We start from the raw sequence: 54,272 nt of genomic DNA, 5'->3' as shown, positions 1-54,272 counted from the left end.
CCCGTGATGGTGACCGATATTCCGACCTCGGCCTACCCGACCCCGGCGCGCCGCCCGGCCAACTCGCGGCTCGACTGCACCACATTTGAACGAACATTCGGTCTGCCACGCCCCGACTGGCGCGCGGGGCTGGCCGAAGTACTGAACGATCTGACAAGGGGCACGGCATGACACGCAAGGGCATCATCCTCGCCGGCGGCTCCGGCACCCGGCTTTACCCGATCACGATGGGCGTCTCGAAGCAGCTTCTGCCGCTCTACGACAAGCCGATGATCTACTACCCGCTGACGGTGCTGATGCTGGCGGGCATCCGCGAGGTGCTGATCATCACCACGCCCGACGACCAGTCGCAGTTCACGCGGCTGCTGGGCGACGGCAGCCAGTGGGGCCTGAGCCTGAGCTACATCATCCAGCCCTCGCCCGACGGTCTCGCGCAGGCGTATATCCTGGGCGAGGAGTTCCTTGCCGGTGCCCCCTCGGCGATGGTGCTGGGCGACAACATCTTCTTCGGCCACGGCCTGCCGCAGGTGCTGGCCGCGGCGGATGCGCGGACCATCGGCGGCACCGTTTTCGGCTACCGCGTCGCGGACCCCGAACGCTATGGCGTGGTGGACTTCGACGCCGACGGCACTGTCCGCGCGATCATCGAGAAGCCTCCGGTGCCGCCTTCGGACTATGCCGTGACCGGGCTCTATTTCCTCGACGGCACCGCCCCGGCGAAGGCCCGCGCGGTGACCCCCTCGCCGCGCGGCGAGCTGGAGATCGTGACGCTGCTGGAAATGTACCTCGCCGAGGGCACGCTGCAGGTGGAAAAGATGGGCCGCGGCTATGCCTGGCTCGACACCGGCACCCACGCGAGCCTGCTTGACGCCGGCAACTTCGTGCGCACGCTGGAACAGCGCCAGGGCCTGCAGGTCGGCAGCCCCGACGAAATCGCCTACGCCGCTGGCTGGATCGACCGCGACGGCCTGATCCGGCAGGCCCGGCTGTTCGGCAAGACCGACTATGGACGCTATCTGGAGCGGCTCGCCCGCGAGTAGGCTCAGAACGCCGGGATCACCGGATCGAAGCCGTCGAGCGGCACCCGCGCGACCTCCCGCAGCAGCGCCACGAAGCCCCGGACCTGATGTTCCGCCGTCGCCCGGCCTTTTTCGGCCGTGCCGATGGCCGCGTTGCCGACCGTCCCTGCGGGGTTCAGGTCACGCGCGATCCAGCCGTAGGAGAGCGGTCCCGTTGGCGGGATGCTTGCCCCCTCTGCGCTGGAACGGAAGTTGCGCGCGACGGCCATGTCCACCGTCTCGGGGCGGAAGGCGCGCATCAGCGAGGTCTCCATGTCGCCGCCATGGATGCCGAACTTCAGTTCATGCGCAGGATACATCCCCTCTGGTGCGCCGAACCCGCTCCACTGGCACTTCACTGCCAGCATCCCCGCACGCACGCGCAGTTCGCGCGACAGGATCGAGATCAGGTCGAGGTTGCCGCCGTGGCTGTTGATCAGCACGATCTTGCGCACCCCGGCGCGGGCAACGGACAGACCGATCTCGGTCCAGATCCTCAGCGCGGTCTCGGCCGACAGCGTCAGGGTTCCAGACGAGAACAAATGTTCGTTCGACTTTCCGACCGCCTGCACCGGCAGGATGCGGATGTCGAGATCATCCGGGCAGGTGCGGCGCAGTTCCGTCAGCATCCCCTCGGCGATCATCGTGTCGGTGCCCACCGGCAGGTGGGGCCCGTGCTGCTCGATCGCGGCCGTGGGCAGGATGGCGATCGTCCGCATCGGGTCGATGGCGGCGAATTCGGGCGCGCGGTATTGCGCCCAGTCAAGGCGGCGGGTCATTCGGCAGCCCTTTCGGTTGCGGCGTGCGGCATGGCGCTGCCAAGGAAACGGTCGGCCTTGTGCCGGACCCGCGCCAGATGGCGGGTCCGGCTTGCCGGGGTGGAACTGTCCATCAGGTAATGCGCGGCGAACACCGTGCGGCAGCGCGGCGCGCAGATCAGCCGCAGCCCGCGCAGGATCGTCCGCCGCCCCGGCGCGCCGACAAGGCGGGTCAACCACCAGCTTGCGCCGCAGGTGGTGAACACGCCCAGCCGGGTGACCTGCGTCAGCCCGGGCCGGATCGTGGCCTTCGCCGTGGCCGGCATGATGAAAGCGACATCGGGCAGCATCACCCGCTCCAGCCAGCCTTTCAGCATCGCGGGCAACCCGTACCACCAGGTCGGGTAGACGAAGATCAGCGTGTCGCACCACTGCAGGTCCGCCACTTCGGTGGCGACTGCGGCGCGGTTGGCGGGGCAATTCTGATAGCCCTCCCACTCGGCGCGCGTCAGGACCGGCCGGAAGTCGCCCGCGTAAAGATCGTGCAGCCGCACTTCGGCTCCGGCCTGCGCCAGCCGGTCCAGCACCGCATCGCGCACGGCGGCGGTAAAGCTGCCAGGCGAGGGATGGCAATAGACCACAAGGGCGCGCATCAGAGCCGTTCCATCTCTCCGGCCACACGGGTCAGAAAGCGCGTCCGCTGCGCCTCGGTGACCCGGTTCATGTCGTAGAGCGCAAGATAGCGCATCCGCTCGGGGCGGCACACATGCCACAGCGCGCGGCGCACCACATGGCGCGGCGGATCGCCCGCCATCAGCGCGCGCATCCGCGTGCCGCCATAGGTGGTGACGGCGGCGAGCTTGCGGATATGGGTCAGGTTCGGCTTCACCAACCCGTCTTCCAGCCGGAACGAGACGCCGGGCAGGAAGACACGGTCGAAGAAGCCCTTCAGGATCGCCGGATAGCCGAAGTTCCAGACCGGAAACACCAGCACCAGCGCCTCGGCGCGCCGCACCCGCTCGACGTAGTCCTTCACCGGTTCAAGGTTCGGTCCGACCTCGTGATAACCGCGGCGCTCGGCTTTGGTCAGCACCGGGCTGAACCCTTCGGCGTTCAGGTCGCAGTCATCCACCTCCCAGCCGCGTTTGGTCAGGGTCTCGATGACCGTCTTGTGCAGCGAAGCCGAAAAACTCTCCGGGCAGGGATGCGCGAACAGCACGAGGGCGCGGGTCATGTCCTACCCCATTCACATTGGCGAAAATATCCCCGTGGGCGGGCTGGGGGGCAGAGAGCCCCCTGCGGCGCAACGGTCACGCTCATTCCGCCGCCTGCATCTTGGGATAGGCGTAGATGCGGTCGAAGGCCCAGGCCGGATCATCCCAGGCGATCATCTTGCCGGGGTTCAGCAGGCCCTTGGGGTCGGCCTCGCGCTTGAAGGCGAGTTGCCGGGCGTCCACCGTCTGCCGCCCGCCTTCCTCCAGCGTGTAGCGGTGCGGGTTGAAGATCATGCAGCCGAGGCTTTCGTGAATGCGGATGATCTCGTCCAGCCGCGCCTCGGTAGTGAACTTGACCATCGAGAGGCCCGCAAACATCACGTGGCCATGCTCGCGCATCACTTCCAGATGCTGGGTCACCTCGCCGGGGAAGGCGGCGCGGACCGCTTCGATCAAGGCAAGGTAGTCGGGGAAGCCATAGCGGACCTGCAGGTAGGTGATCGTCGGGTCCACTTTCAGCGCCCGCAGCGTGGTGTGATTCCAGCCGTATTCGTAGACCGGCCCCGGCTCGCGCGGCCAGCCGCCCGTGTCCGACCGCCAGATCACCTGCGCGCCGGGATGGCGGGCGGTGAAGATGGCAAAGGCGTCCATTGCCTGCGGCGCCACCATCAGGCCGACAAGATGCGGCGCGCCCGCGGGGACATGCGGCGCCACACGCTGGAAAAAGGCGGTGCCGATCGGCGCCTCGAAGACCGAGGCGAGCTTGATCAGGATGCCGTCCTCCTCGGCCAGATCGGCGGCAAAGCCCGCCGCCGCGGGGAAGCTCGGGCAGGCCACGAAGATCTCGACCCAGTCATAGGCGGGGGCGAGCGGCAGTTCGACCTCGGTGATGATCCCGTTGGTGCCGTAGGCATGGCTGACGCGCGGCAGTTCCTCGCCGCGGAATTCGAGGATGCGGGGCTCGGCCTCCATCGTCACCACGCGCAGGCGGACGATGTTGCCCAAGTCGCGCAGCGCGCCCCAGCGCACCGAGCCGACACCGCCCGAGCCGCCCGCGACGAAGCCGCCGATGGTGGCGGTGGCGGCAGTCGAGGGCATCATGCGCAGTTCCTGCCCCGAATGGGCGCGGGTTTCGGCATCCAGATCGCGGATCACGCAGCCCGGTTCGGCGATCACCCGGCCGGGGTGAATCTCCCTGACCTTGTTGAAGGCGCGCATGTGGATCACGCAGCCCCCCGCCAGCGGCATCGCCTGGCCGTAATTCCCGGTGCCCGCGCCCCGCGTGGTCACCGGCACGTCATGGGCATAGCAGACCTTCAGCACCTCGATCACCTCGGCCTCGGTGCGCGGCGAGACGACGAAATCGGCCGTCAGGTGGTCCATCCGGGCCTTCAGCACCGGCGAATACCAGAAGAAATCGCGGCTTTTGGCGCGGATCGACACCGGGTTCTCGTCAAGGTCGAGGTGGGCGAGGGCGGCTTTGGCGGCGGCAACGTTCGGGGTCATAGCGGCTCCATCAAGGGGTCCAGCTCGGCGTAGTCGGGCAGGGTGCGGTCGATCGGACGCCCGGCACGGATCACGATGCGGTCGGCTTGCGGGCGGGCAAACAGTTCGGTCCAGCCGCGCGCCTTGCAGATCACCAGATCGGCGGGCGCGCCGGGGGCAAGGCTCGGGGCGGCAAAGCCGCAGGCGGCGGCAGGGGTAGTGGTGAAGGCGCGCACCCAGTCGGTGCCGGTATGGTCAAGGTGGGCGATCCGGGTCGCCTCGCGCATCACCTCGATCATGTCGAGATCGCCATAGGCGTAGAACGGGTCGCGCGTGTTGTCGGACGCGAAGGCCACCGGGATGCCGCGCGCCTTCATCTCGTGCACCAGCGTCACGCCGCGCCAGCGCGGGGTGCGGTTGGCGGTGCGGTCCTGCAGATACATGTTGCACATCGGCAGGCTGACGACGTTCAGCCCGGCCTTCGCCACCAGATCGAGCGTCTTCAGCGCCTCCGCCTCGGGCTGCACCGCCAGCGAGCAGCAGTGACCCACCGTCACCGGGGCATCGAAGCCGGTTTCGATCACGATCCGCGCGATCTCGCGCAGGGTGGCGACCGAGGCGTCGCCGGTTTCATCGACATGGAAATCGGTGTGCAACCCGCGTTCGGCGGCCAGCCGGAAGAAGCCCCTGATGCGGTCGGTCAGATCGGGCACCGGGTAGGTGACCATCCCCAGCACGCCACCCGATTCCGCCACGAGGTCGGCCGTTGTCACGAAGGCGCCCGCCATGTCGGCCATGTCGCAGCCGATCAGGCAGCTAGCCTGCAACGCGATGCGCCCGGCCCACTCGGCCCGAACCTCGCGGAACACCGGAAAGCTGATGCCATCCTGCGGCGGGATCGAGTCGAGGTGGGTGCGGATCGCCCGTGTCCCGTGGGCATAGGCGCATTTCAACGCGAAGGTCATGCGGGCGCGCACATCCTCGGCGGTCCAGCGCGCGGTGCGGTCGGCGCCCACCGTGGTGAGCGCGCCCATGAAGGTGCCGTCGGGGTTGGGCGAGCGCGCCCAGATGTGGCCCTTGTCCAGATGGGTGTGCATGTCGACGAAGGCGGGGAACACCATCGCCCCCTTCATGTCCACCGGCAGGCCGGGGCCCTCGACGATCCGCCCCGCCTCGATGGTGATCGAACGGCGGACCAGATCGCCCGGCTCGCCCAGCAGGCAGGCGGGCAGGGTCGCGTTTTCCAGCGTCAGGCGCGGGGCGTCGGGCAGGGTCAGAAAATCACTCATGTTTCCCGCTTTACCGCGCTTTCGTGCCACTTGTGCAAGAGCAAATGGCTGATCAATGACAGCACCGCGAAAATCGCGACGCCGGTGAAGGCGATCAGCAGGAGCGCCGCGAACATGCGCGGAATGTTCAGCCGGTAGCCCGCTTCAAGGATGCGGAAGGCCAGCCCCGACCCGATGCCGCCGGTGCCCGCGACATATTCCGCCACCACCGCCCCGATCAGGCTGAGGCCCCCCGCGATGCGCAACCCGCCCAGAAAGTAGGGCAGCGCCGAGGGGATTTGCAGGTAGCGCAGCCGCTGCCAGCGGGTGGCGCCGTAGATGCCAAACATGTCGCGCAGGTTGTGATCGGCCGACCGCAGCCCCAGCGTGGTGTTCGACAGCACCGGAAAGAACGCCACCAGCCAGGCGCAGAGCAGCAGCCCCACCAGCCGGTTGCTGACATAAATGAAGATCAGCGGCGCGACCGAGACGACCGGGGTCACCTGCAGGATCACCGCGAAGGGGTAGAACGACATTTCCACCCAGCGATTCTGGGTGAACAGGATCGCCAACCCCGCCCCGCCGATCACCGCCACGCTCAGCGCCATCAACGTGATTTCCAGCGTCACCAGCAGCGCCGGAAACAGGATGCCTGCGTCCTGGATCAGCGTCTGGATCACCAGGAACGGGCCGGGCAGGATGTATTTCGGAATGGCGTTCCAGACCACGATCCGGTCCCACAGCACGATCGCCGCCGCCATCACGAGGATCGGCAGCAGCCAGCGACCGACCCGCTCGATCCGCTGCGAGCGGGCGCGGCGCTGTTCCTCCAGATCGACGGAGACCTCCGCCGCGGGGGCGCCGGTTTCGGTGATCGTCATGCCACCTCTCCCATCGCCTGATAAAGCGCGTCCGAGGTCGCCCGGCAGTGCGCCGCGTATTCGGCCGAGGTGCGGAACGCCTCGCTGCGCGGATAGGGCGCGTCGATCGGGAATTCCTGGATCACCCGGCCGGGGCGGGCGGCCATCACCACGACCCGGTCCGACAGGAACACGCTTTCAAAGACCGAGTGGGTGACGAAGATGATGGTGCAGCCGATCTTGGCCTTCAGGTCCAGCAAATCCTTGTTCAGCTTGTGCCGCGTGATCTCGTCCAGCGCGGCGAAGGGTTCGTCCATCAGGATCAGGCGCGGGTTCGTCACCAGCGCGCGGGCGATCGACACCCGCATCTTCATGCCGCCCGAAAGTTCGCGCGGGTAGGCGTTCAGGAACGTCTCCAGCCCGACCAGCCGCAGAACCTCCAGCACCTCGTCCTTGACCGAGTTGTAGCTTTGCCCGCGCAGGCGGAACGGCAGCCAGACATTCTGCGCCACCGTCGCCCAGGGCATCAGCGTGGGTTCCTGGAACACCACGCTGAGGTCGCCCGAGGCGTGCGCGCCTTCCCACAGGATGCGCCCGGCGGTCGGGTGGCTCAGCCCCGCCAGCAGTCGCAGCGCGGTGGACTTGCCGCACCCCGACGGGCCAAGGAGCGAGATGAAATCGCCCTCGTTCACGGTCAGCGACATGTGCTGAAGGGCAACCACGTTGCCGTTGAATGTCTTGTCCACCCGCGCCATTTCCAGCACCCTGGGGCGCTGGCCAAGTGGCTGGATGGCACGGCGTACGACGGCCATATGCCCCTCCGCTTCGTTTCTTGGGCGGGGCCAGCGCGGCCCCGCCGACAGGGGATCAGTTTTTCGGGCGCAGGTCGAGGCCGACGCCTTGGTCGACGAAGGCGGTCGAGTAAGTCTTCTTGTAGTCGAGGTCGGCCTTCACCACGCCGGCCGCCACCATCTTGTCGAAGAAGTCCTTCACCCGCGCGTCGGTGATCGCGCCGATCCCCATCGTCAGCGTGTCGCCCGAGTCGACGACCCCGTTCGACTTCATCTTGTCGATGGCGAATGCGATCTGGTCATCCGTCATGTCCGGATTGTCCTTCTTGATCAGCGCGTTGGCCGCCGAATTGTCGTGGTAAAGGTAGTTGTACCAACCCTTGATCGAGCTCTCGACAAAGCACTTCACCACCTCCGGCTTCGACTTCACGGTGTCGGCCATCGTCTCGATCAGGGTGGAGTAGGTTGACCAGCCATAGTCGGCGATCAGGTAGACGTCGGGTTTGAAGCCGCCCTGCTTTTCCACCATCATCGGTTCCGACGACAGGTAGCCCTGCATCCCGATGTTGTCGTTGGCGATAAACGGCGCCGGGTTGAAGGTGTAGACCTGACGGTTCTCGTCCTTGAAACCCATCGTCTTCACCATCCACTGGTAGAAGCTGGCGTAGCCCTGATCGCTGATCAGCAGCTTCATGTCTTTCAGGTCGGCCAGCGTCTTGCCCTTGCCCGGATGGGTCAGGATCACCTGCGGTTCCTTCTGGAACGCGGCGGCGACGGCCACCACCGGCACGTCCTGATCGGCGGCGTTGAACTCCTCCAGCAGGTTGCCGGCCATGATGAAGTCTTCCTTCCCGGCCAGCATCTGGGCGCGGTTGTTCACCTGCGGCCCGCCGGGAATGATGGTCACATCCAGCCCGCAGGCGGCATAGGTGCCGTCGGCCACGGCTTGGTAGAACCCGCCGTGCTCGGCCTGTGCCAGCCAGTTGGTGCCGAAGCTGACCTTGGTATTGGCCAGCGCCATGCCAGCCACGCTGATCAGCGACAGGGCAAGCGTGGAGGTCTGCGCGATGGATTTGAAGTGCATGACGTGCTCCGAAATGATTCTCATGGATGGACGCTAGAGCCCAAGCCGCGTGCTTTCCCGGCTGGTCGGAAAGATAGCCCCCTCGCCGCGTGTCGACGCCTGTTTTTAGACCGCTTTCAATCGGTGACGCACAAATTTACACCGGTCAAGTCTGTTTCCTCGCCACCCCGCCGCCCCTAGGATCGGCAGCACCGTCCCCGCCCCGGAGGTTCCGATGAAGGTTCTCGCCCCCGTCTCGATCAGCCCGCCGTTCGGGCGCTATGCGCATGGCGTCGAATGCCCGCCGGGGGCGCGACTGGTGGTGACCTCAGGGCAACTGGCGCTGGCGGCCGATGGCTCCGTGCCCGCGGGCGCCGAGGCGCAGGCGCGGCTGTGCTTCGCCAACTGCACGGCGATCCTGGCCGAGGCCGGGATGGGCCCGGCCGACGTGATCCGCATCAACGCCTTCATCACCGACAGGGCGCATATGGCGTGCTACATGGCCGCCCGCGACGCCTGGCTGGCGGGGGTGGCGCGGCTCCCCGCCTCCACCCTCGTCATCGTCACGGGCTTCACGCGCCCCGCGTTTCTGGTGGAGGTCGAGGTCACGGCCGCCGCGCTTTAGCCCAATCGTGACGGGTTGCGTCACGTCGCCCCGGCGGATCAGCATCGGCGCCTGACAAGCAGGCAACCGCCTCAACTGGACTTCGCGTCCTCGACAAGGTTCTCGGCGACGATCTCGACCAGACTTTCCAGCCCGCCGTCCCATTTCCAGTGCAGCTTGCTTTCGTCCATCGTCAGGCGACAGTTGGCGCAGGCCGACACCAGAGTGTGGGTGCCGGTCGCCTCGACCTGGTCGATCTTAATCTTGAACACCTTGTGGCGCAGATCGGCCGCCCGCCCGATCGCCTGCACCCCGCCGCCGCCGCCACAGCACCAGTTCAACTCGGCCGTCGGCGTCATCTCGTGGAAGTCGGTCGCGAACCCGTCGAGGATGTAGCGCGCATCCGCCGCCGCGCCGCCGCGACGCGAGACCTGACAGGGGTCGTGGTAGGTCATCGGCGTGTCGTAGGGCTTCAGCTTCAGCTTGCCCTCGCGCTTCAGCCTGGCGATGTATTCGGTGATGTGCAGCACCTCGAACGGCAACGGCCGCCCGAGGATGTTCGCAGCCCCCCAGCGCATCACGCCATAGGCGTGGCCGCATTCCGGGATCACCACCGTCTTGGCGCCCAGCGCCTCGGCCGCGTCGACGATGCGGTTCAGCATGATCTTGGCAACGTCGCCCTTGCCGGCCAGAAAGCCGAAGTTCGTCGCCTCGTAGCCGTGGGTGGAATAGGTCCAGTCCACCCCGGCGTGGTTCATGATCTTCGCCATCGCCGACAGCGAGGTCGGATACTTCATCGCCTCGATGGAAGAGACGGTCAGCAGCACTTCGGCGTGCGTCTTGTCCACCTGCATCTCGACGTCCTGATCGTCGGCCAGCCATTCCAGCCGGTCGCTCAGCTTTTCCGGCGTCAGCCCCAGCGGGCTGCCGTGGTCGCGCGAATTGTCGGCCGCGGCAAACAGGTCGCTTGGCCCCAGCCCCGCCGCCGCCCAGGCCTTGCGCGCCTGACCCACGATCGAGGCGATGTCGATGCCCATCGGGCACACCTCGGTGCAGCGCCCGCACATGGTGCAGGTGTCGAAGATCAGTTCTTCCCACTCCTTCAGGTCGGTCTCGGTGATCTTCGGCGCGAGGCCAAGCCACTTCAGCGGCCATTTCTGGCCCTTGTAGGCCTTGGCGATCGGGAACAGCTTGTAGGCCGGCGTGTGGCGCGGGTCGCCCGAGGTTCGGTAGAATAGGCAGGCATCGGCGCATTGGCCGCAATGCACGCAAGCCTCCAGATAGCTGACCAGGTGTTCCTCGGTCTGGGCGAGAAAGGTCCGGGTCGCGGCAGCGACGTCGATGGTCATGGCCTTGCCCTTTCAGGTGACGTTGATCTGCACCAGTTCCTCGCCATCCGGGTCGGTGACGTGGACGGCGCAGGCGATGCAGGGGTCGAAGCTGTGGATGGTGCGCTGAATTTCCAGCGGCTGCTTGGGGTCGTAAAGCGTGTGACGGTCCATCAGTGCGGCCTCATAGGGGCCGGGCTTGCCGTTCGGGTCGCGCGGGCCGGCGTTCCAGGTCGAGGGGACCACCGCCTGATAATTGTCGATCTTGCCGTTCTTGATCACGACCCAATGCGCCAGCGCCCCGCGCGGCGCCTCCATGAAGCCGACGCCCTTCGCCTCGGCGGGCCAGGTCGAGGGATCCCATTTCGCCTCGTTGTGCACCGACAGATCGCCCGCCTTGATGTTGGCGACGAGGTTGTCATACCAGATCATCATCTGATCGCCGATGATCTTGCTTTCCAGCGTCCGCGCCGCCGTCCGCCCCATCGTCGAGAACATCGCCGTCAGCGGCAGGTCAAGCTGCTTCAGTGCGCTGTCGGCCAGTGCCTTTGTCGGCTCATGCCCCTTGGCATAAAGCATCAGCACGCGGGCAAGCGGCCCGACCTCCATCACGTTGCCTCTCCAGCGCGGCGATTTCAGCCAGGAATAGTCCTTCTCGACATCAAGCTGCGTGAAGGGCGGCTTCGGGCCGGTGTAATGCAGGTTGGTCTCTCCGTCGTAGGGGTGCAGCCCCTTCGCCTTGCCGTCGGCGTAGTCGTAGTAGGAGTGCGACACGAACTCCTGAATCTCGTCGGGGTTGTTGATGTCGATCGGGTGGATGGTGGTCAGGTCGCGGTTCAGGATCGCGCCCGAGGGGATCAGCCAGGTGGACGGATCGCCCATGCCCTTTTCGGGGAAGTCGCCGAAGGTCAGGAAGTTGCCCACGCCCTCGCCGCGCGCGAACCAGTCCTTGTAGAAACTGGCGATCGCCAGCGTGTCGGGCACATAGACCTGATCGACGAAAGTCTGCATCTTGACGATGACCGACTTGATCTGGTCCAGCCCTGCCATGTTCAGCGCGGTGCCCGAAACGCCCCCCGTGGCGCCGGGGTTCACCGAGATCGGCGACGGCGAGCCGCCGACGAGGAAGTTCGGGTGCGGGTTCTTGCCGCCGAAGATGGTGTGGATCTGCACCACCTCGCGCTGCCATTGCAGCGCCTCCAGGTAATGCGCGACCGCCATCAGGTTCGCCTCGGGCGGCAGCTTGAAGCCGGGGTTGCCCCAGAAGCCGTTGGCAAAGATGCCAAGCTGGCCACCCTCGACGAAGGTCTTGATCTTCTTCTGCACGTCCGCGAAGTAGCCGGGGCTGGACTTCGGCCAGGCCGAGATCGACTGCGCCAGCGTTGATGTCGCCGCCGGGTCGGCCTTCAGCGCCGAAACGACATCCACCCAGTCGAGCGCATGCAGGTGGTAGAAGTGCATCACATGGTCATGCACATACTGCGCCGCGATCATCAGGTTGCGGATCAGTTGCGCATTCGGCGGGATCGGGTAGTTCAGCGCGTTTTCCACCGCGCGCACCGAGGCGATGCCGTGCACAAGCGTGCAGACGCCGCAGATGCGCTGCGCAAAGGCCCAGGCCTCGCGCGGGTCGCGGCCCTTCAGGATCAGCTCGATCCCGCGCACCATCGTGCCGGATGAATAGGCGCTGGTGATGCTGCCATCGGCGGCGGTTTCGGCCTCGATGCGCAGGTGCCCCTCGATACGGGTGATCGGGTCGACAACGACACGTTGGGTCATGGTTTCAGTCTCCGATCAGATTTTCACGCCGCGGCGGCTGTAGGAAATGCCGGTCTCGGCACGGGTCAGGAACACGAGGAACGCGTGCATCAGCTTGCCGAACGGGAACCAGATCAGCAGCGCGGCCACGGTCAAGATGTGGATTGCCAGCAGCGTTTCATACCGCGCGCCAAGGTGGCTGACGGCCAGGAGCCCCGTCAGCACCGGCAACGTGGTGATTAGCCAGGTAAAGTAGTCGTTCATGGTCGAGATCAGCTTCATCACCGGGCTGGTGACCCGACGCACCAGCGCCGCGATCAGCGACCCCAGCGTGATGACGGCGGCGATGGAAATGACGCTGGTCGGCAGGCCCGGCCAACTGACGCCAAGGAGGCTGCGCAGGAACAGGATGTGCTGCGCAAAGCCGAAGACGATGATCGCAAGGCCGATGTGGAACACATAGCCGTTGATGATTGCGAACCGCGAGGTCAGCCCGAGGCCCTTCGGCACCCACATATGGCGAATGAACCCGCTGACCGCCGCGCTGAAATCCGATGGCGTGCCCGCCCGCTTGACGCTGCGATCCTTCGCCCAGGGCAGCCCCATCAGCGAGATCAGCCGCCACATCACGCCAAAGCAGAACACCGCCATCGCCACCTCGATGGCCGGGCCGCGGGCAAAATCGAGCAGGCTCATGGCGTCTTCTCCTGTGCTTTGGCCGCTGCCGCGGATTGTGCCGCCAGTGCCTCCGCCCGCCGCTTGCGCGCCAGCGCGACGCTGGCCGCCCCGGCGACGACACCCGCCACCGCCGCCCCGCCGATGATCGTCGGATTGCCCATGACCGAGGCGGAAAGCGGCTTGTAGAACCCGCCGCGATCCCAGAAGTCGGGTTCGGAGCAGCCAAGGCAGCCGTGGCCGGACTGGATCGGGAAGCTGACGCCGCCGTTCCATTTCAGCGTTGCACAAGCGTTGTAGGTCACCGGGCCCTTGCAGCCGACCTCGTAAAGGCACCAGCCGTTGCGGGCGCCTTCATCGTCGAAGGATTTGGCGAACAGGCCCTTGTCGTAGAACGGGCGGCGGTAGCAGCGGTCGTGGATCGTGTCGCCGAAGAACGCCTTGGGCCGGTTCAGATGGTCAAGGTCCGGCAGCTTGCCGAAGGTGATGATGTAGGCCACGGTGCCCGCGATCGCCTCGGGGATCGGCGGGCAACCGGGGATGTTGATCACCGGCTTGTCGGTGACGATCTCGGACACCGGGACCGCGCCGGTCGGGTTCGGTTTCGCCATCGGGATGCCGCCAAACGCCGCGCAGGTGCCGACCGACAGCACCGCCGCCGCATCGGCCGCAACCTCCTTCAGCGTGGCAAGGTTGGTCTTGCCCGCATTGGTCGAATAGATGCCACCCTCGGCGGTCGAGACCGAGCCATCGACCACCAGCACATACTTGCCCTTGTTGGCGTCGCGCGCGGCCTGCATCGCCGCTTCCGCCGCCTCGCCCGACACCGCCATCAGGGTTTCATGGTAATCCAGCGAGATCAGGTCGAAGATCATGTCTTCGAGCGTCGGATTGAACGACCGCGTCAGCGACTCGCTGCAGCCGGTGCATTCCTGAAACGACAGCCAGATCACCGACTGGCGCGGCGCCTTGGCCAGCGCATCCGCCATCGCGCGTGACGCCATCGGCGGCAGCGCAAGGACCGAGGCAAGGTAGCCGGTGTATTTCAACAGCGACCGGCGTGAGATGCCGCGCGCAAGAAGCGCCTCGCCGATGGTGCCGGGGTCAGACATGCGCCGTCTCCTCTGTCAGTTCCGCTGCAAGCACCGCCGCGCCCGCGCGAATGTCGTCTGGATGCGCGGCGAGGATGTCGGGGATCGGGGTGATCTCGATGGTTTCCGCCGCCACGCGCCCGTCGCCGCCGAAGTGGCGCACCCACCAGACGCCGGGGTGGCGCGTCTCCCAGACCTCGCTCTGCCCGCTGGCGTCGAAGGTCGCGGCGACTTCGCCACGCCCCAAAGCCGCCTCCAGATCGGCGCGGTCGCCGGTGGTCAGCGGCAGGCTGCGCAGGTCGATCGCATCGCAGGCGCCGGTATCGGCCAGCGCGGTTAGGGCGCGCGACACTTCGCGCAACAGGCTTTGCGCCATGCCGGTGCCGGGGCTGTCATCATGCATCGGCCCAGTCCTCCAGCAGCGTCAGGATCGCCTCTACCGCGGCGGGGATGGTCGCGGCCACGGCCGACGTGGGGGCCAGACCCCAGGTCGTCACATCGGGCTGAACGGCGACCAACGCGCGGCGGGCGGGCAGGATGCCCGACAGGTCGGCGGCCTGCATCAGGTCGGCCAGAGCCACCTCATGTGCGAACCGTTTGTTGCCGGTCAGTTGCCGGTCCATCGCCGCGCCGGTGAACACCGCCAGCGTGCCCGGGGGCGCGTGCAGTTCCATCGCATCGACGGCGATCAGGATGGCGTCGGGGTCGATCTCGGCCAGCAGCGACAGGCCGATGGTGCCGCCGTCCAGCACCCGGATGCCCGGCGGCAACCAGCCCGCATCGCACAGCGCCGCAACGGCCTGCGCGACATGGACACCGATACCGTCATCGGTCAGCAGGGAATTGCCGATGCCCAACACCACGGCCCGCCCGGCGGCGCGTCGTGGCGGCGCATCCGGATGAAGAGTGACAGAACCGGAAACAAGGGTCATTGTAATCTCCTCGGCTGCGGCAACCGTCGCCCCCGAGGCGGGTTCAGTCTTTGATCTGCATCAACGCATGACGGTTTCGGCATCAATTAGCTTTGCCGGACCACCAGGAGGGACGTGCACATGTGTCTTGCCGTGCCGATGCAGGTGACCGCCATCGACGGCTTCACCGCCCGCTGCGCCGCGCGCGGACAAGAGCGGACGGCGAGCCTTTTCCTGATGCAGCACGCGGCGATCGCGGTGGGCGACCATGTTCTGGTGCAGTCCGGCCATGTCACGCAGAAGGTGTCGCCCGAGGAGGCGGCCGAGACCTGGGCGCTTTACGACGAAATCTTCCGCATCGAGGCCGCGCAGGGCGCCGCCTGAGGCTTGCCTGATCCGCCCGCATGGTTAAGGTTACCCGGCATTGCGAGGGTATGACATGCGTTTGCCGATTTTAGCGACTTTGGCCGCGCTGGCGGCCGCCCCAGTGGCTGCGGCCCCCTGTGGCGGCAGCTTTCCCGCCTTCCTGGACGCGATGACGGCCGAGGCCGTCGCGGCGGGCCACCCGAAAGCGGCGGTCGATGCCTTCTTCGCCGGGGCGCAGGAAGACCCCAAGGTGCTGCGCGCCGACCGCGGGCAGGGCTTCTTCAAGAAGACCTTCATCGACTTTTCGCACAATCTGATCAGCAAGGCCCGGCTGGATCGCGGCGCGATCAACGCCAAACGCTACGCTGCCGTATTCCAGCGCGCGCAGCACGATTACGGCGTGCCCGCAGGCATGTTGCTGTCGTTCTGGGCGTTCGAGACGGATTACGGCGCGGTGCAGGGCGACTTCAACACCCGCAACGCGCTGGTGACGCTGGCGCACGACTGTCGGCGGCCCGACATTTTCCAGCCGCAGGTGATGGCGGCGCTGACGCTGTACGAACAGGGCGAGTTCGATCCCGACACCACCACTGGCGCCTGGGCGGGTGAGATCGGCATGGTGCAGATGCTGCCCAAGGACATCCTGGAACGCGGGGTGGATGGCGACGGCGACGGCAAGGTCACGCTGAAAACCTCGGCGCCCGATGCGATCCTGTCGGCGGCGCACATGCTGTCGATGTTTGGCTGGAAACCGGATCAGCCCTGGCTGGTGGAAATCCGGGTGCCCGACGGGCTCGACTGGTCGAAGACCGGGCTCGACAAGACGCAGACGGTTTCGCAATGGGCGGCGCAGGGGGTGAAGGCGCGCACGGGGGCCCTGCCCTCGGCGGCACTCGACGCCTCGGTCCTGCTGCCGCAGGGGCGCAACGGCCCGGCGTTCCTCGTGTTCGACAACTACAAGGTGCTGTTTCAGTGGAACAAAAGCTTTGTCTACGTCACCACCGCCGCCTATTTCGCGACCCGGCTGGAAGGCGCGCCGGAGTATGATCCGGGCAACCCCGACCCGGTGCTGTCCGACGACGCGATGACGGCCTTGCAGCAAAAGCTCGTTGCGCGCGGGCATGACGTCGGCAAGGTCGATGGCATCCTCGGCTCGGCCACCCGCGCCGCGGTGCAGGCGGAACAGGTGCGCCTTGGCCTGCCCGCCGACGGCTGGCCCACGCAGGCGCTGCTGGACGGGCTGTGACCGACCCGGCCTGGGGCATCGTCACCACCGTGAAGGCGCCGGTCGATCAGGTGCTGGCCTTCGTGGCGCATCACCTGACGCTGGGCCCCGCGCAGATCTGGGTGCATTTCGACGACCCCGACTCGCCGGGGCCGCAGGCGCTGGCGGGCCTTGAGCGGGTCACGGCGGTGCGCTGCGATGCCGCCTACTGGAAGGCGCTGCGCGGCAACCGCCCCAAGGCGCACCAGTTCCGCCAGTCGCTGAACCTGCGCCGCATCTATGCCGAAACGACGCTCGACTGGCTTTTGCACATCGACGTGGACGAGTTTCTGGTGCCCGACCGCCCGCTCGCCCCGATCCTGTCCGACCTCGACCGCGCGATGATCCGGGTGGAGCCGTGGGACGCGCTGCACGACCCCGGCGCGCCCGACGACATCTTTTCCGGCCGCTACTTCCGCCGCGCGCTGCGCAAGGGCGACGACCCGGCGGACCTTGCCGCGCTGCACGGCCCCTATGCGGGCCTCTTGCCCAAGGGGATGCTGGGCCACAACGCGGGCAAGTGCTTCTTCCGCACCGGCATCGAGGAGTTCGAGCCCGCGATCCACTCCGCCCGCTTCATGGGCCGCCAACAGCACGGCGGGGCCTTTGCCGAGGGGCTGGCGCTGCTGCACTTCCACGCAGAAAACCCCGAACGCTGGCTGGAGCGCCTGCCCTACCGCATCGAACACGGCGCCTACCGCGCCGCGCCGCCGCTGCAAGCCTTCCTCGCCGAAGCCGCGCCGGAGGTGCTGAGCGACTTCTACCTGCGCACGCAGGTGGCGACGCCCGCGGCGCTGACGGGGCTGCGGGCGCTCGGGCTGCTGCGGGAGGAACGGCTTGGGTTGCGGGCGAAGGTGGCGGGGTTGGGGCGGGGATGACGTGGGGCGGGGCGATCCCCGCCATCTCGGCGCGGCGGGGTGAACCCCGCCCTACGCTGGCTGTCTGCGTGGCTTGTCCTGTCGGCCCATCCGAAACAGAGGGCAGCGCCCGACCGCGGGGGGCGCTGCGCCTTGGGTGGTCTGCACTTCATGGTGCGGCCTCCCCCGACCTTGTGCCCCGCACCATCATTGCGAAAGCGCCCGCCCGAGGGGCGGTCGGGCGCTGCCCGGCGGGCTTCGCCCTTGATTCCGGGCAAGGGGCGCGAACGTCGGCTTCAACGCTGAAGCCCCTCACGCCACCAACTGCTCCGCCTTCTTCAAATCCACCGACACCAACTGGCTCACCCCCTGTTCCTGCATCGTCACGCCGTAAAGACGGTCCATCCGGCCCATCGTGACGGCGTGGTGGGTGATGACGAGGAAGCGGGTGTCGGTCTGGCGCGTCATCTCGTCCATCAGGTCGCAAAAGCGGGTGACATTGGCGTCGTCGAGCGGGGCGTCGACCTCATCCAGCACGCAGATCGGCGCGGGGTTGGCGAGGAAGACGGCGAAGATCAGCGCCATCGCGGTGAGCGTCTGCTCGCCGCCCGACAGCAGCGACAGGGTGGACAGTTTCTTGCCCGGCGGCTGGCACATGATCTCCAGCCCGGCCTCCAGCGGGTCGTCGGATTCCACCAGCACCAGCCGCGCCTCGCCGCCGCCGAAGAGGTGGGTGAAAAGCATCGCAAAGTTGGTGTTGACCTGCTCGAAGGCGGTCAGCAGGCGTTCGCGGCCCTCGCGGTTCAGCCCGGCGATGCCCGCGCGCAGCTTCTTCACCGCCTCGGCCAGATCGGCCTTTTCGCGGGCCAGGGTGTCGTGTTCGTCCTGCACGGCGCGGGCGTCCTCCTCGGCGCGCAGGTTGACGGCGCCCAGCGCCTCGCGCTGCCGTTTCAGGCGGTTCACGTCGGCCTCCAGCGCCTCCAAGGGCGGGATGCGGTCGGGTGCGACGCCGATCTGCGCCAGCAGCGTCTCGGGGTCGGTCTCGGCCTCGTCGCGTATGCGGTCGGCGGCGGCGGCTTCGGTCTGGCGCGCGGCCTCGGCGCGGGCTTCCGACCGGGCGCGGGCCTCGCGCGCCTCGCCGGCGTGACGCTCGGCCTCGCGCTCGGCGTCCTGTGCCCCGCGCAGCGCGGTTTCCGCCTCGGCCAGCGCATCGGCAGCCTTGGCGCGCCGCGCTTCGGCGGTGGCGATGGCGTCCGACAGTTCCTCGCGCTTGATCGCGATTTCCTCGGGCGCGGCGCTGGCCTCCTCCAGTTCATCGGCGCTTTCCGCGCGGCGTTCGGCCAGTTCGGCGATCCGCCGCTCGGCCGTATCCAGCCGTTGCCGCCAGCCCGCGACCTCGCGCCCGATGTCTTGTCGGCGGCGCACCCGCGCCTCGCCCTCGCGCCGCGTTTCATCGTGCGAGGAACGGCGGGTCAGCATCGTCAGCCGCGCGGCCTCGACCGTGGTGCGCACCTGCTCCACCGCCGCGCGCGCTTGGGCAAGGTCAGCCAGACCGGCCATCGCCGCCTCGGCCTCGCGCAACCGGGCGCGGGCGGCCAGCGCCTCGTCCTCGTGCCGGGCGACGGCGAGGCGGGCGGATTCGAGCTTGCCCCCGGTGATCGACCGATCGGCCTCGGCGCGCGACAACGCGCGGCCCGCCTCGGTCACGCGGGCGTCGGCGCTTCGGCGGGCGTCGCGCGCGGCCTGATCGGCACGGGCGAGGTCGGCGAGGCGGCGGTGCAGCACCTCGTGCGCCTGCCGCGCCCCCTCGGCCCGCGCCGCGACCTCCTCCAGATCGCGTTTCAGCGCCACAAGGCGGTTCAACTGCTGCAGCCGCGCCGCCGCCGCCGAGGGCGCATCCTCGGCCGCCGCACGGAAGCCGTCCCAGCGCCACAGGTCGCCCTCGATGCTCACCAGCCGCTGGCCGGGGCGCAACGCCGGTTGCAGCCGGGCACCATGCGCGCGCGCGACCAGCCCGATCTGCGACAGCCGCCGGGCCAGCAGGTCGGGCGCGCCGACCTGTGCCGCCAGCGGTGCGGCGCCGTCCGGCAAGGGCTGCGCCGCGTCGTAGTCGGGCAAGCCCGCCCAACCCGACCGCAGCGCCCCCGTGATCACCGGGGCGCGCAGGTCATCGGCCAACGCGGCGCCGAGCGCCTTTTCATAGCCGGGCGCCACCGTCAGGCGGTCGAGCAACTGATCCCCGGCGTGGCTTTCGCGATCCACCAGCCGGGCGAGGGCCGCCACCTCGGCGCGCAGCGCGTTCGCTTCGCCCTCGGCCTCGGACCGTTGGGCGCGGGCCTCGGCCTCGCGGTCCTGTTCGGTGGCGCGGGCGGTTTCGGTGTCTTCCAGCACCGCCTCGGCCTCTTGCGCCAGGGCCACCGCCTTGCCCTGCGCCTCTTCGGCGGCGGCGAAATCCCCGGCCGCGCGCGCCAGCGCCGCCTCGGCCCCCGCCACGGCGTCGCGCGCCTTCGCGGCCTCGGCCTCGCCGCGCGCAACGGTGGTGGCCGCATCCGCCAGCATCCGCTGCGCCGACTGATGCCGGGCGGACAGCCGCGCGACATCCTCGGTGATCTCGGCCAGCGCGGATTCCCGGTCTTGCAACACCGCCGCCGCCTCGCGCGCGGCCTCTGCCGCCGCCGTCAGCCGATCCTCGTGGCCCTCGTGTGCGCGGGCGATCTGCGCCTCTTCCCACTCCAGCCGCTGAATGGTTTCGCCCGCGTCGCGGTTCAGGCCCGTCTCGCGCTCCATGTCGCGGCCAAGCTGGGCGATGCGCGCCTTCAGCGCGTCGATGGCCTGCACGGCGCGGGCCTCCTGCTCGGCCAACTGGTCGCGCTGCACGGTCAGGCGCTGCACGATGGCGCCCGCGATCGCCTCTTCCTCGCGCCGGGGCGGCAAGGCATCCTCGCGCGCCGCCCGCGCCTTGGCGGCCTGCCGCGCCGCAACCTCGGCCTGCGCGGCGGTCTTCGTGCGTTCCGTCAACTCACCCTCGGACGCCAGCCGAGCCAGATCGGCCTCGGCCCAGCGGCGGAACAGCAGCATCCCCTCGGCCCGGCGCAGTTCCTCGCCGATCTCGCGATAGCGCGCCGCCTGCCGGGCCTGCCGCGCCAGCGTCGCCAGGTGCTGCGCCATCTGCTCCAGCAGGTCATCGACCCGGCCAAGGTTGGTCTCGGTCGCCTGCAACCGCAGTTCCGCCTCGTGGCGCCGCTGGTAAAGGCCCGAGATGCCCGCCGCTTCCTCAAGGATCATCCGGCGGTTCTTCGGCTTGGCGTTGATCAGTTCCGCGATCTGCCCCTGCCGCACCAGCGCGGGCGAATGCGCCCCGGTCGAGGCGTCGGCGAACAGCATCTGCACGTCGCGGGCGCGAATATCCCGGGTGTTGGCCTTGTAGGCGGACCCCGCGTCGCGGGTGATCCGCCGCACGATCTCCAACTGGTCCTGATCGTTGAAGCCCGAGGGCGCCAGCCGTTCCGAGTTGTCGATGATCAGCGCGACCTCGGCGAAGTTGCGGGCCGGGCGGGTCGCGGCGCCCGCGAAGATCACATCGTCCATCCCGCCGCCGCGCATCGCGGTGGGCCGGTTTTCCCCCATCACCCAGCGCAGCGCCTCCAGCAGGTTCGACTTTCCGCAGCCATTCGGGCCGACAACGCCGGTCAGCCCGTCCGCGATCACCAGATCGGTCGGGTCGACGAAGCTTTTGAAGCCATTCAGACGCAGGCGGGTGAACCGCACGGGGGGCCCTTTCGCATGATTCCCGTTTGAACTGCCATCGTCCGGTCCGGGCCGCCGCGAGTCAACCATGAACCCCATCACCTGCGCATGGGCTGGGGATTATCCACAAGATGTTGGAACAGTTCCGCCCATCGCGGCGCTTGACGCCAGCGCCGGACCGCCGCCAAATGACAGCGCAGCCGCCGTGGAGGTGCCGATGTCCAGTGATCCGATGCCGCCTGACGCCGCCTTGGGCGGTGGCCGTTGCCTGTGCGGCGCGGTGCGGTATCAGACCGACGCGGCACCGCTGTGGCAGGCGCATTGCCATTGCGAAAGCTGCCGCCGCAACTGCTCGGCGCCCTTCACCAGCTACTTCGGCATGGCGACGGGCCATTGGCGCTGGACCGGGGCTACGCCTGCCACCTATGCCTCGTCGCCCGGCGTGGAGCGGTCATTCTGCCCGCGCTGCGGCACGCCGATGGCCTTCCGATCTGACGCCTTCCCCGGCGAGATGCACTTCTACGCCGCCTCGCTGGACGATCCCACGCGCTACCGCCCCACGGTGCATGTGCATTGGGATGAACACCTGCCCTGGGTCCATCTGAACGACGGATTGCGGCGCAAATGACACCGGTCCGCGCCAGCGGGGCCTACGACTGGGCCGCCGTGCTGCGGCTGATCCGGGCGGCGTTCGCCGACATGGACGGGCGGATCGACCCGCCCTCGTCGATGCACGCGTTGACCGCGCTCGCGATTGCGGCGCAGGCCGAGGCGGGCGAGGTCTGGGTGATCGAGGCTGCGGGTGTCCCGGTGGCCTGCCTGTTCCTGACGGTGAAGCCGGCGAGCCTGTATCTGGGCAAGCTGGCGGTGGCCGAAGCCTGGCGCGGCCGGGGGCTGGCGCGGCGGCTGGTCGAGACGGCCGAGGCACGGGCGCGGGCGATCGGTCTGCCTGCGTTGGAGTTGCAGACACGGGTGGAACTGACCGAAAACCATGCCGCCTTCCGCGCGATGGGGTTCACGCAGACCGCCGCCACGGCGCATGACGGCTATGACCGCCCGACCTCGCTGACCTTCCGCAAACCGCTGTGAGGTGCCGATGATCCCCGCCCTGAGGCTGATCCTGGGTTTCCAACTGGCGGGCGAAGTCTTGTCCCGCGCGTTGCACCTGCCGCTGCCGGGGCCGGTGCTTGGCATGGCAGGGTTGCTGGTCGCGCTGGCAGTATGGCCGCGCATCGCCATCTTGGTGCGGCCGGTGGCGCAGGGTCTGCTTGGCAACCTGTCGCTGCTCTTTGTGCCGGCCGGGGTGGGGGTGGTCGGCCACCTTGACCTGCTGGCGACCGAAGGCGTGCCGCTGTTGGCCGCGCTGATCGTTTCAACCGTGCTGGCGATCGCGGTAGGGGCGCTGACCTTTCGGGCGGTGGCGCGGCTGACGGGGGATGGCGATGACTGACTTCACCGAGATCTGGAGCTACCTGAGCCAGGGGCCGCTCTTGTGGCTAACAGCGACGCTGGTCGCCTACGGCATCGGCGACACCCTCAGCCGTGTGTCGGGGCGCAAGCCTTACGTGAACCCGGTGCTGATCGCGGTGGCGATCCTCGCCGTGCTGCTGGGCGTGACGCATACGGATTATGCGACCTACTTCGCCGGGGCGCAGTTCGTGCATTTCCTGCTGGGCCCGGCCACGGTGGCGCTGGCGGTGCCGCTGCACGCCAACCTGCGCCACGTCCGCCGCGCCTGGCTGCCGATCCTGGCCGGGCTGCTGGCCGGGTCGCTGACCGCGATGGTGTCGGCGCTCGCCGTCGCGAAGGCGCTGGGGATCACGGGCGCGGTGCTGATCTCGCTGGCGCCGAAATCGGCCACCGCGCCGGTTGCGCTGGGCATTTCCGATGCGCTCGGCGGTTCGCCCACGCTGACGGCGGTGCTGGTGATCCTGACCGGCATCATCGGCGCGGTGGTGGCGACGCCGCTTCTGAACCTGCTGCGGGTGAAGGACTGGCGCGCCCGCGGCTTTGCGGTGGGGGTCGCCGCGCATGGCATCGGCACGGCGCGGGCGTTTCAGGTGCATGAAACGGCGGGCGCCTTCGCGGGACTGGGCATGGGGATGAACGCGGTGCTGACGGCGCTGCTGGCGCCGGTGGTGGTGCGGTTCTTCCTGTAGGCGGGATCGTTTCGGCTGGCCTGCGCTTGCGGCGAGGATATCTTCGCCAGTAAGAACTGGGGGTCAGAGGCCCAGAAGCGCGGGCAGATCGGCCATGCGGTGAAAGACCGTAGCCCCCGCATCGGCCAGCGCGGCGCCGTCGCCCCGCGCGGCAAAGCCGAAGCACGCCATGTTGGCGGCGCGGGCGGCGCGGCAGCCGGTGGGGCTGTCCTCGACCACGGCGCAGCGGTCGGCGGCGGCGCCGAGTGCGGCGGCGGCGTGCAGGTAAAGGTCGGGTGCGGGCTTCGGCATACCAAGGGTCTGGCCCGAGAAAAGCCGCCCGTGCAGGCGCGCCAGCACGTCCGGATGCTGGCCCAGCGTCACCTGCATCTTGCGGTCCGAGCCGTTGGAGCCGACGGCGTAGGGAATGGCTGCCCGGTCCAGCGCGTCGAGCACGGCCGTGACGCCGTGAACCAGCGGCGTGCCCGCGGCCAGCCTCGCATAGAGATGCTCATAGAAGTCGGCGACCCAGCCGTCGGGCAGCGTGGCGCCGAGGGCGCGGGCGCGGGCGAACACGTCGAACATCGTGCCGCCGAGGAAATCGCGTTCCAGCCGGTCATGCGTCAGCGTCAGCCCGTGCCGCGCCAGATCGTCGGCGAGCAGATCGAAGGCGATGGGCTCGCTGTCGACCAGCACCCCGTCGCAGTCAAGGATGACGGCGGCGAAGCGGGTCATGCCGGGGCCTCGCCGGGGGCGCGGAGCAGGGTCACCAGCGTATCGCCATAGCGGCGCTGGTCGAGCATCCGGAACCCCTCGGGCGGCACCGGGGCCGCGCTGTCCTCCCACACGATCAGCGCGCCGGGTGCAAGCCAGCCGCCCGCGAGGCAGGCGGCGAGCGCCTGTTCGCCCAGTCCCTTGCCGTAGGGCGGGTCGAGGAACACCAGCCCGAAGGGCGCGCCGCGGTTGTCGCCGATCCGGGTGGCGTCGCGGCGGTAAAGGTCGGTCGCAGCGACGGTTCGTGTCAGCTCGATGTTGCGCCGGATCAGCGCGCGCGCGGCCGCGCCGTCATCGACAAAGGTGGCGTGGGCGGCGCCGCGCGACAACGCCTCCAGCCCGAGCGCGCCGGTGCCCGCGAAAAGGTCCAGCACACGGGCGCCGCTGATCGGGTTGCCGTAGCCGCCGTTGATCAGCAGGTTGAAGATCGACTCGCGCACCCGGTCGGTGGTGGGGCGCAGATGCGCGCCTGCATCGCCCTTGCCGACCTCGGCCAGATGCAGGCCGCGATGGATGCCGCCGATGATCCTCACCCCTTCAGCAGCGCCTTGAGGTTGATCGATGGGTCGGCAATGACACCCGGATCGGGCGAGCGGCCCATCTCGATCAGCCGCTTGCCGATCATGTAGGCGCGCGGGTCGTTCATCGCGTCCACCGCCAGCAGCCGGTCGCCGCCGTAGTACCAGAACGACACCGCCTCAGGGCCGTCGATGCGCGTCACGACGCGGTCATAGCCGGTGTTCAGCCCGGCGATCTGCAGCTTCACCTCATACTGGTCGGACCAGAACCACGGCTGCGCGGCGTAGTCTTTGCCCGCGCCCAGCATGTTTTCGGCCACCACTTCGGCCTGATCAATCGCGTTGCCGACGCTTTCCAGCCGCAGCCGCCCGCCCTTCCAGGGGAACGAGGCGCAATCGCCGGCGGCGAAGGTCGCCGGGTCCGAGGTGCGCCCCTGCGCATCGGTCGCGATGCCGTTGTCGAGCACCAGCCCCGCCGCCTGCGCCAGGCCGGTATTGGGCGCGATGCCGACGCCGACAATGACGAAATCCACCGCCAGTTCGCGGCCATCCGTCAGCCGGGCGCCGGTCACGCGATCCTCGCCGATCAGCCGGTCCAGCCCGACGCCTTCGAGGATGTTCACGCCGTGCGCGGTGTGGGCCTTGCGGAAATAGTCCGAGGTTTCCGGTGCCGCGACCCGTTGCAGGATGCGCGGCGCCATCTCGACCAGCATCACGTCCAGTTCCAGCTTGGCGGCCACCGATGCCGCCTCCAGCCCGATGTAGCCGCCGCCGATGATCAGCAGCCGCCGCCCGGCGCGAAACTCGGGCGCCATCGCGTCGACATCGGCGAGGGTGCGCACGGTGTAGACGCCGGGCAGCGCGCCACCGATGGCGGCCGGCAGGCGGCGGGGGCTGGAGCCCGTGGTCAGCGCCAACTGGTCATAGGGGATCGCGTCGCCGCCGACCGTCACCGTTTTCGCCGCGCGATCAATGGCACTCACCGGCTGGCCGAGGCGCAATGTGATCTTGTGTTCGGTGTAAAAGCTGTCGGCGCGCAGGAACAGCCGGTCCAGCGTCATCTCCTTCAGCAGGTATTGCTTGGACAACGGCGGGCGCTGATAGGGCGGCACCGGCTCTTCACCGATCAGCGTCAGGTCGCCCGCGTAGCCCAGCGCGCGCAGCTTCGCCACCAGCGCCGCCCCAGCCTGACCCGCCCCGATCACCACGATTCCCGCCATGCCGCGCCCTCCGAAATCCCTGGTCCGATGCCGCCGGGAGGCTATATGCCTTGCCACTGGAAACGCAACGCACGAGGAACGACCCGATGACGATTTCTGTAGGCGACCGCCTTCCCGAAGCCACGCTGGTCCGCATGGGGGCGAACGGGCCCGAAGAGGTGGCGCTGTCGAGCCTGACCGAGGGCCGCAAGGTGGTGATCTTCGCGCTGCCCGGCGCCTATACCGGCACCTGCACGACCGCGCATGTGCCCAGCTTCATCCGCACCAAGGCCGGGTTCGACGCCAAGGGCGTGGACGAGGTCATCTGCCTGTCGGTCAACGATCCCTTCGTGATGGCCGCCTGGGGGCAATCCACGGGCGCCACCGCCGCAGGCATCACGATGGTTGGCGATGCGACGGCGGCCTTTACCAAGGCGGTCGGGATGGACTTCTCGGCCCCGTCGCGCGGGCTCATCGACCGGTCCAAACGTTACGCAATGTATGTTGTCGATGGCGTGGTGGAGGTGCTTCATATCGAGGTCGGCACCGGCACCTGCGACCTGTCGGGTGGTGAGTCCATGCTGGCGACGATATGAACGAACGTCCGGTTACTTCGCCGCCTTCGCGCGGACCTGGCACAGGCATTCGATCGGCTGTGTCAGGTCGCGCTGCACCTCTGTATCGGGTCCGGCGAGCTTGTCCATCCGTTTGGCGAGCTTGACGTCAAGCTCGCTCAGCCCGCCACAGTCGTGCGTGGTCAGCGTCACATCCACCACGTTGTAGACATTCGACCATTCCGGGTGGTGGTTCAGCTTCTCGGCCACCAGCGCGACTGAAGACATGAACCCCCAGGCCTCGACAAAGCCGCGGAACTTCCACACCTTGCGGATCGCGTCGCGGCCAGCGACGGCGGCCCAGCCGGTCTCGCCCAGGGCGGGCAGGGCGGCGGCGCGGGCATCGGCAGTCATCAGATCGGCCATCGGTTCATCCTTTCGCGGGCATCAGGGCTTCGTCGAGCGCGTTCGCCCGGACGCGGGCGGGGCGGTCCTTGATGCGGCCCCAGTAGGCGGCGAAGGCGGGGCGCGGCTCGATCGAGCCGAACATCAGGCCCCAGCCGATCTGCGAACCGACATAGACATCGGCGGCGGAAAACCGCGGCCCGGCGATGAAATCGGTCGCTGAAACGGCAACCTCCAGCGTATCCATCACGCGGGCGAAGCTGCCGTAGCCGACCATGCCCTCGCGTTCCTGGGGCACGCCGAAGCCAAGGGCCTTGTTCGTCACCGCCTGCTCCACCGGACCGGCGGCGAAGAACAGCCAGCGCCAGTAGGCGGCGCGATCTTCGCCCTGCAGTCCGGCCTCGGGGAAGGTCTCGGCGAGATAGGCGCAGATGGCGGCGCCTTCGGTCACGACATGGCCGCGATGGCGGATCGCCGGAACCTTGCCCATCGGGTTCACCGCCAGATAGTCGGGCGTCTTCATCGGCGGGCCGAACTCCAGCGGGATCGCCTCATAGGGCTGGCCAACCTCTTCCAGCATCCAGCGTGCGATGCGTCCGCGCGACTGCGGATTGGTCCAGAAGGTGATCGTGTCGGTCATGCGCGCCTCCCTGCTATGCCGCGATTCTATGCCACCGGGGCGCTTGCGTCACTCCGGCCGTTCGCCCCGGCGAAAGGGGCCATAGGCGGTCAGCACCTCGATTTCCTGATCGACGGCGTTCCGCTCGGCCTCAAGATAGCGGGCGACGGCGGCGCGAAAGCCCGCGTCGGCGATCCAGTGCAACGAATGGACCGCCGTCGGCAGATAGCCGCGCGCCAGCTTGTGTTCGCCCTGCGCCCCGGCCTCGACCCGCGCCATCCGGTGCGCGATGGCGTAATCGATGGCCTGATGGTAGCACAGTTCGAAGTGCAGGCAGGGGTGATCCTCGGTGCTGCCCCAGTAGCGGCCGTAAAGCGTGTCGCGGCCGATGAAGTTCAGCGCCCCCGCCACCCAGCGCCCGCCCCGTTCGGCCAGCACCAGCAGGATGTCGTTGCGCATCGTCGCCTGCATCTCGTCGAAGAACGCGCGCGTCAGGTAGGGCGTGCCCCATTTGCGCGCGCCGGTATCCTGATAGAAACGCCAGAACGCATCCCAGTGTTCGGGCTTCAGGTCGTCGCCGGTCAGCGCATGGATGGTGCCGCCGAAACCCTGTGCGGTGGCGCGTTCCTTGCGGATCGCCTTGCGCTTGCGCGAGGAGAGGCTGTCAAGGAATCCGTCAAAACTGGCATAGCCCGCATTGATCCAGTGGAATTGCTGCGTGACGCGGTGCATCAGCCCCATCGCGGCGCCCGCTTCGGCCTCGTCCCCGGTGCAGAAGGTGATGTGCAGCGACGACATCCGGTGATCGGCCGCCAGTTGCAGCGCGCCCTGCACCAGCGCCGCGCGGCCCGTTTCCTCCTGCCCCGGCCGGGTCAGGAACCGGCGCCCGGTCGCGGGGGTGAAGGGCACGGCGATCTGCAGCTTGGGGTAATAGCGCCCGCCCGCATTCTCGTAGGCCTGGGCCCAGTTGAAATCGAAGATGTATTCGCCCTGGCTGTGGCTTTTCGCATAAAGCGGCGCCACCGCGATCACCGCGCCGCCTTGCCGCGCCACCAGATGGCGCGGCGTCCAGCCCGTTCCGGACCCGACCGAACGCGAGCGTTCCAGCGCCGACAGGAAGCGGTGCGTGGTGAACGGATCGACCGGGCGCCCGGTAGCCGCCTCGGGGCAGGCGCAGGCGTCCCAGTCGCGGGCGTCGATCTCCGACAGACGGGGATGAACGGTGATCTCGATCGTCTCGGTCATCGGCAGGGTCTCGCGCGGCCACAGGTTTCAGGTGGGCCGCAGAGCGGAACGGTCAAGAGGGGATCACGGCAGCATAGCGCTCGAAGGTGATGTTGTCGGCGATGCGGCGGGCTGCGGCCTCGGCGGCGGGGCTGCGGATCGTCCAGCACAGGATTGCCGCGCCCTGCTCCTTTAGCTCCGCCACCCGCGGGTCGCCAAGGTCGGCGGCCTCATGGCTGATGAAACTGGCGTCGACAGGATCGTAATCCGGCATGGCGCGCAGCCGCACGCGCTCTGCCTCGGCGATGTCGGGCCAGTCCTGCGCCGGGTAGGAACAGGTCGTCAGCCCGCGCGGAATCCCGGGCGCCAGCCGCGCCATCGCCGCGACCGAATGCGGGTTGAACGACATTACCGCGACCGGGCCGCTGTAATCGGACAGAAGCGCCGCCACGGACGCCTCCAGCGGCCCGACGTTCGGCCCGTTCGCGCCATCCTGGTCCTTGATCTCGACCAGCAGCGGCACCCGCCCACCGATCAGCGCGAGCACCTCGGCCAGGGTCGGGATGCCATCCGGGCCGCCCTTCAGGTGCAGCGCCTGAAGCGCGGCGGCCGTGCGGGCCCGGATCGGGCCCGCGGCACCGGTCAGCCGGTCTAGCGCATCGTCATGAAACACCATCGGCACCCCGTCAGACGAGGGCTGGATGTCGATCTCGATCCCGTATCCGGCGGCAACGGCGGCAGCCACTGCCGCGCGGGAATTCTCGATCCGGCCCGCGGCGCGGTCGTGGTAGCCGCGATGCGCGATCGGCGTGGTCAGGAAGACATGCGGCAAAGCGGGCATCAGCGGACCTCGAATATCCCTTCGATTTCAACCGCGACGCCCAGCGGCAGCGATGCGGCCGACACCGCCGAACGTGCGTGCCGCCCGGCATCGCCGAGCACTGCCACGAGAAAGTCGGAGGCGCCGTTGATCACCTTGGGCTGGTCGGTGAAATCGGCGGTGGAGTTGACAAAGCCGGTCAGCTTCACCGCCCGCACCAGCCGTGTGAAATCGCCGCCGCAGGCTGCGCGCACCTGCGCGAGCAGGCTGATCGCGCAGCGCTGCGCCGCCGCCGCGCCGGCCGCCACATCCAGCTCGGCGCCGAGCTTGCCCTTGATCAGCCCGTCCGGCCCCTGGCTGATCTGGCCGGACACATGCACCAGATTGCCCACCTTGACCCAGGGCACATAGTTGGCGGCCGGGGCCGGGGCCTCCGGCAGCGTGACACCCAGCGCGGCAAGGCGCGCCTCGATCTCTCCGCTCATGGTTTTCTCCGCATCGGTTTCGGCGTCGGTTACGGGCGCAGGCTACCCGCCCCGACGGACGACGGAAACCCCCGATCAGCTCTCGCGCAGAGCATGATCGAAGTAGGCGCGAAGCGGAGCAAGCAGGTAGGCAAGCGGCGTGCGCGCGCCGGTGACGATGAACGCCTCGACGGGCATTCCCGGCAACAGCGGGCCGGGCAGCGCCGCACCAGGGGCCGCCCCGGACTGCGGCGGCACGTCGAGCGCGATGCGCACGCGGTAAAAGCTGCGCCCGGTGCGGTCGTCGCGGAAGGCATCCGGCGAGACGGTTGCAACGCGGCCGGTCAGTTCTGCCGCGAGCCGGTCGTGAAAGGCGAGCACCCGCAGCCGCACGGCCTGCCCTACGGCGACATCGTCGATATTCACCGGCGGCACCTCGGCCGTGACGATCAGCGGGCGGTCCTGCGGCACGATCGACAGGATCGTGTCGCCCGGCTTGACGACAGCCCCCGGCGTGGTCACCGAGAGGCCCCAGACGATGCCGCCGACAGGGGCGCGCAGCGTCAGCCGGGCGATCCGCGCCGCCAGCGCATCGGCCTGTCCGGTCAGATCGAGTTCCTGCGGAACGAGGTCGCGCAACTCGGTCAGCGCCGTCTCGCGCCGGGTCCGGACGATCTGCAGCGCCGCGATCTGCGTCTCGGTAATCCGGCTCTCGGCCTGGGCGCGCTGAGAGTCGAGTGCGGCGCGGCTCCCCTCCAACTCGGCGGTCTGGCGCTGGAGGGTCAGCATCCGTTCGACCGGGGCAAGGCCGCGGCCCGCCAGATCGCTTTGCGTGGCAAGGTCCCGGGCAACCAGCGCGAGCTGGCGGTCAAGCGCCGCGCGTTGCGCCACCAGCCCGACGATTTCCTGGCCGATCTGGTCGGCCTGGCGGGCCAACTGGTCGCGCTGGCTGGCGTCGCTGTCGGCGCGCGCGGCGAACAGGCGGCGCTGGTCATCCACCAGCGCGGCGATCTCGGGGCGGCCGGCGGCGGCGATAAGGTCCGCGGCGAACGGGGGGACGGCCAACCCGTCGCGCTCGGCCGCAAGGCGGGCGTGGCGCGCGGCCAGCGCGGCCAGCGCCATGCGCAGCCGCGCGAGGCTGGCCACCAGGTCGGCTCCGTTCAGGTCTGCCAGCGGCTGGCCCGCCGCGACCCGGTCGCCCTCGTGCACCAGGACGGTATCGACAATGCCGCCGTCGAGGGATTGCACGACCTGTCGGTTGCCGTCGACCTCGACCTGTCCCGACGCAGTGACCGCCCCGGACAGCATCACGGTCGCGCTCCACCCGCCGCCGCCAAACAGCAGCGCCGCCAGCGCCAGCCACCCGGCCGTGAGCGGGCCGCGGATCGCGAAATCGGGCGTCACGCGGTGCCTCCCGGGCCGCGCTCGCCAACCTGGTCGGTGCCGGTCCGCAGCATCGCACGCAGCACCGTGTCGCGCGGGCCGAAGGCGCGGGCATGGCCGGCATCAAGCACCAGCACAAGGTCGCAGGCCTGCAGCGCCGTCGGGTGATGCGTCATCAGGACGATCGCGCCGCCCGCCGCCTTGACCTGCCGGACCGTCGCGTTCAGCGCCTGCGCACCCTCGGTGTCAAGGTTCGCATTGGGTTCGTCCAGCACCAGCACGAGCGGGCCGCCGTAAAGCGCGCGGGCCAGACCGATCCGCTGCACCTGCCCGCCCGACAGCCCGGCCCCGCCCGGCCCCACTGGCGTGTTGTAACCCTGCGGCAGCGACAGGATCATCCTGTGGGCATCGGCGCGCGATGCGGCCGCGACCACCCCGCGCGGATCGGGGATGGGCGCCAGCCGGGCGATGTTGTCGGCCACCGTCCCGGCAAAAAGAGCGACCCGTTGCGGCAGGTATCCGATCAACTCGCCCAGCATATCGGGCGAAAACTGTGCCAGCGCGGCACCGTCGAGGCGGATATCGCCCACCGCCGGGGGCCAGTGCCCGGTCAGGGCACGGGCGAGGGTGGACTTGCCCGATCCGGACGGGCCGATGACGCCCAGCGCCTGGCCCGGTTCGAGGTGAAACGAAACCATGCGCAGCGCCGCCCGCGTGGCACCGGGCGGAATCACGGTCAGGTGGCGCACCTCAAGCTGCGCGCGCGGCCGGGGCAGCGCGCTTTGCGGCGACTCGGGCGGCACCTGGTCAAGCAGGTCCGACAGGCGGCGCCAGCCCTGACGGGCGCGCTGCACCATGCCCCAGTGGGCGATCGCAAGCTCGACCGGCTGCAATGCCCGGCCCAGAAGGACAGAGCCCGCGATCATCGCGCCCCCGGACATCTCCCCGCGCAGCACGACCAGCGCCCCCATCCCGAGCATGGCCGATTGCAGGATCAGCCGCACCGTCCGCGACAGCACCAGAATGCCCCCGCCACGGTCGGCAAGGGCGATCTGCCCGACCAGCGCGGTGTCACGGGCGGTTTGCCAGCGGTCGAAGGCATTGCCGCGCATCCCGAGGCCCTGCACGGTTTCCGCCTCTTGCTTGATCTGGTCGGACAGTTGCTCGGCCGCCAGCGCGGCGGCGGTCGTTGTGGCGGCCAGCCGTCCGGTCATGACCTGGTTCAGGCCCGCCAGTGCCACCAGAAGCGCGCCACCCCCCAGCGCGAGCCAGCCGAGCCAGGGGTGGAACAGGAAGATCGCGCCCGCGAAAAGCGGCGTCCACGGCAGGTCGAACAGCGCGAGCGGGGCGGGCGAGGACAGGAACCGCTGCACCGCCTCCAGGTCGCGTTGCGCGGCCCAGGCGGCAGGGTCGCCCGGCACAGCCGTTCCCCGCGACAGCGCGGCGGCAAAGACCCGCCGATCCAGCCGGTGCAGCCAGCGCGCGCCAAGCCGCGCCATGAGCCGGGCGCGGGCGTGGTCGAGCACCCCCATCGCGGCATACAACACCACCAGAAGCCCGGTCAGGGCGGCCAGCGTCGGTTCCGACCGGCTGACCAGCACGCGGTCGTAGACCTGAAGCATGTAGAGCGGCCCGGTCATCAGCAGCAGGTTCTGCGCGATGCCGAACACCACGGTCGCAGGAAGGATGACGCGTGCCTCGGGGTGCATCGACAGCGGATTTCCCCTGTTTGCGTTGGGCATGTGTTGCAAAACGGCTCCTCTCGCGGCGAAGGCCTCCACGCGGATGTGATCGGGCGAGGCGGCGCGCCGCTTCGCGGTTGTCATGACCGGCCCGGCGGCCTATGTGATGAAACGGCGTGTCGGGCGCCGCACCCCCCTAGCTGAAATCTCGGACACCTTGCATGACGAACGCTAAATTTCCGTTTCCAGCCTTCGGTCCACGCGTCGTCCGATCCTCGGCGATCCTTGCTGTGGCGGCCTTGGCCGGGTGTGCTGCGCCGAAGGGGCCGGGTGTCATCAACGATCCCTACGAGGCGCAGAACCGCGAGAACCACCAGGTCAACATCGCGCTCGATTCGCATCTGATCCGGCCGGCGTCGCAGGCCTACGGCAAGGTGTTGCCGCCACCGGTCCGCAGTGCGGTGACCAATTTGGGCGGGAACCTGAGCCTGCCGGGTTACGTGATGAACGACCTCTTGCAGGCCAAGGTCGGCGATGCGGCCCAGAACACGCTGCGCTTTGCCTTCAACACGGTGTTCGGCGTCGGCGGCCTCTTCGACCCGGCCGGTGCGCTGGGGCTTCACGCCAAGAAGAACGACTTCGGCGCGACGCTGGCCACCTGGGGCGTGCGTGAGGGCGCCTATCTCGAGGTCATTGCTCTGGGACCGACGACCGAGCGCGATCTGGCCGGGACGGTTGTCGATACGATCGTCGACCCCGTGAACGCGATCCTGCCGAAGGCGGTGCGCGGCTACCCGACGGTGATCGAATTCGGCGCGGCACTGAACACGCGCTACAAATACAAGGACACGCTGGATTCGATCCTGCACGGCAGTGCCGACGGCTATGCGCAGGAACGCCTGATCTACTTGGAAAAGCGGCACTATGATCTGGGCGAACCCGCCCCGGCCGCAACCGACCCCTACGAGGATCCCTATGCGAACTGATCTGACCCGTCGCACATTCTTGGCCGTCGCCCTGTCGGGCACCGCGCTTGTCGCCCTGCCCGGCCCTGCCGCCGCGCTCGACATCTCCACCGCCCGTTCGCTGATCGACAGCCTCGTGGTCGAGGTGAACCGGATCATCAACTCGGGCGAGACCGAACAGCAGATGTTCGTCGATTTCGAGAAAGTCTTCGTCAAGTATTCCGACGTGCCGATCATCGCGCGCAGCGCGCTCGGGGTTGCCGCACGCTCGGCCAGCGCGCCCCAGATGTCGGCCTTCACCCAGGCGTTCCAGGGCTACATCTCGCGCAAGTATGGCCGCCGGTTCCGCGAATTCATCGGCGGCCAGATCACGGTGGTCGACGCGCATCCGTTGAACGAGAACTTCGAGGTCGTCTCGGTCGCCAAGCTGCGCGGTCAGGCGCCGTTCGATCTGCGCTGGTGGGTGTCGAGCAAGAGCGGGCGCGACCTGTTCTACAACATCATCATCGAAGGCGTGAACATGCTCGCGACCGAGCGCACCGAGATCGGGGCGATGCTCGATCAGCAGAATGGCGACATCAACGCCCTGGTCACACAACTGAAGGTGTCCGGCTGATCCAGCGGTCCGGCTGCGGCCGGGCGGCCTCGGTCGAGTCTGCGGGCTGCCGTTCAGTTGTTGCCGGTCAGGGTGTTCAGGACGCCCATGATGATCCGGTCGGCCAGTGTGCCTGAATCCGGCTGCGGCGAGGCGCCAACCTGTTCGGCGGGGGTGCCGGGGGTCGGGACATCGGGCACGATCATCGGCAACGGCTTCGGCGGAACACCCTTGTTGATGTTGACCATTGTCGCGCGCCAGATATCGGCCGGCAGGCCACCGCCGGTGGTGCCGGTCAGCGGCGAGTTGTCGTCGTTGCCCAGCCAGACGCCCACCACGTAATCGGCGGTGAAGCCGATGAACCAGGCGTCGCGGGCCTCTTGCGTGGTGCCGGTCTTCCCCGCCGCCTGACGGTCGGGCAGTTTGGCGCGCACGCCGGTGCCGCTTTCGATCACCTGGGTCATCATGTAGATCAGCTCGGCATCCGCCTTTGGCGAGATCACCCGTTCGCCGATGCCGCCGCCCTGGCCGACCAGCGGCTGCTTGTCGCCCTTCAGTCGCAACTCGATCAACCCGTAGGGTTTCACCGACGAGCCGCCATTGAGGATGCCGGCATAGGCCCCCGTCATGTCCAGCAGCGTCACCTCGGATACGCCGAGCGCCAGCGCGGGCCCGGCCGCCAGATCGCTCTGGATTCCGAAATCGGCCGCGACCTTGCGCACGTTGGCGCGGCCAACCTGTTCCGAGATCTTCACCGCCGGGATGTTCAGCGACAGTTTCAGCGCCGTGGTCAGCGTCACCGTGCCTTTGTAATCGCGCTCGTAGTCCTTCGGCGACCAGGGGCCGGAGCCCTTGACGTTGATCGTCAGCGGCGCGTCTTCCACGGTGTCGTTCGGGCTCATCCCCATGTCCAGTGCCGCGGCATAAACGAAGGGCTTGAACGCCGACCCCGTTTGCCGCAGCGCCTGCGTCGCGCGGTTGAAGGCGCCCGACACCTGGCTGGTGCGCCCGCCCACCATGCCGCGCACCGCGCCATCGGGCGACATCACCACGATCGCGGCCTGCACGTTCGAGCCGTCCTTCAGCTTGTTTTCGAACACGTCCTTCATCGCGCTCTCGGCCCCCGCCTGGATGCGGGGGTCGAGCGTGGTCTTGATGATCACGTCCTCGGTGGTGTCCGAGGTCAGGAAGCTGGCGCCGCTGTCCATCACCCAGTCGGCAAAGTAGCCGCCCGCCTGCTGGGCGGCGGCCTTCGACAGCATGGCGGGATTGGTGTGGGCGTCCTGCGCCTGCGCCAGCGTGATGTAGCTCTGCTCGGCCATCAGGTCGATGATGACGTTGGCGCGATCCTGCGCGCGGGCCAGGTTGTTGGTCGGCGCATAATACGACGGCGCCTTGAGCAGACCCGCCAGCATCGCGCCCTCGGCTGGCGTCACGTCGCTGGCGTGCTTGTCGAAATAGCGTTCGGCCGCAGCCTCGAACCCGCGCGTGCCGGCCCCAAGATAGGCCCGGTTCAGGTAGATCGTCAGGATCTCGTTCTTGGAGTATTTCGCCTCCATCGCCAGCGCGTAGGGCACTTCCTTCAGCTTGCGCCAGACGGTGGAACGGCGGCAGTCGCCTTCGTAGTCAGCCTCGGATTGCCAGACCTTCTGGTCGTAGGGGATGCCGAGGCACAGCAGCTTGGCGACCTGCTGGGTGATGGTGGAGCCGCCATTGCCATCGAACGGGCGGCGGCCCGCGCGAAGGTTGATCAGCATGGCGCCCAGGATGCCGCGCGGGCTGACGCCGAAGTGGTGGTAGAAGCGCCGGTCTTCGGTGGCCACGATCGCATTGCGCAGGTTGGGCGACACGGTCTCGGCGGTCACGGTGCCGCCGAAGGTCTCGCCCCGCCAGGCGAAGGGCGCGCCGTTGTCGTCGAAAAGCGTGACAGACCCGCGCGTGCGCGCGTCCAGCAGATCCTTGGCCGCGGGCAGGGTCGAGTAATAGTAAAGCGTGGCCATCCCGAGCACAAAGGCCAGCATCAGCGTCACGCGCCAGCCGATGCCCCAGACGAACTGCACGGCGCGCCGCAGCAGCCTGCCAAAGAACCGCGTAACCATGTTGCCGCCGCGCGCTGCGCGCCGGGCCGTCTGACGCTTTCGCCCGCCGCCCGCCGACTTGCCGCCGCCCGACTTCGCGCCGCCGCTCTTGGCGCCCTGCGCCGGATAGCGCCGATCCGCCTTCAGGGGCGGCTGTCTCCGCCCGGTCCCGCTCATGCCCGTATTGCCCGCTGTCTGCTTTGCCCGCCTCTGCGGGATGCCTCTTTTGCGGCGAGAATACCGAAGGCCCGAGCAAATGTGGAGCAGGAAGCGCGCGTGATTCGGTTTTGAAGTTGCACAAAAATTAGCCTCATTGTCCAATATGTGCAAAAAATGTGCATTCTTGCCGGTCGCGCCCCTCTTCCGCCCGCCCGTTTCCTTGTGCTGCACCTGCGAACACCGCTTTCTGCCGCTGTGGGCGCCGCAACGGGCCACCTGCCAACCGGAAGGGTAACGACGTGAAACTCATTATTGCAGCAATCAAGCCGTTCAAGCTTGAGGAGGTCCGCGAAGCTCTGACCTCCATCGGCGTGCGCGGCATGATGGTGACCGAGGTGAAAGGGTTCGGCTCGCAGTCGGGCCACACCGAAATCTATCGCGGTGCCGAATATGCCGTGAACTTCGTCCCCAAGGTGAAGCTTGAGATCGTGGTCAGCGACGGGCTCGCCGATCAGGTCGTCGAGACGATCCGCAAGACCGCCAAGACTGACAAGATCGGCGACGGCAAGATCTTCGTGCTCGACGTGGACCAGGCGGTCCGGGTCCGGACGGGCGAAACCAACGACGACGCGCTCTGACGCGGCCGAGCAAGGGAAAGAGATAGGGACATGTCGAACTTCAAGAAGATTCTCGGTCTGGCGGCAGTGGCGGCGGCCGTCGCGCTTCCGGTGCTGGCACAGACTGCGGGCACGGACGCGACCGCCGCAGCCCCCGCCGCGGCGGCTGCCGCGCCTGCAGTGATCAACTCCGGCGACACCGCCTGGATGATGACGTCGAGCGCGCTGGTGCTGTTCATGACGGTGCCGGGCCTTGCGCTGTTCTACGGCGGTCTTGTGCGCACCAAGAACATGCTGTCGGTGCTGATGCAGTGCACGCTGATCACCGCGCTCGTGATGGTGCTCTGGGTGCTTTACGGCTATTCGATGGCCTTCGGCGGCGGTCCTTCGCCCTATTTCGGCGGCTTCGGCAAGGTGTTCCTGTCCGGCCTGACGCCCGCGTCGATCTCGGGCACCATCCCGGAATACGTCTTCGTCGTGTTCCAGATGACCTTCGCCGTCATCACGCCCGCGCTGATCATCGGCGCCTTCGCCGAGCGCATCAAGTTCTCGGCGCTGCTGCTGTTCGTGGCACTCTGGGTCACCTTCGTCTACTTTCCGATCGCCCACATGGTCTGGGATACCACCGGCCTGTTCTTCAAAATGGGCGCGATGGACTTCGCGGGCGGCACCGTGGTGCACATCAACGCCGGGATCGCGGCCTTCTGCGGCGCCCTGCTGATCGGCAAGCGCGTCGGTTTCGGCAAGGACAACATGGCGCCCCACTCGATGACGCTGACGATGGTTGGCGCCTCGATCCTGTGGGTCGGCTGGTTCGGCTTCAACGCGGGCTCCGCGCTGGCCGCCAACGGCACCGCGGCGCTGGCGATGATCAACACCTTCGTGGCGACCGCCGCCGCGATCCTGGCCTGGTCGGCGGTCGAGGGGCTGGTGCGCGGCAAGGCCTCGATGCTGGGGGCGGCGTCGGGCATGGTGGCGGGTCTGGTCGCCATCACCCCGGCCTGCGGCTTTGTCGGCCCGCTGGGCGCGATCGTGCTGGGCTTCATCGTCTCGCCGATCTGCTACGTCTTCGTCACCACGGTGAAGTCGAAGTTCGGCTATGATGACAGCCTCGACGTGTTCGGCGTGCACTGCATCGGCGGGATCACCGGCGCCCTGCTGACCGGCATTCTGGCCGACGTCGGCTTCGGCGGCGTGGGTTATGCCACCGGCCAGACCATGATGGGTCAGGAAATGGTGCAGATCGAGGCCGTGCTGACCACGATCCTGTGGTGCGGCATTGGCTCGCTGGTGCTCTACAAGATCGTCGACATGCTGATCGGCCTTCGCGTCGACACCGACGCCGAGCGCGAAGGTCTGGACCTCTCGTCCCACGGCGAAGCGGCTTACCACGGCTGATCCTCCTCCCCGGCCGTGACACTGGACCGGCGGAGCGCAAGCTCCGCCGGTCTTTTCATGTGGAGAAGCCGCCGTTGGCGCGGGACAGAGCGGGGGGCTTCGCGCCCCCCGCACCCCCGGCGGGATATTTTCAGACCGAAAATGAAGGATCAGATGCCGCAGTCGACGATCGCCTGCGCGAGGATCGGCACGGTGGTGGCGTTCAGCCCGGCGATGTTCATGCGGCTGTCGCCGACCATATAGATGCCGTGCGCGGCGCGCAGCCGTTCGACTTGCGCGGGGGTAGCACCAAGGCGGGAGAACATGCCGCGGTGCTGGGCGATGAAGCCGAACCGGTCGGACCCGGTGAGGCGGCGGAGTTCGCGCGCCAGTTGTTCGCGCAGGCCCAGCATCGACAGGCGCACCGCTTCCAGTTCGGCCTGCCAGTCGGCCCGAAGCGTTGGATCGTTCAGGATCATCGTCACCAGCCGGGCGCCGTGATCAGGCGGGAAGGAAAAGTTCTGCCGGTTCAGGAACGCCAGCGTGCCCTGCGTCACCGCGCGGCTGGCCGGGCTGGTCAGCACCATCAAGAGGCCCGCGCGTTCACGGTAGACGCCGAAGTTCTTGGAACACGACGCGGCGATCATCACCTCGGGCAGACGGGCGGCGATCAGCCGGGTGCCCGCCGCGTCCTCCTCCAGCCCGTCGCCGAAGCCCTGATAGGCGAGGTCGATGAACGGAATCGCGCCGCGTTGGCCAAGGATGTCGGCGACCTCGCCCCATTGCGTCAGGTTCAGGTTGGCGCCGGTCGGGTTGTGGCAGCAGCCATGCAGCAAGACCACGTCGCCCGCCGCAACGCGGCCAAGGTCGGCCGCCATGCCGGTGAAATCGACCGCCCGCGTCTCGGCGTCGAAATAGCGGTAGGTGGCGGATTTCATGCCCAGATAGGCGATGATCGAGGGGTGGTTGGGCCAGGTCGGGTCGGGGAGCCAGACGGTGGCGCCGGGTGCCGCCAGCCGGATCAGTTCCAGCCCCTGACGGATCGCGCCGGTGCCGCCCGGCGTCGCCGCCGCCGCCATCCGGGCCGCGTCATACCGCGCGCCGAGGATCAGCCCCGCCAGCGCGGCGTGGTAGTCGGGCTCGCCCGCCAGTCCGGTGTAGGTCTTCGTGCGTTCGGTCTCCCAGAGCTGCCGCTCGGCCGCCTTCACCGCGCGCATCACCGGGGTCAGCCCGGTCGCGTCCTTGTAGACGCCCACGCCAAGGTCGATCTTGTCGGCCCGCGGATCCTCGCGGAACATCGCCATCAGGGCCAGGATCTTGTCAGCCGGTTGCGGCGTCAGCGAGTCGAACATCGTCTAGCCTTTCGCGACCTTCAGGTCGCCATACATGCCCCATTCGGCCCACGATCCGTCATAGACCGCGTGCGCGCGGTGCCCGATCCGTTCCAGCGCCAGATCGAGGATGGCCGCCGTGATGCCCGACCCACAGGTCGAGATGATGGGCCTGGCCAGGTCAACCCCGACGGCCGCGAAGGCGGCACGCAGGGCGGCCACGTCCTTCATCGTGCCATTGGAGTTCAGAAGGTCTTGATAATGGACGTTCTTCGATCCGGGGATATGGCCCGCGCGAAGCCCCGGCCACGGTTCTGCCGCCTCGCCCCGGAAGCGGGCGGGGGAACGCGCATCGACGATGTCCCAATCGCCCAGCTTGGACGCGGCGGCGACCTGCGTGACGTCCTTCACCAGCCCGGCCTGCCGTTGCACGGTCATGTGGCGGTCGCGCACGATCGGGTCCATGTCCTCGATCTCGCGGCCCTCGGCGCGCCATTTCGGCAGGCCACCATCCAGCACGGCCACATCGGTCTTGCCCATCAGGCGGAAGGTCCACCAGACCCGCGGCGCCGACAGCAGGCCCGCGCCGTCATAGACCACGACCTGATGACCATCGCCGATCCCCATCGCGCGCAGGCGCGAGATGAACTTCTCGGGCGGCGGCGCCATGTGCGGCAGGGGCGAGCGCTGATCGGCGATCTCGTCGATGTCGAAGAAGCGGGCGCCGGGAATATGGGCTGCGGCATATTCGGCACGGGCGTCGCGGCCGGTGTCGGGCAGATACCACGAGGCGTCGAGGATGCGCAGGTCGGGGTCGCGCAGATGGGCGGCGAGCCAGTCGGTGGAAACAAGGGTTTTCGGATCGTCCTGCATCATCGGCGCTCCTGCACTCGGCCAGATTGACTTAGCGGGGTGTGCCCGGTCAGGCAACCCCGGCGCGGCCTACTGGTTTTGCTTCAGCAACCGGCGTTTCTGGCGGTCCCAGTCGCGCTTGGCGCTGGTTTCGCGTTTGTCGGCATGGGACTTGCCCTTGGCCACCCCCAGCTTCAGCTTCACCATGCCGCGTTCGTTGAAATAAAGCTTCAGCGGCACGATGGTCATCCCCTCGCGCGCCGTCGCCGACCAGAGCCGTGCCAGTTCCTTGCGCGAAACCAGTAGCTTGCGCCGACGGCGTTCATCATGGCCCCAGGTCTTGGCCTGACGGTAGGGCGCGATGTAGCCGTTGATCAGCCACAACTCGCCGCCCTCGACCGAGGCATAGCTTTCGGCGATGTTGGAGCCGCCCTGGCGCAGCGACTTCACCTCGGACCCGGTCAGCACGATGCCCGCCTCGATATCGCTTTCGATGGCGAAATCGAACCGCGCGCGGCGGTTGTCGGCGATCAGCTTCGAATTGGGGTCAGCGTGTTGCACCATGATCGGACCGAGATAGGCATGTGGCGGGGGCCTGTCCAGACGGCGGCAAACCGAATACCGAATTTGCACCGATAAAGCACCGAAAACACACCGACGTTGCACCGACGTGCGGCGCTTTTCCCCTGGCGCGCCACAGTCTACTGTAGCTGCCGCAGCGGCAAGGAGAACGCATGATCATCCAGATTCTCGTCGGGTCGTGTCTGATGCTGACCTGCATCCTGGTCGCGGGGCTCAGCTTCTGGTTCATGGAGGTGATGCTGCAGCGCGCGATGCCTTGGTTCATGCGCGAGCCGCATCGCCCCAAGCTGATGCTGGCACTGTCGCTGGCCGCGATCTGGAGCCTGTGGCTGGTCACGGCCGGGGTCTGGATCTGGGCGATCGCCTTCCGGCTGATGGGCCTCTTTCCGACGATGGAACAGGCGGTCTACTTCGCGCTGGTCTCGTTCACGACGCTGGGCAACGGCGACGTGCTGCTGCCGAAGGAATGGCAGTTGCTGGGCGGGATGGCGGCCGCCAACGGGATGCTGAACTTCGGGCTGCTGATCGCCGTGCTGGTCGATGGGCTGCGCCATCTGCGGATCGGCCAGATCGAGGCTCGCCAGCGCCAGCACCCGCGCGCGGCGCGCGTCGATGCCTTGACGTCGAAGGCCGGGCCAGCCAAGTCTGGCGACAAACCGAAAGAAGGGGACAGGCGATGAAGCTTTTGCGCTATGGGCCGAGCGGGGCCGAGAAGCCGGGGATGCTGGATGCCGAGGGCCGCATCCGCGACCTGTCGGCCGTGGTGGGCGATATCGCGGGCGATGTGCTGACGCCCGAAGGGCTGGCGGCACTGGCGGCGATTGATCCGGCCAGCCTGCCGCTGGTCGAAGGCGCGGTGCGCTACGGCCCCTGCGTCGGCCGGGTGGGCAAGTTCATGTGCATCGGTCTGAACTACGCCGACCATGCCGCCGAGACCGGCGCGCCGATCCCGAAGGAGCCGATCCTGTTCATGAAGGCCACCAGCGCGATCGGCGGGCCGGATGACGAGGTGCGGATTCCGCGCGGATCGGAAAAGACCGACTGGGAGGTGGAGCTGGGCGTCATCATCGGCAAGCGGGCAAAGTATGTGACCGAGGCCGAGGCGCTGGACCATGTCGCGGGGTATTGCGTGATCAACGACTATTCCGAGCGCGCCTTCCAGACCGAACGCGGCGGCCAGTGGACCAAGGGCAAAAGCTGCGACACCTTCGGCCCGATCGGCCCCTGGCTGGTGACGCGTGACGAGGTGGCGGACCCGCAGAACCTGGCGATGTGGCTGACGGTGAACGGCACCACGCGGCAGGACGGATCGACGAAAACGATGGTGTTCGGCGTGGCGCATCTGGTCAGCTACCTGAGCCAGTTCATGAGCCTGGAACCGGGCGACGTGATCTCGACTGGCACCCCGCCGGGCGTCGGCATGGGGATGAAGCCGCCGACCTACCTGCGCGCCGACGACGTGGTGGAACTGGGGATCGAGGGCTTGGGCAAACAGCGCCAGAGCTTGCGCGCCGACGCGTGACGGCGGCCGGAAAGCGGGCGCTCCGACGTCGGGCGCCCGCCGCCAGAGGGATCAGTTTCCGGCGCCGTCCATCTGCACGGTGCCTGCAAAGCTGTTGAGCAGCGCCACTGTGGCGGGCGGCAGCGTGGCGTCGGCCGCGGCCACCGACATGGCCAGCGCATCGGCATCCGCCGCGCTGAGCCCGAGCGACTTCAGCGTGGCGGCCTGCGTCAGGCTTTCACCCGAGCAGAGCGTGATCGACCAGCCCTTGGCGCCCTTGGTCAGGAAAGCGCGTCCGCCCATGCCGCCCTGCGACCAGCCCGCGACGGCGGCGCTGCCCTGCACCGAGACATTGGCCACGGTCAGCGGGGCGTCGGGCTTGTCGAACTGGCCCTTGATCGTGGCGGCGATGGCGTCGGCGTCGGCGCTGTCCATCTTCATTCCGCCCATCGTCGCGTCGCCCGACTGCATGTCCATGCCGCCGTCGCCGATCATGAACTCGATCTTGACGTTGCCCGCGTTCTTGAAGGTCAGCGTGGCCGGAACCATCTCGCCCTTGGTCAGCGGTTTCTTCAGGCCCATCATCATGATGTGATAGCCGCCGTGCTTCAGTTCGACCTTGCCGTGGGCCGGAATCTCCAGCGACTCGACATGGGTCATGGTGGCGATGCCGTTCGCATCGACCGCCGTGACATGCAGCATCAGGTCGGCGAAATCGCCCGAGACGCCGATCAGGTCATCGGGCGCGTCACCGGCGTTGGTGATCGTCATGAACCCCGCGTCCGACATCTGCGAGGGCGTCGTCGGTGCGGCATGCGGGTCGGAGATGGTGAGGCTGCCGACGGTAAAGTCTTGCGCCGCGGCAGACGTGGCAAAGGCCAGGGCGGCCAGAATGAGGCTGAGTTTCTTCATGGTGTGTCCGTTCGTGTCTGAGCGGGCCCGCGCCGCAGTGCGGTCGCCGGGCCGGGGTGAGGGATGACGGGCTCAGACGGCGGCGGGCGGACCGCGGACTGCACGCACCGGGTCGCGCGGCGTGTCGGGCAGCGCGGGGGTGGCAGAGAACAGCGGCGCGAGCGCCAGAACGTAGCCGACGGGATGCGGCAGGGCGACCGGATCGGGGATCAGGGCCGGGCCGGTCAGGCAGCAGTCGCACGGGATGCCGCGGTGGCTGGCGCCGCCCGAGCCCAGGCAAAGATCGTCAAGGCTGCCGCCCGCCTCGGCATAGGCGATCAGCGCCGGATCGGTCGCGGCGCGCGCATAGCTGTAACCCAAGCCCGTCGCCATGCTGGCGAGGACGAGCATCAGGGTCAGGACAAGGCCCGGAAGGCGGCGGTTCTGGCGCATGGCGCGAGGTTAGGCGCAAGCCGCGGCGCTGAACAGGGGGGCAGAGTGCGACAGGGTCACGCGGGCGTCAGGATGCGGCGGGCGTCAGGGTGCGGCGCACCGCATCCTTCCACATCGCGTAACGGACATCGCGGGCGGCCTGCGGCATCTGCGGCGTGAAGCGGCGATCGAGCGCCCAGGATTGCGCGAAGCCCGCGGCATCGGGGCAGACGCCCGCCTGCATCCCGGCCAGCCAGGCGGCGCCCAGCGCGGTGGTTTCACGGACCTGCGGTCGGTCCACCGGGGCGCCGAGGATGTCGGCGAGGAACTGCATCGTCCAGTCGCTGGCCGTCATGCCACCGTCGACGCGCAGGGTCCGGGTCGGGGTGCCGCCCCCCGAGTCGGCAATCATGTCGGCGGCGATTGCCTCCATCAGGTCGCGGGTCTGGAAGCCGACGCTTTCCAGCGCGGCGCGGGCCAATTCGGCCGGGCCGGTGGCGCGGGTCAGCCCGAAGATCGCGCCGCGGGCGTGGGCATCCCAGTAGGGCGCGCCGAGGCCGGTGAAGGCGGGAACGAGGATGACCTGCTGATGCGGGTCGGCGGTTTCCGCCAGCGGCCCGGCCTCGGATGCCGCGCCGATCAGGTGCAGCCCGTCGCGCAGCCATTGCACCACGGCGCCCGCGATGAAGATCGAGCCTTCAAGCGCGTAGGTCGGCTGGCCGTTCAACTGGTAGGCGATGGTGGTCAGCAGGCGGTGGGTGCTGATCACCATCCGGTTGCCGGTATTGGCCAGTGCGAAACAGCCGGTGCCATAGGTCGATTTCACCATGCCGGGGGCAAAGCAGGCCTGGCCGACGGTCGCGGCCTGCTGGTCGCCCGCGACGCCGAGAATCGGGATTGAGCCGCCGAACAGCGTGGTGGCGCCGAAGTCGGCGGCGCAGTCGCGGACCTCGGGCAACAGCGATGCGGGGATGTCGAACAGGGCGCAAAGTTCCGGTGACCAGCGGCCGGTGCGGATGTCATAAAGCATCGTGCGGGCGGCGTTGGTGGCGTCGGTGGCATGAACGCGCCCCTCGGTCAGCTTCCAGATCAGGAAGCTGTCGACGGTGCCGAACGCCAGTTCACCTTTCGTTGCGCGCGCGCGGGCGCCATCGACATGGTCGAGCAGCCAGGCGAGTTTGGTCGCCGAAAAGTAGGGGTCGAGCAGCAGGCCGGTGGTTTCGCGGATCAGCGGTTCATGGCCCGCGGCGCGCAGGCGTTCGCAGGTGTCGGCGGTGCGGCGGTCCTGCCAGACGATGGCGTTGCGCAGCGGTTCGCCGGTGGCGCGGTCCCACAGCAGGGTGGTTTCACGCTGGTTGGTGATGCCGATGGCGGCGATGTCCCTGGCGGTCACCCCGGCGTTGGCCATCACCTTGCGGATGGTGCCCTCGGTCGAGGACCAGATCTCGGCCGGGTCATGCTCGACCCAGCCCGAGCGCGGGAAGTGCTGCGGGAACTCGGCCTGGGCGGTGGCCTCGACCCTGAGCGCCGCGTCGAACAGGATCGCACGGGTGGAGGTGGTGCCCTGGTCGATGGCAAGGATGCGGGTCATGCGCGGGCCTCCGTCATCCACGCCTCCAGCGCGGCGATCTGGTCGGGCGTCAGCCTGAGGCCGAGTTTCGAGCGGCGCCAGACCACGTCGGCGGCGGTGCGGGCGTATTCCTTGCCCATCAGCCAGTGCAGTTCGGCCTCGGTCAGCGTCGCGCCGAAGTCGCGGCCGAGGTCTTCCGGGCGCTTGGCGGCGCCAAGGATCGTTGGCGCCTCGGTGCCATAGGCGCGGCACAGGCGGCGGGCGTGGAAGGCGGTGAGGAAGGGGTAATCCGTGCGCAACCTCGCAACGAGGGCATCGAAGCCCAGCACCGGAAAATCGCCGCCGGGCAGGGCTGCGCCCGCCGTCCACGCCGGTTTGGCCTTGGGGAAGAACGGCAGCAACTTTTCCAGCGCGTGTTCGGCAAGGCGGCGGTGGGTGGTGATCTTGCCGCCGAAGACGCTGAGCAGCGGCGCACCAGCGCCCTTGTCCAGCGACAGCACGTAGTCGCGCGTGGCGGCAGTGGCCGATTTCGCGCCATCGTCATAAAGCGGGCGGACGCCGGAATAGGTCCAGACGATATCGGCCCGCGTCACCGGCCTGGCGAAGTATTGCGAGGCGAAGGCGCAGAGGTAATCCTGCTCCTCAGGGGTGCAGACCGCATCGCCCGGCGAGCCCTTGTGATCCTTGTCGGTGGTGCCGATCAGGGTGAAGTCGCCCTCATAGGGGATCGCGAAGATGATCCGGCCATCGGTGCCCTGAAAGAAGTAGCAGCGGTCGTGATCGAACAAACGTTTGGTCACAATGTGGCTGCCGCGCACGAGCCGAACGCCCTCGGTGGAGCTGATGCCAAGCGTGCCGGTGATGATCTGGCCGACCCAGGGCCCGCCTGCGTTGACCAGTACGCGGGCGGTGTGGGTCACGGTCTCGTCGTCGCCCTCCACCGTGATGTGCCACAGATCGGCCTCGCGCCGCGCGCCGGTGACGCGGGCGCGGGTGAGGATGGTCGCGCCCTTCGCCTGCGCATCGCGGGCGGCCAGCACGACAAGGCGGGAATCCTCGACCCAGCAGTCGGAGTATTCGTACGCATGGGTGAACTTCGGGTTCAGCGGCTTGCCCGCCGGATCGGTCGTCAGGTTCACCGACCGCGTGCCCGGCAGAAGCTTCCGACCGCCCAGATGGTCGTACATGAACAGGCCCAGCCGGATCAGCCAGGCCGGGCGGCGGCCCTTCATCCACGGCATGAAGACCGACAGCAGGCGCGAGGTCGGCGTGTCCCCCTCGAACCGCATCGAGGGGTGATAGGGCAGCACGAAGCGCATCGGCCAACTGATGTGCGGCATGGCGCGCAGCAGCACCTCGCGCTCCACCAGCGATTCGTGGACCAGCCGGAACTCGAAGTATTCGAGGTAGCGCAGGCCGCCGTGAAAGAGCTTGGTGGACGCCGACGAGGTGGCCGAGGCAAGGTCGTTCATCTCGGCCAGGGTGACGGTGAGCCCGCGCCCCGCCGCGTCGCGCGCAATGCCGCAGCCGTTCACGCCGCCGCCGATGACAAAAAGATCGACCGGTTCCATCTGGCCCCCCTGTTTGCATCGGACCATCGGTGGAACTGTTCGTTTCGTCAATTGTCATGTTCGCTCGTGACAGGTTCGTTGCCTGCGAAAAAGGCCCCCGACCCGTCAGAGGGCGGCGGCCTTTCCGTCACGCGATGGCTTGGACGAATTCAAAGACCAGACCCGCGACGGGTCAGGCGGTCTGGACCGCGCCCCGTTGCAGAACCTGATGGCCGATCATCCCCGCGATCATCGCCAGCACGAAGGCGGTGCCGCCGACCCCGCTCCATCCGAGCGAAGCGAGCGCGGGGCCGGGGCAGAAGCCCGCCAGCGCCCAGCCGATGCCAAAGAGCGCCGAGCCGCCCAGCAGCCGCGCGTCGATGACCTGCGCGGGCATCGACGGGATCGGCTCGCCCAGAACCGCCGTCCGGCGCCGCGCCGCGATGCGCCAGGCCAGCAGCATCGGCAGGATCGCGCCGCCCAGCACGAAGGCGAGCGTCGGATCCCAGGTGCCCGCGATGTCGAGCCAGCCCTGCACCTTGGCGGTGTCGGTCATGCCGGAGACCAGCAGCCCGAGGCCGAACAGGGCGCCCGAGACGGTGGAAACAAGAAGGCGCATCAGATGGCTCCCAGAATGTGACGGGCGACGTAGAAGGCGACCATGCCGGCCGCAAGGTAGACGACGGTGGCAGCGATGCTGCGGATCGAGAACCGCGACATGCCACAGACGCCGTGACCCGAGGTGCAGCCGTTGGCGAGGCGGGTGCCGAAGCCGACCAGCAACCCGGCAACGATCAGCAGCGGGACATCGCCCGAGACATGGGTCAGGGGTGCCCCGAACAACGCCACGGCCAGCGCCGGGGCGCCGATCAGCCCGGCCAGGAACGTCAGCCGCTCATCGGAGGCGCGTTCGCTGGTGCCCTCCAGTGCGCTGCCAAGAATTCCACTCGCACCGAGGACGCGCCCGTTGAAGAGCAGCAGCACCGCGGCCGCGACGCCGATCATCAACCCGCCGACAAGGCCGAACAGCCAGTCTTGCGGAATCGCGGTCAGGGGCATCGGATGTCCTTCCTTGGGGCCGGCGCGGGGGGCTACGCTGTGCCCTGATATGGGGCAATCCCGTAACCAATTGCAATCATGGGGAAAAGATAAGGACCACGTTCGCCTGCCGGTCTGCGGCGGGGGAATGACCTTCCACACAACGGAGGGGCGGCGGAACAAAGGACCGCTTTCGAGAATGGCCGGAAATATTTTCCGGAATTGGCCGCGTTTTCGCGCCGGACCAAAACGTTTGTTCCTCCCTTTCTGGCGCGGGTGCGCCAGTTTCACCCGTGCGTTGCGATTCGGCTCGGCCGCCGACAGTCGGCGCGCGCGCCTTCCGGCGGATCGGTTACCCCGGCAATTCCCGAACCGCTCGGGCTTTGCTACACCGGGGGCAGGAGGCTTCGATGGCACAGAATTTCCGGCAAGGCGAAATCCTGAAGATCGCGCGGGAAGAGGGCAAAGTGGTGGTCGAAGACCTCGCCGCCCGCTTTGGCGTGACCTTGCAGACGGTGCGGCGCGACCTGACGGAGTTGTGCGACGCCGGGCAGTTGACGCGCGTCTACGGCGGGGCGGTGCTGGCCTCGGGTGTGGTGAACATCGGCTATGAGGACCGGCGCAGCCTGCATGCCGCCGAGAAAGAGCGGATCGGGCGGCTCTGTGCGGCGGCAATACCGCAGGATGCCTCGCTGTTTCTCAACATCGGCACCACCACCGAGGCGGTGGCGCGCGGCCTGCTGCATCATCGCAACCTGATGGTGGTGACGAACAACCTGAACGTCGCGAACATTCTGGCGCGGAACGAGGGCTGCGAGGTGATCGTGGCGGGGGGCGTCCTGCGGCGCGCCGATGCCGGGCTGGTAGGCGACATGACGATGGAGGTGGTGCGCCAGTTCAAGGTGGATTTCGCCGTCATCGGCGCCTCGGCACTGGACGAGGCGGGCGATCTGCTGGATTTCGACGTGCGCGAAGTGCGGGTGGCGCAGGCGATTCTTGCGCAGGCGCGGCGGCGGTTTCTGGTGGCCGACCGCTCCAAGTTCGCCCGCACGGCGCCGGTGCGCATCGCCTCGCTGGCCGGGGTGGACACGTTCTTCACCGACGCGTCGCCCTCCGCGGCGGTGCGGGCCGCCTGTGCGGCTTGGGGCACCGAGATCGCGGTGGCGGGTGATTGAGGCTGGTTTGCGCGGCGCGCGCAGGGGCCTATCCTGCGCGGCGATTCGCGCCTGCTGGCCGGGGTGTCGCCTTTGGCCGCGCCCGCTTGGGCGTGGGGCGCGATGCTGACGCCGAAGGATGCCGGAAAGGATGACGATGCCCGCCTGCCTGCCAGACAAGACCGGCGACCCGCCGGGACCGGGGCGGGCATGAGCGTCGTCGCGTTCCCGCGCCGCCGGGTGGAAACCCCCGCCCCGCCGCCACCGCTGAGCGCGCGTCAGGTGGTGGCGTTTCCGGGGCGGCGGTTTCCGTCCATCGAGGTGGCGCCCGAGGGTGGGCCTGCGCCGCGCGTGGTGGCGCCGCGACGGGCTGTTGCCGAGGCGGAGCGGCGGCGAGGGGAGCGGCTCTGGACGGTGGCGATCTCGGCGCTGCTGCACGTCGGCGTGGTCGGGCTGGCGCTGGCGGCAACAACGGGGGGGCTGTCGTCGGGCGATGGCGGGGTGTTGCAGGTGACGCTGGTCGCCGCGCTGCCACCCTCGCCCGCGGCAACCGGGCCGGTGGTGCCGACGGTGGTGCAAGCCGCCCCTGTGACCCCCCACGAGGATCGGTTGGTGGTCGCGCCGCGCGCCGATACGCCGGTCGCGCAGGCGGTGGTGGTGCGGCCCGTTGCGCCGATGGCCGATGCGCCCGCGCAGGCGGTGCCGTTGCCACCCGTGCCGGGGTTGGTGGCCGCGATCGGGCAGGTTGCGGCGCCGCCGGATGCCGAAGGGACGCTGCCGCCGCTGCCGGGCGACGGGGCGGGACCGGCGCAAACCGATGCAACGCCACTGCCGCCGCCGCGCGCGGCCGAGCCTGCGCCGCTGGCGGATGCGGCACCCCCGCCACCGAAACCGGCGGCATCGCGGCCGAGACCGGCCGAAGCGCAAGCGGGTGGCAAGGCGCGTGGCGCGGGTGCCGGGGCTTCGGCGGGCACGGGCGGGCAGGCCGCGATGACGGCGACCGGTTCGGCCGAGGCGACGGCTTTGGCAGGCTGGGGCGCGCGGATCATGGCGGGGGTGGAGCGGCACAAGCAATACCCGGTGGCGGCCGGGGATGCGCGCGGCACGGTGGGGGTGGCGCTGTCGCTGGACCGCGACGGGCAACTGGTGGCGGCCAGTGTTGCGCAGTCTTCCGGCGTGGCGGCGCTGGACCTTGCGGCGGTGGCGGCGGTGCGGGCGGCGGCACCCTTCCCGGCGGCGCCCGATGCGCTGACGGCGGCCGATTACGGCTTTACCCTGCGGGTGAAGTTCGGCGGCTGAGCGCTCAGCGCGGCGGGCGGATCGTCTCGCCGGGGTCGAGCCGGGGGGTCAGTTCGATGCGCAGGCCGCTGGTCTTTCCGTCGGCGGTCTTGCCCGCGATGATCTCGGCGGCGCGGCGGCCGACCTCCAGCCGACAGGCATCCATCGTGGCAAGGCGCCGGGGCAACCCTTCCAGCAGTTCGACGCCGTTGAAGCCGGCAAGGCCAAGCCGTTCGGGCACGTCGATGCCCGCGCCAAGACAGTGCAGAAGCCCGCCCGCGCCGATCATGTCATTGGAATAGTAAAGGAAATCGAGATCTGGTCGGCGCGCGAGGATGGCCTGCGTCATCTCGCGCCCCTTCAGCAGCGCCGAGCCGCCGTCGTAGTATTCGCGGTCCTGCACCTCCAGCCCCGCCCCGGCGAGCGCGGCGGTGAAGCCTTGCAGCCGTTTGCGGGCGCGGTGGTCGTGCGGCATCTGGGTGCCAAGAAAGCCGATCTTGCGATAGCCCGCGGCCAGGATCGCCTGCGCCATCATCTGCCCGGCGCGGATGTGCGAGATGCCCACGACGGAGTCGACCGCCTCGCCATCGACATCCATGATCTCGACGATCGGGATGCCCGCGTTGCGCATCATGGCGCGGGCGGCGTCGCTGTGTTCCAGCCCGGCGATGATGACGCCCGAGGGGCGCCAGGACAGCATCTCGTAAAGCACCCGCTCTTCGCGCTCGGGCGAGTAGTTGGTGACTCCGACGACCGGTTGCAGGCCGGTATCGTCGAGGATTTCCGAAATGCCGGTCAGCACTTCGGGGAACACCATGTTCGACAGCGACGGGATGATCACCGCGATCAGGTTCACGCGCTGCGAGGCCAGGCCGCCCGCGATCCTGTTGGGCACATAGCCCAGCGCCTTGGCCGCCATCAGCACCCGGTCGCGCGTGCTGCGCGAGACGTCGCCGCGGTTGCGCAGAACCCGGCTGACCGTCATCTCGCTGACCCCGGAGGCTTCGGACACATCGCGAAGCGTCAGGGTGCGGCGGGGGTCGAGGCGTGGTTCGCTGGTCAATGGAGTGCCCGAATGAACTGTGGATAGATCATTGTTAGCGCCAACCTCGCGCTTGTCCAAGCCCGCATGTTCGGCTATGTTACCGCTAACGGCCGCAAAGCCGACCGAATCCAGCGCGTCCTGCAAGCTCTTTCTCCGTGACGATCTGGACTTTAGGGGGAGTGGTGGGCCAAAAGTCACTCCCCCTTGCCTTCCCCGCCCCGCCTTCCCCGCCTTGCCGATGCGATCGCGACCAGCCCAGGACAGTTGCGCACCGCGTCGTTTCCCGGCACAAGGACGGCGCGTGGCCCCGTAGCTCAGGGGATAGAGCGGCCGCCTCCTAAGCGGCAGGTCGATGGTTCGAATCCATCCGGGGTCACCAGTGTCTCAGCCCGCGCGGCGCAGCAGCCAGAGCCCTGTCACGCCGAGCCAGAGCGGGAACGGGTAGGCCGTGATCCGTTCCACCGTGCCGATGCCGAGGCCAAGATCGGCCTTCACCGCCAGCAGCGCGAGACCCGCAAGGCCGATCAAGCCGCTGGCAAGGCTGTAGAACGCGCGGGCAGGGGCGACGGGGCGCAAGGCGAGGCCCGCCAGCACCATGCCGAGGTTCGAGAGCAGGAAGTTCTCGGCGGCGCCGTTGTAATGCCAGGGCGAGCCCGAATCCTCGGGATAAAGGCCGACAAGGATCACCCCCGCGGCCGAGGCGGCGATGCAGACCAGCGCGGCGGTGAACATGCTGCTGCGTGGAAAGATGCGCCGGACCGCCAGCGCGCCACCGGCGATCAGCACCCCCTGCAGCAGGAACGACGCGTTCATCAGCGGGTGCAGCGGCGAGCAGACCTTGGCGCAGGTGCGGGCGCCAAGGTCGCTGATGTAGTTCGTGGGCAGGTTGTAGGGGCCGCAGTAGCCCTGCGCCACGATGGCCTCGGCCACGAAATATTGAAGGCACAGCACCCAGAGGATCGCCCCGCGCCGGTCTGTCATGATGCCCGCCTCCGGTTGCCCTGCCCTGCGCCGCGTCCTAGATTGGGGCGCGCGGGGGGCGGATCACCAGCCCCCGTGGCAAGGAATTCCGCATGACCACACCCTCCGCCGAACCCGCCCAGTCGCGCAAGCTGATCATCACCGCGATCGCGGTGATGATGCTGCTGGCCTCGCTGGATCAGACCATCGTGTCGACCGCGCTGCCCACCATCGTGGCCGATCTGGGCGGGCTTGACCATCTGAGTTGGGTCGTCACCTCCTACCTGCTGGTCTCGACCGTGGTGGCGCCGCTTTACGGCAAGCTGGGCGACCTCTACGGCCGCAAGGTGATGATGCAGATTGCCGTGACGCTGTTCCTGCTGGGCTCGATGCTCTGCGGGCAGGCCACCTCGATGACCTTCCTGATCCTGGCGCGGGGCTTGCAGGGCGTGGGCGGCGGCGGGCTGATGGTGCTGGCGCAGACGGTGATCGGCGACGTGGTGGCGCCACGGGAGCGGGGCAAGGTTCAAGGCGTGTTCGCCGCCGTGTTCAGCCTGTCGAGCGTGGCGGGACCGCTGGCGGGCGGCTACATCGTCGATCATTTCTCGTGGCGGTGGATCTTCTACATCAACCTGCCGCTGGGCATCGCCGCGCTGGTGGCCTTTGCCGTCGCGTTCAAGCCGCGCGGCATCCGCACCAGTCACAAGATCGACAGCATGGGGGCGGTGCTCTTGACCACGGCGCTGGCCTCGGTGGTGCTGTTCACCAGCCTCGGCGGGCGCAGCTTTCCCTGGGGCTCGCCCTTCATCCTGACGCTGATCGTGCTGAGCATTGCCGCTATCGGCGCGCTGATCGCCACCGAACAGCGCGCGGCCGAGCCGATCCTGCCGCCCGCGCTGTTTCGCCACAACACCTTCGTGATCTTCAGCGCGATCGGCTTCATCGTCTTTGCGACGATGTTCGGCGCGATCACCTTCCTGCCGCTTTACCTGCAAGTCGCGAAGGGCATCAGCCCGACCGCCTCGGGGATGCAGCTTCTGCCGCTGATGCTGGGCATCGTCACGTCGTCGGTGGTCAGCGGTCAGATCATGGGGCGGACGGGAAAGTACCGCTGGCTTCCGGTCGGCGGCACCTTCATGCTGACGGTCGGCCTGACGCTGCTGACGCAACTGACGCCGGAAACGCCTCGCTGGGCGCTGACGATCATGATCGCGATGGTCGGCCTTGGCATGGGGCCGACGATGTCGGTGGGCACCACGGCGATCCAGAACGCGGTCCCGCGCGAGATGCTGGGGGTGGGCACCGCGGGGTTCCAGCTGTTCCGGCAGGTCGGGGGGTCGATCGGGATCGCGCTGTTCGGCACGCTCTTTTCGGCGCGGCTGGCGACGCTTCTGGGCAATACGCTGCCCGGAGGTTTCG

General features: G+C 68.4%; 56 protein-coding genes, 1 tRNA gene and 1 pseudogene (1 of these 58 running past the window's edge). 21 read left to right on the top strand and 37 right to left on the bottom strand.

Annotation, left to right across the window (positions count from 1 at the left end; all coding sequences use genetic code 11):
• Together rfbD and rfbA are read left to right on the top strand one after the other, a co-directional pair.
• Positions 1 to 171: the 3' end of a dTDP-4-dehydrorhamnose reductase gene (gene rfbD / locus AC11WY_RS12440; RefSeq protein WP_482925914.1), read on the top strand. Its footprint begins 687 nt before the window's first position; 171 of the gene's 858 nt are visible here — the last part of the coding sequence; the start codon falls outside the window, past its left edge; its stop codon occupies positions 169 to 171.
• Complete coding sequence (gene rfbA / locus AC11WY_RS12435; RefSeq protein WP_482925912.1) at positions 168 to 1,040, top strand: glucose-1-phosphate thymidylyltransferase RfbA; 873 nt, start codon at positions 168 to 170, stop codon at positions 1,038 to 1,040. The genes rfbD and rfbA overlap by 4 nt, the downstream gene beginning before the upstream one ends.
• A 2-nt stretch (positions 1,041 to 1,042) precedes the next feature.
• On the opposite strand, the gene AC11WY_RS12430 is transcribed toward rfbA, so the two are convergent.
• The 8 genes from AC11WY_RS12430 to AC11WY_RS12395 all read right to left on the bottom strand — a co-directional run bounded on the left by AC11WY_RS12430 (position 1,043) and on the right by AC11WY_RS12395 (position 8,518).
• Complete coding sequence (locus AC11WY_RS12430; RefSeq protein ID WP_482925910.1) at positions 1,043 to 1,837, bottom strand: creatininase family protein; 795 nt, start codon at positions 1,835 to 1,837, stop codon at positions 1,043 to 1,045.
• Entirely contained in the window at positions 1,834 to 2,469 is a 636-nt protein-coding gene (locus tag AC11WY_RS12425) for an NAD(P)H-dependent oxidoreductase (RefSeq protein ID WP_482925908.1), read from the bottom strand. Before AC11WY_RS12425 ends, AC11WY_RS12430 begins: the two co-directional genes overlap by 4 nt.
• Positions 2,469 to 3,050, bottom strand: coding sequence for an NAD(P)H-dependent oxidoreductase (locus AC11WY_RS12420; RefSeq protein ID WP_482925906.1), 582 nt, complete (start codon positions 3,048 to 3,050; stop codon positions 2,469 to 2,471). Before AC11WY_RS12420 ends, AC11WY_RS12425 begins: the two co-directional genes overlap by 1 nt.
• A gap of 82 nt (positions 3,051 to 3,132) precedes the next feature.
• Complete coding sequence (locus tag AC11WY_RS12415) at positions 3,133 to 4,536, bottom strand: FAD-binding oxidoreductase (protein ID WP_482925904.1); 1,404 nt, start codon at positions 4,534 to 4,536, stop codon at positions 3,133 to 3,135.
• Complete coding sequence (locus tag AC11WY_RS12410) at positions 4,533 to 5,804, bottom strand: cytosine deaminase (protein WP_482925902.1); 1,272 nt, start codon at positions 5,802 to 5,804, stop codon at positions 4,533 to 4,535. Before AC11WY_RS12410 ends, AC11WY_RS12415 begins: the two co-directional genes overlap by 4 nt.
• Entirely contained in the window at positions 5,801 to 6,664 is an 864-nt protein-coding gene (locus AC11WY_RS12405; protein WP_482925900.1) for an ABC transporter permease, read from the bottom strand. Before AC11WY_RS12405 ends, AC11WY_RS12410 begins: the two co-directional genes overlap by 4 nt.
• Positions 6,661 to 7,455 carry an ABC transporter ATP-binding protein gene (locus AC11WY_RS12400; RefSeq protein WP_482925898.1) on the bottom strand — a complete coding sequence of 265 codons (795 nt, stop codon included), beginning with the start codon at positions 7,453 to 7,455 and terminating at the stop codon, positions 6,661 to 6,663. The genes AC11WY_RS12405 and AC11WY_RS12400 overlap by 4 nt, the downstream gene beginning before the upstream one ends.
• 55 nt (positions 7,456 to 7,510) lie before the next feature.
• A complete protein-coding gene (locus tag AC11WY_RS12395; RefSeq protein ID WP_482925896.1) occupies positions 7,511 to 8,518 on the bottom strand; it encodes an ABC transporter substrate-binding protein in 1,008 nt (335 codons plus the stop codon).
• A 214-nt stretch (positions 8,519 to 8,732) separates the two neighbouring features.
• Between AC11WY_RS12395 and AC11WY_RS12390 the strand changes: the two genes are divergently transcribed.
• Positions 8,733 to 9,122: a RidA family protein gene (locus AC11WY_RS12390; RefSeq protein ID WP_482925894.1), complete on the top strand. Its 390-nt coding sequence runs from the start codon at positions 8,733 to 8,735 to the stop codon at positions 9,120 to 9,122.
• A 71-nt stretch (positions 9,123 to 9,193) separates the two neighbouring features.
• Here the strand turns inward: AC11WY_RS12390 and AC11WY_RS12385 are convergent, their stop codons facing one another.
• From AC11WY_RS12385 to AC11WY_RS12360, 6 genes are read right to left on the bottom strand one after another with little or no spacing between them, the layout of a single operon-like run.
• A complete protein-coding gene (locus tag AC11WY_RS12385) occupies positions 9,194 to 10,450 on the bottom strand; it encodes a (Fe-S)-binding protein (protein ID WP_482925892.1) in 1,257 nt (418 codons plus the stop codon).
• 12 nt (positions 10,451 to 10,462) lie between these two features.
• Positions 10,463 to 12,208 carry a nickel-dependent hydrogenase large subunit gene (locus AC11WY_RS12380; protein WP_482925890.1) on the bottom strand — a complete coding sequence of 582 codons (1,746 nt, stop codon included), beginning with the start codon at positions 12,206 to 12,208 and terminating at the stop codon, positions 10,463 to 10,465.
• Between the two features lie 15 nt (positions 12,209 to 12,223).
• Entirely contained in the window at positions 12,224 to 12,883 is a 660-nt protein-coding gene (locus tag AC11WY_RS12375) for a nitrate reductase (protein WP_482925888.1), read from the bottom strand.
• Positions 12,880 to 13,974 (bottom strand): hydrogenase small subunit, encoded by a 1,095-nt coding sequence (locus AC11WY_RS12370; protein ID WP_482925886.1) that lies wholly within the window; start codon positions 13,972 to 13,974, stop codon positions 12,880 to 12,882. The genes AC11WY_RS12375 and AC11WY_RS12370 overlap by 4 nt, the downstream gene beginning before the upstream one ends.
• On the bottom strand, positions 13,967 to 14,356 hold the full coding sequence (locus AC11WY_RS12365; RefSeq protein ID WP_482925884.1) for a hydrogenase expression/formation C-terminal domain-containing protein: 390 nt from the start codon (positions 14,354 to 14,356) through the stop codon (positions 13,967 to 13,969). Before AC11WY_RS12365 ends, AC11WY_RS12370 begins: the two co-directional genes overlap by 8 nt.
• Positions 14,349 to 14,885, bottom strand: a complete 537-nt coding sequence (locus AC11WY_RS12360; RefSeq protein WP_482925882.1) for a hydrogenase maturation protease — start codon at positions 14,883 to 14,885, stop codon at positions 14,349 to 14,351. The genes AC11WY_RS12365 and AC11WY_RS12360 overlap by 8 nt, the downstream gene beginning before the upstream one ends.
• Before the next feature lie 120 nt (positions 14,886 to 15,005).
• On the opposite strand from AC11WY_RS12360, the gene AC11WY_RS12355 reads away from it, so the two are divergent.
• From AC11WY_RS12355 to AC11WY_RS12345, 3 genes are read left to right on the top strand one after another with little or no spacing between them, the layout of a single operon-like run.
• Positions 15,006 to 15,248 (top strand): HypC/HybG/HupF family hydrogenase formation chaperone, encoded by a 243-nt coding sequence (locus AC11WY_RS12355; RefSeq protein ID WP_482925880.1) that lies wholly within the window; start codon positions 15,006 to 15,008, stop codon positions 15,246 to 15,248.
• Positions 15,249 to 15,303: 55 nt separating this feature from the next.
• Positions 15,304 to 16,476 (top strand): lytic murein transglycosylase, encoded by a 1,173-nt coding sequence (locus tag AC11WY_RS12350; RefSeq protein WP_482925878.1) that lies wholly within the window; start codon positions 15,304 to 15,306, stop codon positions 16,474 to 16,476.
• On the top strand, positions 16,473 to 17,372 hold the full coding sequence (locus AC11WY_RS12345) for a glycosyltransferase family 2 protein (protein WP_482925876.1): 900 nt from the start codon (positions 16,473 to 16,475) through the stop codon (positions 17,370 to 17,372). Before AC11WY_RS12350 ends, AC11WY_RS12345 begins: the two co-directional genes overlap by 4 nt.
• A gap of 291 nt (positions 17,373 to 17,663) precedes the next feature.
• Here the strand turns inward: AC11WY_RS12345 and smc are convergent, their stop codons facing one another.
• A complete protein-coding gene (smc, locus tag AC11WY_RS12340; protein WP_482925874.1) occupies positions 17,664 to 21,119 on the bottom strand; it encodes a chromosome segregation protein SMC in 3,456 nt (1,151 codons plus the stop codon).
• 196 nt (positions 21,120 to 21,315) lie between these two features.
• On the opposite strand from smc, the gene AC11WY_RS12335 reads away from it, so the two are divergent.
• From AC11WY_RS12335 to AC11WY_RS12320, 4 genes are read left to right on the top strand one after another with little or no spacing between them, the layout of a single operon-like run.
• Entirely contained in the window at positions 21,316 to 21,726 is a 411-nt protein-coding gene (locus AC11WY_RS12335) for a GFA family protein (RefSeq protein WP_482925872.1), read from the top strand.
• The gene (locus AC11WY_RS12330) at positions 21,723 to 22,187 is read left to right on the top strand and encodes a GNAT family N-acetyltransferase (protein WP_482925870.1); all 465 of its coding nucleotides are present in this window, start codon (positions 21,723 to 21,725) and stop codon (positions 22,185 to 22,187) included. Before AC11WY_RS12335 ends, AC11WY_RS12330 begins: the two co-directional genes overlap by 4 nt.
• A 7-nt stretch (positions 22,188 to 22,194) precedes the next feature.
• The gene (locus tag AC11WY_RS12325) at positions 22,195 to 22,548 is read left to right on the top strand and encodes a CidA/LrgA family protein (RefSeq protein WP_482925868.1); all 354 of its coding nucleotides are present in this window, start codon (positions 22,195 to 22,197) and stop codon (positions 22,546 to 22,548) included.
• Positions 22,541 to 23,257, top strand: coding sequence for an LrgB family protein (locus AC11WY_RS12320; protein ID WP_482925866.1), 717 nt, complete (start codon positions 22,541 to 22,543; stop codon positions 23,255 to 23,257). Before AC11WY_RS12325 ends, AC11WY_RS12320 begins: the two co-directional genes overlap by 8 nt.
• Before the next feature lie 63 nt (positions 23,258 to 23,320).
• Here AC11WY_RS12320 and AC11WY_RS12315 read toward each other — a convergent pair whose 3' ends face one another.
• The 3 genes from AC11WY_RS12315 to AC11WY_RS12305 are packed head-to-tail and all read right to left on the bottom strand — an operon-like array spanning position 23,321 to position 25,748.
• The gene (locus AC11WY_RS12315) at positions 23,321 to 23,971 is read right to left on the bottom strand and encodes an HAD family hydrolase (RefSeq protein WP_482925864.1); all 651 of its coding nucleotides are present in this window, start codon (positions 23,969 to 23,971) and stop codon (positions 23,321 to 23,323) included.
• Positions 23,968 to 24,543: a 16S rRNA (guanine(966)-N(2))-methyltransferase RsmD gene (rsmD, locus tag AC11WY_RS12310; RefSeq protein ID WP_482925862.1), complete on the bottom strand. Its 576-nt coding sequence runs from the start codon at positions 24,541 to 24,543 to the stop codon at positions 23,968 to 23,970. The genes AC11WY_RS12315 and rsmD overlap by 4 nt, the downstream gene beginning before the upstream one ends.
• Positions 24,540 to 25,748: an NAD(P)/FAD-dependent oxidoreductase gene (locus AC11WY_RS12305; protein ID WP_482925860.1), complete on the bottom strand. Its 1,209-nt coding sequence runs from the start codon at positions 25,746 to 25,748 to the stop codon at positions 24,540 to 24,542. The genes rsmD and AC11WY_RS12305 overlap by 4 nt, the downstream gene beginning before the upstream one ends.
• 86 nt (positions 25,749 to 25,834) lie before the next feature.
• On the opposite strand from AC11WY_RS12305, the gene AC11WY_RS12300 reads away from it, so the two are divergent.
• Complete coding sequence (locus AC11WY_RS12300) at positions 25,835 to 26,323, top strand: redoxin family protein (RefSeq protein ID WP_482925858.1); 489 nt, start codon at positions 25,835 to 25,837, stop codon at positions 26,321 to 26,323.
• A gap of 90 nt (positions 26,324 to 26,413) precedes the next feature.
• Here AC11WY_RS12300 and AC11WY_RS12295 read toward each other — a convergent pair.
• The 7 genes and pseudogenes from AC11WY_RS12295 to AC11WY_RS12265 all read right to left on the bottom strand — a co-directional run.
• Positions 26,414 to 26,707: pseudogene (locus tag AC11WY_RS12295) on the bottom strand (4a-hydroxytetrahydrobiopterin dehydratase); the annotation flags it as partial.
• Between the two features lie 4 nt (positions 26,708 to 26,711).
• Positions 26,712 to 27,326: a glutathione S-transferase family protein gene (locus tag AC11WY_RS12290; protein WP_482925856.1), complete on the bottom strand. Its 615-nt coding sequence runs from the start codon at positions 27,324 to 27,326 to the stop codon at positions 26,712 to 26,714.
• Between the two features lie 48 nt (positions 27,327 to 27,374).
• The gene (locus tag AC11WY_RS12285) at positions 27,375 to 28,550 is read right to left on the bottom strand and encodes a GNAT family N-acetyltransferase (RefSeq protein WP_482925854.1); all 1,176 of its coding nucleotides are present in this window, start codon (positions 28,548 to 28,550) and stop codon (positions 27,375 to 27,377) included.
• Between the two features lie 52 nt (positions 28,551 to 28,602).
• A complete protein-coding gene (locus tag AC11WY_RS12280; RefSeq protein ID WP_482925920.1) occupies positions 28,603 to 29,373 on the bottom strand; it encodes a glycerophosphodiester phosphodiesterase family protein in 771 nt (256 codons plus the stop codon).
• Entirely contained in the window at positions 29,370 to 29,834 is a 465-nt protein-coding gene (locus AC11WY_RS12275) for a RidA family protein (protein WP_482925852.1), read from the bottom strand. The genes AC11WY_RS12280 and AC11WY_RS12275 overlap by 4 nt, the downstream gene beginning before the upstream one ends.
• A gap of 75 nt (positions 29,835 to 29,909) precedes the next feature.
• Positions 29,910 to 31,217, bottom strand: a complete 1,308-nt coding sequence (locus AC11WY_RS12270) for an HlyD family type I secretion periplasmic adaptor subunit (RefSeq protein ID WP_482925850.1) — start codon at positions 31,215 to 31,217, stop codon at positions 29,910 to 29,912.
• Positions 31,214 to 32,938, bottom strand: a complete 1,725-nt coding sequence (locus AC11WY_RS12265; protein WP_482925848.1) for a type I secretion system permease/ATPase — start codon at positions 32,936 to 32,938, stop codon at positions 31,214 to 31,216. The genes AC11WY_RS12270 and AC11WY_RS12265 overlap by 4 nt, the downstream gene beginning before the upstream one ends.
• A 161-nt stretch (positions 32,939 to 33,099) precedes the next feature.
• Here AC11WY_RS12265 and AC11WY_RS12260 point away from each other — a divergent pair, with 161 nt between their 5' ends.
• Positions 33,100 to 33,864, top strand: coding sequence for an MlaA family lipoprotein (locus AC11WY_RS12260; protein ID WP_482925846.1), 765 nt, complete (start codon positions 33,100 to 33,102; stop codon positions 33,862 to 33,864).
• A complete protein-coding gene (locus tag AC11WY_RS12255; protein ID WP_482925844.1) occupies positions 33,854 to 34,459 on the top strand; it encodes an MlaC/ttg2D family ABC transporter substrate-binding protein in 606 nt (201 codons plus the stop codon). The genes AC11WY_RS12260 and AC11WY_RS12255 overlap by 11 nt, the downstream gene beginning before the upstream one ends.
• Before the next feature lie 53 nt (positions 34,460 to 34,512).
• Here AC11WY_RS12255 and AC11WY_RS12250 read toward each other — a convergent pair whose 3' ends face one another.
• Positions 34,513 to 36,693, bottom strand: coding sequence for a transglycosylase domain-containing protein (locus AC11WY_RS12250; protein WP_482925842.1), 2,181 nt, complete (start codon positions 36,691 to 36,693; stop codon positions 34,513 to 34,515).
• A gap of 281 nt (positions 36,694 to 36,974) precedes the next feature.
• Between AC11WY_RS12250 and AC11WY_RS12245 the strand changes: the two genes are divergently transcribed.
• Together AC11WY_RS12245 and AC11WY_RS12240 are read left to right on the top strand one after the other, a co-directional pair.
• A complete protein-coding gene (locus AC11WY_RS12245; protein WP_482925840.1) occupies positions 36,975 to 37,313 on the top strand; it encodes a P-II family nitrogen regulator in 339 nt (112 codons plus the stop codon).
• 30 nt (positions 37,314 to 37,343) lie between these two features.
• On the top strand, positions 37,344 to 38,690 hold the full coding sequence (locus AC11WY_RS12240; protein WP_482925838.1) for an ammonium transporter: 1,347 nt from the start codon (positions 37,344 to 37,346) through the stop codon (positions 38,688 to 38,690).
• 149 nt (positions 38,691 to 38,839) lie between these two features.
• On the opposite strand, the gene AC11WY_RS12235 is transcribed toward AC11WY_RS12240, so the two are convergent.
• From AC11WY_RS12235 to smpB, 3 genes are all read right to left on the bottom strand, one after another.
• A complete protein-coding gene (locus AC11WY_RS12235) occupies positions 38,840 to 40,021 on the bottom strand; it encodes an amino acid aminotransferase (RefSeq protein WP_482925836.1) in 1,182 nt (393 codons plus the stop codon).
• Positions 40,022 to 40,024: 3 nt separating this feature from the next.
• On the bottom strand, positions 40,025 to 40,873 hold the full coding sequence (gene sseA, locus AC11WY_RS12230) for a 3-mercaptopyruvate sulfurtransferase (RefSeq protein ID WP_482925834.1): 849 nt from the start codon (positions 40,871 to 40,873) through the stop codon (positions 40,025 to 40,027).
• A 69-nt stretch (positions 40,874 to 40,942) separates the two neighbouring features.
• Complete coding sequence (gene smpB / locus AC11WY_RS12225) at positions 40,943 to 41,416, bottom strand: SsrA-binding protein SmpB (protein WP_482925832.1); 474 nt, start codon at positions 41,414 to 41,416, stop codon at positions 40,943 to 40,945.
• 170 nt (positions 41,417 to 41,586) lie between these two features.
• Between smpB and AC11WY_RS12220 the strand changes: the two genes are divergently transcribed.
• Together AC11WY_RS12220 and AC11WY_RS12215 are read left to right on the top strand one after the other, a co-directional pair.
• On the top strand, positions 41,587 to 42,114 hold the full coding sequence (locus AC11WY_RS12220) for an ion channel (protein WP_482925830.1): 528 nt from the start codon (positions 41,587 to 41,589) through the stop codon (positions 42,112 to 42,114).
• Entirely contained in the window at positions 42,111 to 42,956 is an 846-nt protein-coding gene (locus AC11WY_RS12215) for a fumarylacetoacetate hydrolase family protein (protein ID WP_482925828.1), read from the top strand. The genes AC11WY_RS12220 and AC11WY_RS12215 overlap by 4 nt, the downstream gene beginning before the upstream one ends.
• 51 nt (positions 42,957 to 43,007) lie before the next feature.
• Here the strand turns inward: AC11WY_RS12215 and AC11WY_RS12210 are convergent, their stop codons facing one another.
• The 6 genes from AC11WY_RS12210 to AC11WY_RS12185 all read right to left on the bottom strand — a co-directional run bounded on the left by AC11WY_RS12210 (position 43,008) and on the right by AC11WY_RS12185 (position 48,437).
• Positions 43,008 to 43,847 (bottom strand): copper uptake system-associated protein, encoded by an 840-nt coding sequence (locus AC11WY_RS12210; protein ID WP_482925826.1) that lies wholly within the window; start codon positions 43,845 to 43,847, stop codon positions 43,008 to 43,010.
• Between the two features lie 72 nt (positions 43,848 to 43,919).
• Positions 43,920 to 44,279, bottom strand: a complete 360-nt coding sequence (locus AC11WY_RS12205) for a hypothetical protein (RefSeq protein ID WP_482925824.1) — start codon at positions 44,277 to 44,279, stop codon at positions 43,920 to 43,922.
• A gap of 67 nt (positions 44,280 to 44,346) precedes the next feature.
• On the bottom strand, positions 44,347 to 45,849 hold the full coding sequence (gene glpK / locus AC11WY_RS12200) for a glycerol kinase GlpK (RefSeq protein ID WP_482925822.1): 1,503 nt from the start codon (positions 45,847 to 45,849) through the stop codon (positions 44,347 to 44,349).
• A complete protein-coding gene (glpD, locus tag AC11WY_RS12195) occupies positions 45,846 to 47,399 on the bottom strand; it encodes a glycerol-3-phosphate dehydrogenase (protein ID WP_482925820.1) in 1,554 nt (517 codons plus the stop codon). The genes glpK and glpD overlap by 4 nt, the downstream gene beginning before the upstream one ends.
• A gap of 172 nt (positions 47,400 to 47,571) precedes the next feature.
• Positions 47,572 to 47,997 (bottom strand): DUF6691 family protein, encoded by a 426-nt coding sequence (locus AC11WY_RS12190; protein ID WP_482925817.1) that lies wholly within the window; start codon positions 47,995 to 47,997, stop codon positions 47,572 to 47,574.
• Complete coding sequence (locus AC11WY_RS12185) at positions 47,997 to 48,437, bottom strand: YeeE/YedE family protein (RefSeq protein ID WP_482925815.1); 441 nt, start codon at positions 48,435 to 48,437, stop codon at positions 47,997 to 47,999. The genes AC11WY_RS12190 and AC11WY_RS12185 overlap by 1 nt, the downstream gene beginning before the upstream one ends.
• Before the next feature lie 389 nt (positions 48,438 to 48,826).
• Here AC11WY_RS12185 and AC11WY_RS12180 point away from each other — a divergent pair, with 389 nt between their 5' ends.
• Both AC11WY_RS12180 and AC11WY_RS12175 read left to right on the top strand, forming a co-directional pair.
• Positions 48,827 to 49,591, top strand: a complete 765-nt coding sequence (locus AC11WY_RS12180; protein WP_482925813.1) for a DeoR/GlpR family DNA-binding transcription regulator — start codon at positions 48,827 to 48,829, stop codon at positions 49,589 to 49,591.
• A gap of 189 nt (positions 49,592 to 49,780) precedes the next feature.
• Positions 49,781 to 50,869 (top strand): TonB family protein, encoded by a 1,089-nt coding sequence (locus AC11WY_RS12175; RefSeq protein ID WP_482925811.1) that lies wholly within the window; start codon positions 49,781 to 49,783, stop codon positions 50,867 to 50,869.
• 4 nt (positions 50,870 to 50,873) lie between these two features.
• Here the strand turns inward: AC11WY_RS12175 and AC11WY_RS12170 are convergent, their stop codons facing one another.
• Entirely contained in the window at positions 50,874 to 51,911 is a 1,038-nt protein-coding gene (locus AC11WY_RS12170; RefSeq protein WP_482925809.1) for a LacI family DNA-binding transcriptional regulator, read from the bottom strand.
• A 285-nt stretch (positions 51,912 to 52,196) separates the two neighbouring features.
• Between AC11WY_RS12170 and AC11WY_RS12165 the strand changes: the two genes are divergently transcribed.
• A tRNA-Arg gene (locus AC11WY_RS12165) sits at positions 52,197 to 52,272 on the top strand.
• Positions 52,273 to 52,277: 5 nt separating this feature from the next.
• Here the strand turns inward: AC11WY_RS12165 and AC11WY_RS12160 are convergent.
• Complete coding sequence (locus AC11WY_RS12160) at positions 52,278 to 52,874, bottom strand: DUF998 domain-containing protein (protein ID WP_482925807.1); 597 nt, start codon at positions 52,872 to 52,874, stop codon at positions 52,278 to 52,280.
• Positions 52,875 to 52,966: 92 nt separating this feature from the next.
• Here AC11WY_RS12160 and AC11WY_RS12155 point away from each other — a divergent pair.
• On the top strand, positions 52,967 to 54,272 hold a 1,306-nt coding region (locus AC11WY_RS12155), incomplete at its 3' end, for an MDR family MFS transporter (protein ID WP_482925805.1).

Source organism: Solirhodobacter sp. (assembly GCF_964715405.1).
Note: the sequence above shows the minus strand (reverse complement) of the source record. Positions and strands in the feature narration are given on the sequence as shown.

Coding starts and splice junctions, on each gene's coding strand:
- rfbA (WP_482925912.1), top strand. CDS start 168: ATGACACGCAAGGGCATCATCCTCGCCGGCGGCTCCGGCACCCGGCTT.
- AC11WY_RS12430 (WP_482925910.1), bottom strand. CDS start 1,837: ATGACCCGCCGCCTTGACTGGGCGCAATACCGCGCGCCCGAATTCGCC.
- AC11WY_RS12425 (WP_482925908.1), bottom strand. CDS start 2,469: ATGCGCGCCCTTGTGGTCTATTGCCATCCCTCGCCTGGCAGCTTTACC.
- AC11WY_RS12420 (WP_482925906.1), bottom strand. CDS start 3,050: ATGACCCGCGCCCTCGTGCTGTTCGCGCATCCCTGCCCGGAGAGTTTT.
- AC11WY_RS12415 (WP_482925904.1), bottom strand. CDS start 4,536: ATGACCCCGAACGTTGCCGCCGCCAAAGCCGCCCTCGCCCACCTCGAC.
- AC11WY_RS12410 (WP_482925902.1), bottom strand. CDS start 5,804: ATGAGTGATTTTCTGACCCTGCCCGACGCCCCGCGCCTGACGCTGGAA.
- AC11WY_RS12405 (WP_482925900.1), bottom strand. CDS start 6,664: ATGACGATCACCGAAACCGGCGCCCCCGCGGCGGAGGTCTCCGTCGAT.
- AC11WY_RS12400 (WP_482925898.1), bottom strand. CDS start 7,455: ATGGCCGTCGTACGCCGTGCCATCCAGCCACTTGGCCAGCGCCCCAGG.
- AC11WY_RS12395 (WP_482925896.1), bottom strand. CDS start 8,518: ATGCACTTCAAATCCATCGCGCAGACCTCCACGCTTGCCCTGTCGCTG.
- AC11WY_RS12390 (WP_482925894.1), top strand. CDS start 8,733: ATGAAGGTTCTCGCCCCCGTCTCGATCAGCCCGCCGTTCGGGCGCTAT.
- AC11WY_RS12385 (WP_482925892.1), bottom strand. CDS start 10,450: ATGACCATCGACGTCGCTGCCGCGACCCGGACCTTTCTCGCCCAGACC.
- AC11WY_RS12380 (WP_482925890.1), bottom strand. CDS start 12,208: ATGACCCAACGTGTCGTTGTCGACCCGATCACCCGTATCGAGGGGCAC.
- AC11WY_RS12375 (WP_482925888.1), bottom strand. CDS start 12,883: ATGAGCCTGCTCGATTTTGCCCGCGGCCCGGCCATCGAGGTGGCGATG.
- AC11WY_RS12370 (WP_482925886.1), bottom strand. CDS start 13,974: ATGTCTGACCCCGGCACCATCGGCGAGGCGCTTCTTGCGCGCGGCATC.
- AC11WY_RS12365 (WP_482925884.1), bottom strand. CDS start 14,356: ATGCATGATGACAGCCCCGGCACCGGCATGGCGCAAAGCCTGTTGCGC.
- AC11WY_RS12360 (WP_482925882.1), bottom strand. CDS start 14,885: ATGACCCTTGTTTCCGGTTCTGTCACTCTTCATCCGGATGCGCCGCCA.
- AC11WY_RS12355 (WP_482925880.1), top strand. CDS start 15,006: ATGTGTCTTGCCGTGCCGATGCAGGTGACCGCCATCGACGGCTTCACC.
- AC11WY_RS12350 (WP_482925878.1), top strand. CDS start 15,304: ATGCGTTTGCCGATTTTAGCGACTTTGGCCGCGCTGGCGGCCGCCCCA.
- AC11WY_RS12335 (WP_482925872.1), top strand. CDS start 21,316: ATGTCCAGTGATCCGATGCCGCCTGACGCCGCCTTGGGCGGTGGCCGT.
- AC11WY_RS12330 (WP_482925870.1), top strand. CDS start 21,723: ATGACACCGGTCCGCGCCAGCGGGGCCTACGACTGGGCCGCCGTGCTG.
- AC11WY_RS12325 (WP_482925868.1), top strand. CDS start 22,195: ATGATCCCCGCCCTGAGGCTGATCCTGGGTTTCCAACTGGCGGGCGAA.
- AC11WY_RS12320 (WP_482925866.1), top strand. CDS start 22,541: ATGACTGACTTCACCGAGATCTGGAGCTACCTGAGCCAGGGGCCGCTC.
- AC11WY_RS12315 (WP_482925864.1), bottom strand. CDS start 23,971: ATGACCCGCTTCGCCGCCGTCATCCTTGACTGCGACGGGGTGCTGGTC.
- AC11WY_RS12305 (WP_482925860.1), bottom strand. CDS start 25,748: ATGGCGGGAATCGTGGTGATCGGGGCGGGTCAGGCTGGGGCGGCGCTG.
- AC11WY_RS12300 (WP_482925858.1), top strand. CDS start 25,835: ATGACGATTTCTGTAGGCGACCGCCTTCCCGAAGCCACGCTGGTCCGC.
- AC11WY_RS12290 (WP_482925856.1), bottom strand. CDS start 27,326: ATGACCGACACGATCACCTTCTGGACCAATCCGCAGTCGCGCGGACGC.
- AC11WY_RS12285 (WP_482925854.1), bottom strand. CDS start 28,550: ATGACCGAGACGATCGAGATCACCGTTCATCCCCGTCTGTCGGAGATC.
- AC11WY_RS12275 (WP_482925852.1), bottom strand. CDS start 29,834: ATGAGCGGAGAGATCGAGGCGCGCCTTGCCGCGCTGGGTGTCACGCTG.
- AC11WY_RS12265 (WP_482925848.1), bottom strand. CDS start 32,938: ATGCCCAACGCAAACAGGGGAAATCCGCTGTCGATGCACCCCGAGGCA.
- AC11WY_RS12260 (WP_482925846.1), top strand. CDS start 33,100: ATGACGAACGCTAAATTTCCGTTTCCAGCCTTCGGTCCACGCGTCGTC.
- AC11WY_RS12255 (WP_482925844.1), top strand. CDS start 33,854: ATGCGAACTGATCTGACCCGTCGCACATTCTTGGCCGTCGCCCTGTCG.
- AC11WY_RS12250 (WP_482925842.1), bottom strand. CDS start 36,693: ATGAGCGGGACCGGGCGGAGACAGCCGCCCCTGAAGGCGGATCGGCGC.
- AC11WY_RS12240 (WP_482925838.1), top strand. CDS start 37,344: ATGTCGAACTTCAAGAAGATTCTCGGTCTGGCGGCAGTGGCGGCGGCC.
- AC11WY_RS12235 (WP_482925836.1), bottom strand. CDS start 40,021: ATGTTCGACTCGCTGACGCCGCAACCGGCTGACAAGATCCTGGCCCTG.
- sseA (WP_482925834.1), bottom strand. CDS start 40,873: ATGCAGGACGATCCGAAAACCCTTGTTTCCACCGACTGGCTCGCCGCC.
- smpB (WP_482925832.1), bottom strand. CDS start 41,416: ATGGTGCAACACGCTGACCCCAATTCGAAGCTGATCGCCGACAACCGC.
- AC11WY_RS12220 (WP_482925830.1), top strand. CDS start 41,587: ATGATCATCCAGATTCTCGTCGGGTCGTGTCTGATGCTGACCTGCATC.
- AC11WY_RS12215 (WP_482925828.1), top strand. CDS start 42,111: ATGAAGCTTTTGCGCTATGGGCCGAGCGGGGCCGAGAAGCCGGGGATG.
- AC11WY_RS12210 (WP_482925826.1), bottom strand. CDS start 43,847: ATGAAGAAACTCAGCCTCATTCTGGCCGCCCTGGCCTTTGCCACGTCT.
- AC11WY_RS12205 (WP_482925824.1), bottom strand. CDS start 44,279: ATGCGCCAGAACCGCCGCCTTCCGGGCCTTGTCCTGACCCTGATGCTC.
- glpK (WP_482925822.1), bottom strand. CDS start 45,849: ATGACCCGCATCCTTGCCATCGACCAGGGCACCACCTCCACCCGTGCG.
- glpD (WP_482925820.1), bottom strand. CDS start 47,399: ATGGAACCGGTCGATCTTTTTGTCATCGGCGGCGGCGTGAACGGCTGC.
- AC11WY_RS12190 (WP_482925817.1), bottom strand. CDS start 47,997: ATGCGCCTTCTTGTTTCCACCGTCTCGGGCGCCCTGTTCGGCCTCGGG.
- AC11WY_RS12185 (WP_482925815.1), bottom strand. CDS start 48,437: ATGCCCCTGACCGCGATTCCGCAAGACTGGCTGTTCGGCCTTGTCGGC.
- AC11WY_RS12180 (WP_482925813.1), top strand. CDS start 48,827: ATGGCACAGAATTTCCGGCAAGGCGAAATCCTGAAGATCGCGCGGGAA.
- AC11WY_RS12175 (WP_482925811.1), top strand. CDS start 49,781: ATGAGCGTCGTCGCGTTCCCGCGCCGCCGGGTGGAAACCCCCGCCCCG.
- AC11WY_RS12160 (WP_482925807.1), bottom strand. CDS start 52,874: ATGACAGACCGGCGCGGGGCGATCCTCTGGGTGCTGTGCCTTCAATAT.